This is a genomic window from Psychrobacter urativorans (assembly GCF_904846695.1).
Taxonomy (GTDB): domain Bacteria; phylum Pseudomonadota; class Gammaproteobacteria; order Pseudomonadales; family Moraxellaceae; genus Psychrobacter; species Psychrobacter urativorans.
Genome location: NZ_CAJHBR010000010.1, coordinates 1 through 57,671, shown reverse-complemented (window position 1 = coordinate 57,671; position 57,671 = coordinate 1). Strand labels below are relative to the sequence as shown.

The window sequence follows — 57,671 nt, the reverse complement described above, 5'->3', positions numbered from 1 at the left end:
GATAGTAGTAGGCAGTAGCCCAGTAGCTATCACTTCAGGTATAAACTGACTGCGTAGACCTTGCTTGTGCATTAACACCCCCATCTGGGCATCTTCAGTGATCGAGGCCCCTGACCAACCCCCTAACTGAATCAGCGCTGGGTATTGAATAACCGCGTAAGTCCCTGTCGATAAGGCACGTTGTCTATTAAATCTACGGTAGAGATGGTAATTAAAGTAGTGATTAAGCTCGCTATCTACTTCTAGGCGCTCAGCATCACGATAAAACTGCGGGAATTGCAATAAAGCACAATCAGGATAGTTGTGAATGGCGGCCGCTATGGCGCTGCGACTATGCGGTAATGCTTGGTAGTCGCTATCGACTACTACTATATGCGTTGATTGAGCATCCATTAGTTGTAAAGCTAAATTTAAAGCGCCCGCTTTAAAGCCTGCCACTGTATCAACGTGATAAAAGCGTACTTTTAGCTGCTGATGCAAACTATTGCAAAAATCTGCTAATGGCTGATATAGCTCAACGGCTGTATTATTATTATCAATAATAAGTATTTCATCATCGGGCGCTTTAATTGCTAATAGGGACTCGATAGAAGCAATCACCATCTCTGGGGGCTCAGCACAAGTCATCAGCTGAAAGCTTAGTTGTATTGGGGGCATTATTTTTTCAACAGGTTTTGACTCAGCTAATTTTAGCTCAGCTATAAGGTTAGCTTGGTTAGATTGATGGTATTTATGAGCAGCATTGACTGATAAAGGGCACACGTCACTATCTACTGGTAGCCAAGCATGTTGCGGTTTATCTACTTTATTAACAATCATGTTTTATCCCTAAACAGCTACACCAATTTATAGTTGTGAGTTTATTTTTCCGTTAGTTAATCGCCAATTATTATGAAGATAATTGTTATAAAAATACTTTATTAATAGGTGTTATGGAGTTGATGAGTAATAGCGAAAAGCTACTAAAAAAAGCGGTAGGGATTAGGGCATCTTCGACTTATACAGAGCTTTTGCCTATCGATATCGACTTAGGGTTAATGCAGTCATAATAAGCCAACAGATGATGAATGATTAGGGTAAGTCTGTGCTAAATACTAGCTTAGTGTAACTCCTAGTAAGTAGTGTAAAATCATTGTTAAATTAGACACTTATCGTCTTGGTATTCTTATATATCGTCTTTTATATTTTCTATCAAGCTAAGGTATATCTCAATATTAGTCGCCTAATAATGATTTATTAGGCGACTGAGCCTGGCTAATATCAGCCTAACAGCCCTTTAAAAAATAAAAAAAAGCTGCGCTCATCAATGGTGATAAGCGCAGCTTGCGATAAAATTATAAACTATTACTAATCTTAATAAGGATCAATAACTATTGCTTTAATAGCGGAAGTATTGATTTAAGTTTTGTTGTGAGCTAATCATCACTCAACAACAAAACTTATGAATTAGAGTTAACCCTATTAATTTAAAATCCCAAAAGCAACGAGAGCATCAGCCACACGTTTGAAGCCAACCATATTAGCGCCTGACATGTAATCGATATAGCCTTGGTCCGTCTGTCCATACATCTCTGAAGCTTGAGCAGAACTGTCATGAATATCCTTCATGATGCCTTGCAAACGCTCATCAACTTGCTCAAAGGTCTGATACTGACGTACTGAATTTTGTGACATCTCAAGAGCTGATACCGCCACACCGCCAGCATTTGCCGCTTTACCTGGCGCATAATGAACACGATGTAGACGAATATAATCGATAGCTTCAGCAGTCAACGGCATGTTAGCGCCTTCAACGATGTACTTGACACCATTATCGACAAGTAGCTTGGCGTCTTCTTCATTGATTTCATTTTGCGTTGCTGAAGGGATAGCGATATCTGCTTTGATACTCCAAGGCTTTTGATCGGCCATCCATTCACCACCAAACACCTCAACATAGTCTGCTAATGGTTTGTGTTGATCTTTCTGTACTTTTAACCAATCTATTTTTTCTTGATTTAAGCCTTTTGCATCATAAATTGTACCTTTTGAATCAGATACTGTCAGTACAATAGCGCCTATCAAAGTAGCTTTTTCAGCTGCATGTAAAGAGACATTACCTGCTCCTGACACTAAGACTTTTTTACCTTCAATACTTTCATTCTGAGCAGCTAGCATGTTTTGTAAGAAGTAAACAGCACCGTAACCAGTGGCTTCAGTACGCATTAAACTACCACCAAAACCAACACCCTTACCAGTAATTACCCCAGTAGATTCGCGTGTCAGATTTTTATACATAGCGAACATATAGCTGACTTCACGGCCACCTACGCCGATATCACCAGCTGGAACATCCATATCTTTATTAACGTAATGATGTAGCTCACGCATAAAGGCATAGCAAAAACGACGAATTTCAGAATCAGTTTTACCTTTAGGGTCAAAATCAGATCCCCCTTTACCGCCACCAATAGGTAGACCAGTCAAGGCGTTTTTGAATATTTGCTCAAAGCCTAAGAACTTTAGCACCGACTGGTTAACGGTCGGATGGAACCTAAGACCACCTTTGTAAGGCCCTAAAGCGTTACTAAACTGTACACGCCAACCGCGATTGATTTGAACTTCGCCGTTATCGTCTTCCCAATTCACACGAAAACCAAATACGCGATCGGGTTCAACTAGGCGCTCAAATACTTTTAATTTATCGTATTCAGGATGAGCATCGTATAACGGCTTGATAGTGATTGCCACTTCTTTGACCGCTTGTATAAACTCAGGCTGATGCGCATAACGGGCTTCAACTTTTTCAATGGCCTTACTGATACTCATATATCTTCCTTATTATAAAACGTGGAGGTTACTAAGTGGCGTGGGATCGTATTTGAATATCTCTGCGCAATTTGCCATCACAATATACGACAATATTGTGAATATTGAAGCAAAGTTATTTTGTTAATGATGCAATATGCATATAAAAACAGTGGGATTGAATACTAATAAGCTTAGCGACCGATAGGTCGTTCTCATCTAGGTATCAATGGATATCAACGGAAGGCTACTTGAAATAGTAACCGCAGACAATATTACACGAATACTACTTGCTATGCACAGCTTTACGTAAAAACAGCTCTGCAATTAATGCAAGCTATTTAATTTACCTTTCTGCTGAAAAAAGTCAATAGTTTATAGCTATATTAATAGTAACAATATTCCTAACTAATCAGTTGTATTACTGGGCAATTGTTAAATTAGTAATTATAGTAATAGTCTTGTGTTTAGCTAAATATCATCTATAGACGGTATAATGAGAGGATACTCGGTAGAATATAACCATTAATCATAGCTTTAGCTGATGATACCATATCAATGATACTAGCAAGGGTATTAGTTGTTAACAGGCTAATTTTAGATATTATAAGTAGATATTATCAACCGTAGTTTATAACTAAATAGCCACACCTGACATGCTGAAGAATAAGCGCTTTTTGCTGCCCGTATTATAGATATTATCTATGCCAAACTATTTTATAGGCGCACCATATGGATAGCCGAATAACACCATTTAGCCTTCGATTATCCGCTCTTATAAACTACTCTATCAGCGGCTGCTAGCCTGCAAAAAAGGTCAAGTTACTGTGATTGATCTAAGCTGCGGTCGCAAAGACACTCTTGCTTTACTGATAGCTAAGCTGGCACTGCAAACTAAAACACAATAGCTATTTGGATTTACCCGGTAGAGACTCTGTGTTGATATTGTTCAGAGTTGATGGATTAATAGCGCTTGCTAACCACTGCTGCTGAGTAATCTTATATAGGACATGCTCAGACAACCGATGCTCTTTTTTAAGCGCTGGATGGAAGAAGTTATCCTCAGTATTGGTCATACCAAGACGCTGCATCAGCTTTTGAGAGGGTTTATTAATAACCGCAGTAAAGGCTACTACTTGCTGAAGATTGAGTTCTGCGAAAGCAAACTTTAAGGCTGCCTGTGCCGCCTCAGTAGCATAGCCTTGCCGCCAATAGTCTTTATGTAGCCGCCAAGCAATCTCTACACTAGGTGCGAAGGGTAGATCGGCATGAGTAGCATTTAAGCCTACAAAACCAATGAAATTATCCGCCTTTTCTGAGTTAGCTTTTAGACTTAGCGCCCAAAAACCCCAACCGTTATCCTCAATAAGCTGTTGGCATTTATTGGCTATAATGTCGCTCACTGTAGGCGATAAGAGCTTAGGAAAATAGCGCATGACCTCTGGGTCGGCATTTATATCAGCGAATATTGGTAAGTCACTCGGCCGCCATTGACGCAGTAGCAAGCGTTGAGTTTGGATTATTTTTATAGTCATAAAGCTCTGTCTTATTTGATCATAAGTACGATTTATAGTTGTACTTTATAAGTTAAATCATGCGCTTCATCGCCAGTCATACCACGAAAGCCCCAACAATGGGCTGGTTGCTCTTTTATAGTAATTTCTATGTCTATTGGGGCAATATTTAACTGCTCCTCTATACGCTAAAATAACAGCTGGATAAGGGCTTTTTTAGTCTTAACGCTACGTCCTTGCATTATGTTAATTTCGATGACAGTGTAAGCGGCAGACCTGTCAGCAGGATAATAAAAATCCTCAGCATCTAAAGCTATAAAACGCTGCGCTCGCTTGTCTTCAGGCATACCGAGCACTGATTGCATACAGCCGTGTATAACATTCGATAGCTGTAATTTAATAGGGTTAAGGTTTGCTTTGATACCATAGATGACGATCATAATAGCTCTTATAGATTGTAGAGTTGAAAGATAGCAAAGTTCAAAGATAGCAAGAGAATCAACACAGAGTAAACATTTTTTATTTTCAATATAAAGCGCTAGCAGAATTCCTAAATAATAACGTACTATAAATAATGACGACAAAATTATTTGCCGCCAAGCTATTAAGCAAAAAGTCATTAAGCAAAAAATTACATACTAAAAAATTACTTTAAATCATACTCAGAGTTGTTTTATAGCGAAGTTATAACCTACCAAAGATAGCTAGTGAGCAGTCAAACATCGTGGTTAAAAATAGCGGTTAAAAACAGCAATTAAATCTAATGGAATAGTATTTAGACTAAAAAAAGGACTAACACTTATGCGTTTAAAGACATTATGGGCAGCAGTGCTTACCGCAGGCCTTAGCCTGTCAACAGTAAACTCAAGTTTTGCAGATACTACTGGCAAAATCATCGTTCTAATCAACCCCAACTCCAATGCTAAAGCGACAAAGTCTATGGCAGATCTAGCCCGTGCTGAAAGCAAAGGTGTGGCGCTGGTAGAAGAGCGCAGCAATGAGGGCGCGCCGCCACTGTTGACCACACCAAAAGATATGCAAAATGCAGTATCTGGAGTAGTCAAGATCGGTGTTGAGGCAGCAAAAGATAAGCGAGTATCAGCTATCATCGTATCTGCCTTCAGCGATCCTGGGCTGGAAGAATTGCGCTCTGCAGTTAATATTCCCGTCTTTGGTATAGGAGAAGAAGTTTTTCATGAGGCGGCGCAGAATGGTCGAGCTTTTGGGATTGTCACTGTCACCCCCGATGAGGATCTAATACGCTCCTTTCAAGAAAAAGCGGCCTTGTTAGGCTATGAAAAGCAATATCGCGGTGTACGTGTGACTCCGGGCGATCCACTTGAGCTAGTAAAGTCTCCTGAAAAACTTGATGCAGCGCTAGCGCAAGCTGTGAAAGCCTCTATCAAAGAAGATGGAGCGCAAGCCGTCATAATGGGTGGCGGACCACTTTCAGATTCTGCCATCAGGCTACAACCGCAATTCAAGGTCCCTCTTGTAGTGGCGGTGAGTGCAGCTGCCCGTGCGGCAGTTAAAGAAATACAAAAACCCAAATAGTAGCTGCATCTGCTATAACTGATCTTATACTAGCTATTGTTCAAGTATTGTCCATTAAACACCCGTTTGATGGACTCTTTTATAAGTATCACTGATAAAGATTGGTTTGATAAATGGATTAATAACTAGATGAACAGCAAGGTAACTATCAACACTTTTTCTACAGCCTTTATAACCAAAAAAAGACCCATTATTAGTGAGTCTTCTAAAGTATTTTTATAGCCGATAAGTATTTGAAAATTTAAACTTTGCCGATTGCCACTGGATGAAGGCGTGAATACATCACTAGCGATAGGCCATTAGAAATCAGCTCGATAGCTAATAATACGCCAAGAATATAAGTCGATGACTGCGGATAGCCGGAAAAAATCATGATCGCTAATATGATTGAGATAATCCCAGAGAATAATACTGGTATAAAAGCTCGCTTACCTTTAATGGCAAAAGCCACTACTGTTCTAACAATACCGGTTACCATAAATAGGATAGCAACTACCATAGTTAGGGTCAAGATACCTTGCAGCGGCTCAGTTAACAGCTCAAACCCCAATAATACCCCAACTACCCCGCCGATAGCGGCGAATACTTTAGCGCTAGTACTACCTACAGTAAATAGCGCTACAAACTGTAAGATACCAACCAATAAAAATAGAAAACCTGCCAGCTGTTCAGCGGCAAAAGTGGCGCTCAGTGGATTGAATAATGCAAATATACCACCAACAATGCTAATGATGCCCACCACTAGCCATAATGTACGATTCATAATATTACCTTAATTTAATCTATAGCTTTACTAAGGCGTAGATTATATCTTCTCGTTACTCTATTCATGTATGGCGGTAGTAATGTATTCAGATAGTCGTGTTAACAACGGCCTGTTAGGATTGCGTTGCTCTAAACCTTCTGCTAACTGTTTTTTGTATAATTCAATTTTTCTTCTTTACTTAGATTTAAATATTGTCAAATATCTAGGTTAGGGACGCTTATTTAGCTTATTGACGCTACTAGCTATCAAGCTAACCATGACCATCGCCATTATGATTAATATCAGCGACATCATATGAGCGGTCTGGTAATTTAGGGCTTCTACTTGCTCATAAATCGCAATAGAAATCACCTTAGTCTCACCTGAGATACTACCGCCTATCATTAACACCACCCCGAATTCGCCGATAGTATGGGCAAAGCTAATCAGGCTACCGAGTATAATACCAGTGCGGGCTTGTGGTAGCGCCACGGTCATAAAGCGACGTAAACGGCTGGGCTCTAATAAGTGCGCCACTTCCATCACGCTTTGCGGAATGCGTAAGAACTGGGCATAGACTGGCTGAATATAAAAAGGTAAGGAATAAATAAGGGAGCCAATCACTAGGCCCTCAAAAGTGAAGACTAAAGCACTAATCTCATGCTCAGCAAGCCATCTGCCGACCGCAAAGTTAGGGCTTAGTAGCAATAATAAATAAAAACCTATTACCGTTGGTGGCAGCACTAACGGCATAGCAATTAGCCCCATCAATATAACTTTTACGCGACTAATGACGGAGCTATGACTAGGCTTGGCTAACCAATAAGCTAAAGGAGTGGCAAATACCAATAATAATAATGTAGTGACACCCGCCAGCTTAATACTGACCCAAAATGGGGTCAACATCGCTGATATAAGTGGTTGCTCTAGCATAGAGTCACTACTGGTTACATCCTATCATCAGCTACTGCACTGCCAAATAACCGGCTTCTACGAAGTATTTTTGTCCAGCAGGTGATAGTAAGTAGCTGGTAAAATCTGTCGCTACAGCCGCATCACTGATCACTATGCCATCTTGCAAGATAGCAGGATAAGCACTAGTAGGTAGCGTGTAGAACTGTTCCGGTGTGGCTTTAATAGCGGTCACTTGTGACTGGGCAACGAAGCCATAATCAACATTGCCTGTATTGGCATACTGAAACGCTTGCCCAATATTCTCCGCTTCAATTAGACGCTTTTGACGGTTGAGTGGCTCATAGAGATTATGCGCCTGTAGATAGGCTTTGGCAGAGGCGCCATAAGGGGCGAGCTCAGGATTGGCAATGGTAATTTTACTATCATTTTGCTCTGCTAATAGTTGGGTTAGAGTGGTCTCGCTCAGCTTACCCACAGGTTTATTAGCACTATAAAAGCTCAGCTGGCCTTGGGTATAAGTAAAAGCCTCGTGCTTGGTAGAATCTGGATGTCTTTGTTGCACCCACTTAGTAGGGAATTCTTGATTAGCTGATAAGAAAATATCATAAGGTGCGCCAGCTATTATCTGTGCATAGAGCTTGCCTGAAGAAGCAAAAGTTACCTCGATCTCTTGATCAGGTAAGTTTTTCTCTAATTTGTAGCCTGCGATAATATCAGGGAGTACATCAGATAGATTAGCAGCAGCAGCAATACGTATTTTTTGTGGCTGCAGCTGAGGTTTGGGCTCGTTAGGAGTAACTTGCTCCTTATCAGCAACGCTCTGCTTATTACAAGCGGTCAAGGTCAACACAACACAAGCTGATGCGGCAATCATCATTATATTTTTTGTCGCACTAGTGATGCGCGGCATAATGTCTAACTGCCCGTGAGCTGGTAATAACTTAACACTATTCATAACCTACCGCCTCTACTCTAAGATGGGTAAAACTCTAATGATTTAGAGTGTTTTTATTTTCTAATTTTCTACTAAAACGACTAAGCAAAGATAGTTATAAAACTACTTATACTTAGCCGTGGTTACCTACTTATTATAGGCTTTTACAACTTTAGTCAAACCTTATTTATTAATCAATGATGGTCTTTGTAGCTTAGAGGGCAGTTCCTGCATTAAAGCTTATAGCTAGCTATTGTCGTTCAGCCATTATTACTTAGCCATTTAGACGGTTGGTTGTCGTAATATTCCTGCTTCCAAACTGGTATTTCAGCTTTAACCGTATCCAATATCCAGCGGCACGCATCAAAGGCTGGATAGCGATGTGCAGAAGCGACCCCAACCCAAACCGCGACATCGCCAATATCCAAGGCACCGATGCGGTGAATAGCAATGGCATGAGTAATCGCAAATTTACGCTTGGCTTCCTCGATAATCTGCCGACCTTGATTGATGGCTAAATCCTCATAACCATAATAGGTCAGACGCTCAACGCTACTAGCATTATTGTGGTTACGCACCCGACCTTCAAAACTGACAAAGGCACCGCAGCTATCATCATCAAGAAGAGCTTTAAGCCGTCTATCATCAATAACTATATCCAATAATGCAAAACCATCACGCTCTGCAAGCGCATAGGCCTGTTCAGCGCTGCGCTTAATAGTCATCGATTTACTGTGAACGTTAGCGCTCATTTATACTCTCTATTATTAATAGCCTGTTATCAACGATATCTGTTTCAACAATATCTATTAGTGCGGTGGTTATGCAACCCGCTCTATTTAACCGCCTGCTACTGGGGTAATAAAAACCACATTATCACCATTTTCGATACTATCTGTCCACTGAGCAAAATAATCATTGATGGCGACTTTTAGCTCTAACGGTGAATGGCTAAAACCATGCTTTTCACTCAACTGCTCGTACAACTGCGTAAGTGATGTTGACTGCGACACGGTCACGCTTTCTTCATTGCAATTGGCTTTATCTGCCAAACTTGCGAAGTAGAGAACGTTAATATTGATAGTATTGTCTGTAACTGGGTCTGTGTCTTTTGCTGCAATAGGCATAAAGTTATCCATAGTGTATTAGGGTGTAGATGAACTTATGTATTCAACTTAGCCCTGCTGATAATCAGACTTACCACCAGTTTTAGTAATCAGATGAATATTATTGATTACGATATCATGTGATAAGGCTTTAGTCATATCATAAAGCGTCAAACAAGCCACACTGACTGCGGTTAATGCTTCCATTTCCACTCCAGTTTTATGAGTGACCTTTACAGTAGCACTGACTGTAATAGCTTGTAGCGCATCATCGTAAACAAAGCTCAAGCCAATTTTATCTAGTGGTAGTGGATGACAAAGCGGGATTAGATCATGAGTACGCTTAGCCGCCATAATACCAGCGATATGCGCAGTTTGAGTGATACTACCCTTTTTAGTCATCCCATCAGCCGCTTTGATCTGCTGATAAATTTCAGCTGGAAAAAGTACTTGCCCTTCAGCATTAGCCTCTCTGGTCGTCGCAATCTTGCCGCTGACATCAACCATGTGTATATCACCGTCACTATCTAAATGCGATAGCTTAGCAGCCGTTAAATGAGCTGGAGCACCTTCTTTATTAGTGGTTTTACTAGCGATTTGCTCGTGCTGTTGCTGATTATTTTTCACAAATAGTCTCATTATTTTTTATTAGCTTTAGTAACGGCTTGCCTAATAGCGGTGTTGTTTTATTATGGGTATAAAGCACTACAAGCACGCTTAAAGTCTGTAGGAGTATTAAAGTTAGTCAATACTTGCTGCTCATCTAACACCGCAACCGCTTGACTGATTGGCTCAATAAAACTCATAACTTTGCGCTGTCCACTGTCGATATAGGCTCGTAACTGCGACTCAATAGTTAGCCTATAAAGTCCTAGTAGCGGATATAAATGCGACTCGTCTGTAAGACAAATCACTGACTTTTCTGTCGTTGCTAGATTGGTAGTTGAATCAATACAAGGACGCAGTTGCTGCCAAAGCCCAGCCGCCGTTATTAGGCTATCACAGCTCACGACTAACAGCCATGATGACTGCTGGTTATTCAAACTATTAGCATCAGCTAACGAGTCTAGTGCTTGTGTAGTTGATGCCTGCTGATTTAGTAGCTGTTTTTTTAGCGCTTGTAAAGCTGACTCGATCGCCACTAATGGCCCTTGAGGGTCAGTAATACTATTAGCAATACTGCTGGTAATAACCGTATCTACTTTACTACTGGTCTGAATAGAGGCTGGCAGATAGTCGGCGATATGAGCAATAACGGACTTTGGATTGCTAGCCAATAACTGTGGGCTCACAGCAAAACCACGCCCATTATCGGCAATCATGATAGGCACCTGCAGTTCACTAGCTTGTCGCACATGATAGTCCAGCAAACTTTCACCTGTTGGCAAGGTTAGCTCCGCTTTAGGCGTCCCCATACGATGCGAGGCGCCACCAGCTAAGATAACCACCCCAGCTAAGTTTGCCAACACATTAGTCATGACTGTGACCTTCATGACTGGGATTAGCACGCATAAAGTGCGGCACAAAGTTACAAGGGCGCGTACGGCTATCGAACTGCTCTTTTAGTAAGTCATTCCATCCAGTCCGGCAAGCGCCTGTCGAACCAGGTAAACAAAAAATACCAGTGCTATTAGCCATGCCAGCAACCGCTCGCGACTGAATGGTAGACATGCCAATATCGTCTTTTGAAATTAGGCGGAACATCTCACCAAAACCATCGATAGACTTATCGAATAACACGCTGACCGCTTCTGGCATACTGTCTCTGATAAAAAACCCAGTACCGCCAGTGGTAATAACTGCATGCACATTAGGATCAGCAATCCAGCCACTAATAACCGCACGAATCTGATAAATATCATCGGTAATTAGCTGACGGTCAGCTAACTTATGTCCCGCTGCGGTCAAGCTATCTGCTAAGTACTGCCCTGAAGTATCTTGTTCTAAGGTGCGACTGTCAGAGACACAAAGCACAGCAATATTAAGGGGGATAAATTCTGCAGCAGGTTTAGACATCGTTATTCCTTGAGAGTTATTATGTAGTAGCAGTTGTTCAGTAGTTGCTCTTTATCAAATAGTCTTCAGCAAAAGCTGTTCAGTAGCTGTTTTATGCTAACCACCGATAATCGATAGATTGTGCATCATGCCGCTGTTGGAGTCCTGTAGATGATGATGCTCAGGTTTGATTGGCATGAAGTTGTGCAAAGTCTGTACTAAGCCTGCAACGTCGTTTTGCTGTAGATAATTACGAATGTCGTAGTTACCTTCATCGAACAAGCATAGATGGACTTTGCCCTGACTGCTCACCCGTAGACGGTTACAGTTATCGCAGAAGTGCGCCGCATAAGGAGCAATCATGCCGATGCGCCCTAAATAATCCGGATGACTGTACTCAACCGCAGGGCCATCAGCACTGCCACGCTCTTGCGGCTGCCAACCATGTTCGATAAGATAATCGGTAATCAGCTCAGATTGGGCATGTTGCGCAAAGAACAAATCGCTATTATCGCTAGTCTGCATAAACTCAATAAATCGATAAGTCACTGGGCGCAGCTTGACGTAATCCATCGCTGTTACTAGATTTTCAAATGCGGTTTCTACCATCAAAACACTGTTTATTTTTAACTTAATGTCCGTGCTGTCTAATAGCTTATCCATATCCGTTAGCATCTGCGGCAAAGTATTGAAACCAGTCATCTTATGAAAAGTATCCGCATCAAAACTGTCCATACTGATATTTAGCTGATCCAATCCAGCACTATGCCAATTGGCTAAATGCTTGCCAAGCTTATAGCCATTACTAGTCATCGCTACGGTCTTGATACCAGTAGTGCTTTTTACGGTATCAATAATAGTCGCCACATCTCGACGGATAGAAGGCTCACCACCAGTAATACGTACTTTTTCAGTGCCTACTTGGGCAAAGGCCTTAATTAAGGTAGCAATCTCAGGCACACTCAACTCATCATCAGGACGCTTGCCTTGATAACCATTAGGCAGACAATACTCGCAGCGAAAATTACAGAAGTCAGTGATAGAAAGACGTAAATAAGTCAGTTGTCGTGAAAAGCTATCGGTCAGTGGCTGATAATGGGCTATAGACGAGTCAGTAGGCATAGCTGCTCCCAATAAGGGGCTGCGTGTCTCAGTATAAACTGAGCTTGGTAAATATATTTGAGTGCTCTCTGCTATGGGATCGTCATAAGTCATAAATTATTACCGCCGATATTGCTTGGCTGTCATTACAAGATTGTCTTCAGCCATTACTTTACTGCTGTTTCACTATTTATTTTACACTACAAATTTTATGCTGTGTGCTTTGAAATACATAGTTCCAACCATAAGTTGCAAACTATAATCTTTGATCACAACTTGCTACCTATAGTTTTCAATCGTAAGTTTTACACTACTCGTTTAACAGCTCTAGAAGCTAAAAATCTGAGTCGCTAGGCTGTTAGAGACTATTGATTATAACAAACTCAAAATGGCTTTAAGCTACCTTTACTAACCGTAGAGCCACGAAAAAGGTTGGACATTCACTACATTACCAGCAGCCACATTACCGCTATCTATATCCAAAACGACAAAGCAGTTGGCTAGGCTTAGCTGCTTTATTCTGTGCGACTGCTGGCTGGTGAAACACTGCACTTGATAATTACCGGTAGCGTCTTGTGACAGCAGACCACGCTGAAAGTCTTTACGTCCGGCTGACTTCCTCACCTCATTGACTAAAGTGGCTTTTAGAGTCAACGGCATGGGCTGCTGCTGCAAATCAGCTCCTGACATCTGCCATAGCGCCGGTATCACAAACTGCAAAGCCCCTACTACCGTAGACAAAGGGTTGCCGGGTAGGCCAAAATACAAGACTGGCTTATCGACAGCGCTGTGGTTATCCGCAAACAACTCTCCAAATACGAACGGCTTGCCAGGTTTCATCGCCACTTTATAATGGTTTATTTGCCCCAGTTGCTCAATAACTGTCGTCAAAAAATCATACTCACCAACCGACACTCCAGCCGTAGAGATCAGTACATCGCACTCCTGCATAGCCTTAGTCACTGCCGCCGTAGTCTGCTGTAAATTGTCAGCGATAATACCGTAATCACGAATAGTAATAGGCAAGCTGGACAATAAAGTCTTCAGCGTTGGAGTATTAGAGTTGTATATCTGCGCTAAGCTATCTAACGGCTGACCTACAGCAACTAGCTCATCACCTGTCGCCAACACTCCTACTATTAATGGCGCAAATACTGCTACTTTATCAATGCCTAAATTGGCTAATAAACTGATATCAGTAGGGTTTAGACGCTTGCCTCGTTGCAGCACGACTTCACCCGACTCAATCTCCTCGCCTTGCTTACGAATGTTATCATCCACCTCAGCCGTTTGGCTCAAGACAATGGCATACGGCTGCGATTTATCGATGCTATCTCTAATAGCAGCAAAGTTAGTGTTCTCTTGCATAACGACCGTATCACAACTATCCGGTACTACTGCGCCAGTGAAGATACGTACGCCTTGGCCGGCTTGCAAACTACTCTCTGAGTCATCGCTACCGCTATTAGCATAAGGGCTACCCGCCTGCGACTCTCCTACTATCTCGATAGTTTGGTCTTTGCCAAGATTGCTACCTTTAGCCAATGCATAACCGTCCATAGCTGATACATTCTGTCTGGGCACATTAAAAGGTGAAGTAATATTCTCAGCTAATATTTGATTACTGCTGTCTAATAACTGGCTTGTAGTTACTGCCCTGCTACTTAATGGCGCGTCGACTTCATTATAAAATTCGATGCGTTTTTTGATCGCTGCCAGCAGCTCTTCCATAGTAATCATAACGGTAAACTCTTTTATAATAGTCTTAGTATTGAATAGCTAATTTCTATTGGCTAGCTGATTTATAGTGGATAGGCCCTATTACAACAACTGTCCGTTAGCTCTTGACTGCAACTAGCAAGTGAGCAACTAGGGGTTTGACGGACTGATAGTTTGACTAGCTATCCAGCCATTGCTGTTGCTTAGCATAAGCCAGTTGTTCAGGCGTATCAATATCATAACTTAGTTGCTGGTTAATCACAGTACTCATTTGCTCCGTGTGTAGGGCTCTAATCAAGTTGCGCAAACCTTTATCACCCGTGAGCGCTCCTTGCCACTCTTTAAGTCGCCAATAATCGATACTTATAGGTAAACCTACGATATTGGCTTTATATTTATCTAGCGCAAAGTCTTTATCAGCTTCTTGCAGATGGGGATAGCTACTGGCCACTACTTCATGCTTGCCAGCTAATAGCTTATGCAAATGCTTAGTGTCTAATAATAGTTGATCAGTAGCCATTATTAGCACTCGATCAATCATACTATTATCCTGGCTGCTAACCCGCTGAGCCACAGCGTCAATAGCTAAATACAAACTATGCGCCATGCCAGTTTCGGGGGTCGGATTATTGACTATATGCACTACTGGCTGAGCGGCTAATTCATCAATAGCTTGTGCAATCTCAGTATTATTTTTAGGAATCACTACTATAATAGCTTGGGGCTGGGTAGTTAAGGCCAGCTTAACCATCTGCGCAATTAATGGCTCACCATCTTGAGTTAATAGTTGCTTAGACTGACCTAGTCGCTGACTCAAGCCACTGGCTAAGATAATAACGGCGTGGTTATTAACATCGTTAATAGTATCGTTACTAGTATTGTTACCAACATTGTCACTAGTCATGCGCATAACGCTGTTCAACTGATGATCGCTGGGTATCTGAGGACAGCTCTGAGTGTATCACTGACAACTCAACTTGGTTATCTATCACTGGCTGTGCTTGCTGATAAATTACAGCGCTTATTTGCGCCATGATACTCAGTGCTAAGGCTTCTGGACCATCACCGCCCAGCTTATAGCCAATAGGATAATGCAACTTTGTAACAGCGTCAGTTAAGGTAGCGATGTTAGTCAAGTCATCCGCCCTATTAAGGCTAGCGCTAATCTCTTTGATGAGACGTTCAGTACGATAGCGCGGGCCTAATTGTCCAACATAACTGAAGTTGGGCTGGGTCAATAATATAGCTAGGCGAGCACTGTCTTGGGTTAAGCTATGTGACATCACTGCAACTGCCGCACCGGCACTAAGCTGAGTTAAAGTCTCATAGTCGTGTACTGGTAAACATAACACCTTGTCTGCTTGTGGAAAACGAGCTTTAGTAGCATATTGCGCGCGGCTATCTATTACTGTTACCTGCCAGTCCTGTAGCTTAGCCATTGTCACTAACGGCATCACATCATTACCAGCACCGCAAATTAACAATCGGATCTGTGGACGAATCTGCTGTATCAACCATGCCGACTGCGCTACATAGCATTGACTAGCATTAGCTGGTGCTGCGTCATCTACATTACCTTTTATGTCACTTGTTATATTACTTTTTATATCACTGTCTATCACCATGTAGTCAGCATTTTTTTTATCAAAAGTATGCGCTGACAGCTTGGTTATTACGTTATGAATAAAACCTATAGCAGCAGCACTAACCTCAGAAAAAACTTGCCGACCATCGATAGTCGCTATCTGTCCTGTAGCACGATAGGCGTCTATATCAAGGCGTATGCCGATTGGCAATTGGGGACTATGCGACCTTAAATTATCGCGGCTAATCAAAGTGGCAATAGTCAAAGGTTGCTGGCTATTACGCACTTGCTGAATTGAATCTAACAGCGACATTGCAGTACTCAGACGCTCAAACAACACATGGACTCGGCCATTACACCCTAAACCAAAATTTAACTCGCCATCCAACAACGCATCGACATCACTGTCAATATAACTATAGGCATCGCTGTCACTATCACTAATAGCCCTATTACCAATATTACTATCAACTGTTAGCTCTGCTGTATTGGTCTCTATGTCAATGCCAGTATCGATATCAGTATCAATATCGGTATCAGTATCAGTATCAGTATCATCACTATAACTAACGTCATCGCCAGTTTGATAGGTCTGAACACTAGCACCATTACGAGTTAGCCAAAAAGCACGCTTGATAATATGCGGCTCAAGACAACCCCCACTGATCATCCCAACCGAACGTCCATCAGCACAAATAAGCATCATCGCCCCAGCATGCCGATAAGCTGACCCTTCAGTGCGGACTACCGTAGCTAGTACCGCCTCAACATTTTGCTGTTGTACTCTGTTAGCTAAGTTAAGAATATCAGCGACTTGATTCATAATTTCCCTTTTATCTTAAGCATCTCAAATATCTTAAGCACCACAAATTATCTTAAAATATAGTTCAATACACTGTTAAAGCTGGCATGCTGAAAAGCCATAGCCATAGCCATAGCCATAGCCATAGCCATAGCCTAATGACGATAATAGCAAGCTTAAAAAACCCGTTGATTAGCGGGTTTTTTAATAAAAATGACTACTAGCTGTTGTTACTGGTAACGACTACTCTGGCAGCTCACCCAGCAGCTTGTCCATAGTGATTGGAAAATCATAAACTCTTATCCCTACTGCGTTATAAACAGCGTTAGCAATAGCAGCGGCTGCACCAGCAATAGCCGTCTCACCGATACCTTTTATATGCATAGGATTAGTATAAGCATCATCCTCTTCTACTAAGATAACCTCGAGCTGCGGGACATCGGCATTGACCGGAATATGATACTCAGCCAAGTCATGATTACATAGACGACCATCACGCTTATCATGGATGACCTGCTCCATTAACGCTGAACCTATCCCGAACACCATACCGCCATAACACTGTGAAGTAGCAGTTTTATGATTGAGGATACGTCCTGCTGCAAAAGCACCAGTCATACGTTTGACTCTGATCTCGCCGGTAACTCTATGCACAGCTACTTCCGCAAAATTAGCGCCAAATGATGCTTGACGATAACTTTTTTCATTCTTGCCAGGAGCGATTGCCCCTTTAGCACTAATCAACTGCTCGTTGTACTCAGCAATGATATCAACTAACGGATAACCCTGAAAATTACTAAAGTCATAGTCTGTTTTACCATCAGCTGGCTCAGTAGAGCGTTTTGGCTTAGGCAAATGAATGTCTGTTTTTTCTGCTATCTTAGCAACGAGCTCTGTGGCTTTATGGACAACATTGCTAGTGATATTTTTACCCGCCTCAATAGTAGCTTCTGTAACTGTCGCCTCATGCTCGCCCGCTTGTTTGACATAGCCGTTATCCAATTGAATGGTATCGGCATAGAGACCGACTTTTTCTGCTAACATCTCACGCAACTGCTGACAGGCCAGATAAATACTACTACCCGAACTGGCCGCTCCCATACTACCGCCGGAGCCCACTGCTGGCGGCAAGCTGGTATCTCCGAGTCTCATTTCAATATGGTCAATCGGTAAGCCTAATAAGTCAGCCGCAATCTGAGAAAACACCGTGTAAGAGCCTGTGCCAATATCGGTCATATCCGTCTCGATAATAGCTTTGACCCCCAGCGCTTTAGAGCGATCTACTTGTAGAGTGGCACGTGCCTGAGAGGGTCCTAAACTATTGCCACGAGCAGCAGCAGCCATACCCATACCTAGCCACCAATCCCCTTCTAAACGACTGGCAGGAAGCGCTAGGCGCTGATCCCAACCAAACTGTTCCGCCCCTTGTTCGATACAAGCGATAAGGCTGCGAGTTGAAAAAGGAATCTGTTGAGTAGGATCCTGCTCAGGTTCATTACGGCGGCGTAGCTCTATAGGATCAATATTTAGCTTGATCGCTAATTCATCCATCGCACACTCTAAAGCTATCTGTCCGACCGCCTCGCCAGGGGCACGCATCGAGCCCGATAGCACTTGATTCATATCTACCATTTGATAATCTACTCGGCGATTTTCACCGCGATATAGATACTTAGTAGATAGTGCTGCAGGCTCAAAAAAGGTTTCTCCCGGTAAGTTGCTGGAGACCGTATCGTGAATAAGCGTATTAATAATACCGTCTTCATTACAGCCAATCGCTATACGTTGACGAGTATTTGAGCGTCTTATCGTCGCTTCCATCACTTGCGGGCGGGTCATAGTAATCAGTACTGGTCGACCTAACTCTTTGGCCGAAATAGCAGCAGCGATGGATTCAGGTGAGATACCAAGCTTACTACCAAAACCACCCCCAACGTAATGAGCGATCAGTTGTACATTATCAGCGTCCAAATCTAGCGCATCAGCGATTTGCTTTTTACAAGAAGCTAGCATTTGGTTAGAGGAGTACATAATCAGCTTGTCCCCTTCCCAGTGCGCTAAAGTCGCATGCGGCTCCATAGCAGAACTGTTTTGACTCGGCGTCTGATAAGTACGGTCGAGAGTCACTGCTGAGTCACTCAACCCTTGTTCAGGATCGCCTTGCTCAGCGTTTTTGTCTGAACCTTGTTTTTCATCTACTTCATGAGTATTAGGTAACTCTTTACTAAAATCTAACGCCGCTTGCTCAGTCTCATCTTTATAAGTAACCTTGAGCGCTTTGGCCCCTTCAGTTGCCGCCTCAAAAGTCTCAGCGATCACCGCAGCAATAGGTTGACCATGATAAAAAATCTCTGTGGCGCCTTGAGTCGGTGATTTAGTAGCTCCACCCTGCTGAGCGTTACGCAAAAAATGCTTGGGGTCAGTGACAACTTTAATCACTCCAGGTATAGATTCAACTGCGCTACTGTCTATTTTATCGACTTTACCTTTAGCGATAGTGGCACCAACCAATACCCCATAAGCTTGGTTCTCTAAATAAAATTCTGCACTATAAGTGGCTTGACCACTCACCTTCAGTGAACCCTCTACCCGATTAATAGGTTTGCCAACCAGCTTGCTAGCCGTTTGATCGAACAGTGTTTCAGTAGGCTCATTCATCATTAGCTTTTTGGTCGGTTCCGATGCAAATAGTGCCATGATTATGCTCCCTGATTCGCTAATGCGCGTTGAATAACTTGTTTTAGTAGACGACGAGTCAAAGGTATCTTAAAGTCATTTTGACCACTACCTTTAGCCTCTTTTAATAATAAATCTGCGGCTTGGTTAATCACCTCAGTATTGCCATCGCTGCCAATTAATAGTGCCTCAACCGCGGTATTACGCCATGGCTGAGTACCAATACCACCAAAGGCTAAACGTACTGTAGCTAATTTATTATTATCGTCAACCTCTACTACCGCCGCGCAAGAAACTACGGCAAAGGCATAAGAGGCACGGTCACGGACTTTATCGTAGGTGTGCATACCTTTAATAGGAGCAGGCAAAGTCACATGAGTAATTAGCTCGCCAGTCTCTAATACGGTTTCGATATTTGGCGTATTTTTTGGTAAACAGTAAAAATCTGCTAGCGCAATTTGTCGCGTACTGCCATCAGTCTTTAGGGTTTCAACGCTGGCATCTAATAACCGCATAGCTACTGCCATATCCGAGGGATGCTGAGCGATACAAGACTCACTAGTACCCAAAATCGCTAATAAACGGTTCTCACCATTAATAGCTGGACAGCCAGACCCTGGCTCACGTTTGTTACAAGCACTATCTGGTTGATAAAAATAATAGCAACGCGAGCGCTGTAAGAGATTGCCACCAGTAGTGGCTTTATTACGTAACTGTCCAGTAGCTCCCGCTAAAATGGCTCTAGATAATACTGGGTAATTGGCAATCACTGTTGGGTGCGCCGCCAAGTCACTGTTGGTCACTAGCGTACCGATACGTAGGCCGCCGTCAGCTGTTTCTTCAACTTGTGCTAACTCTAAGCGATTAATATCAACCAGCTTAAGTGGCGTCTCAATCTCAAACTTCATCAAATCGAGTAGATTGGTGCCGCCAGCAATAAAAGAAGCGTCTTTAGGAGTAGCAAACATAACCGCTTGCTGCGGCTCAAGAGCGCGAATATATTCAAAACGTTTCATGAGCGCTCTCCTTTAGACTTACTACTTGTCGATGCTGCTGCTTGCTTACCGAGCTGAGTTTGGCTAGGCGGCGGCGACCAAATACCAGTTACGGTAGCTGCCTTACTTGAGCTGGCAAGGTTATTTGTAGTTAAGGCAGGTGTTGCTAGTTGCTCTGAGAGCACTTGATGAATGGCATTGATAATATTAGGATAAGCTGAGCAGCGGCACAGATTGCCACTCATACGTTCAGATATCTCTTGTAGTAACAAGCCATCAGGATTACTCAAATCAGTAGTCACATAACTGGGCCACTGCGCTTTGATCTCTGCTATCAATGCTGTTGCTGAACAAATCTGTCCAGGCGTGCAATACCCACACTGAAAGGCATCATGATCTTTAAAGGCTTGTTGCAAGTCCGATAGCGAATCTGGCATGCCGATCCCTTCAATAGTAGTGATCTCGTCGCCGTCATGCATCACCGCTAAAGTTAAGCAAGCATTCACTCGTCGACCATTAATAAGCATAGTACAAGCACCGCATTGACCGTGGTCACAGCCTTTTTTGGGTCCCGTAATGTGTAGATGCTGACGGCAGACATCAAGTAAAGTGGTACGCGGGTCAAGATTATCGAATTGATAATCGCTTTTGTTAATCGTTAAAGTAAGCATGCTGGCTTCTCGCTGGCAAGTGGTAAGGGCTATCTACAAGGCTGAGTTTATTTTTTATTCACTTATTACTCATGACAATGATTAATTACAGTTATAGCTACTAGCTGTAACTATTAACACAACGGTTAAAGGTCATTAACAGTTAAAGGTAATTAATGATTACTAGAGGGGTCAGCAATAAAAGAAATTTATTATGACTTATTCGACAAGTAGACTTTGTTTCAGCTTTGTACTGCTTACAGGGTATTTTTTTACTGAGAATATAAATGATAATTACTTAGAGAATCTGGTTATATTTTTCTAAAGTCTAATGAGTACTGCCTGAGTTTGTCTATTTGATCTACCATATTCGGCAATCGGTGTTTACCTGCAAGTGTGACGACTAAATTTTTAGCCTCTATAATGTCCAAGTCAACACTAGCTACATGTGGTTAATTCTATGAAGAACAGAGCTATATTTTACTGCAATCTTCTCAGCAAACTGTTTTTTACAAAATGAATTATAAATTGAGCTATGCAGCATAATATCTTAGTAACCGGTATAAAAAGTCACTCTATTATCACGTAAAAATCCAGCCAGCCCTAACCCATAACGCTCTGCAACCCGTACCGCTGTACTAGTAGGGGCAGACATACCTATCAGCCAAGGCAAACGCATACGGATGGATTTTTGTACTAGCTCAATAGACAATCGCGAAGTCATAACCACACAATCGATCTCATGCTTATGTCGCAGTTGCCAACCAATCAGTTTATCCAGTGCATTGTGGCGTCCTACATCCTCAAACAAATATAACTGATCTTTTTGCAGGGTGGCTGCTGCATGAACGGCCCCCGTCAATTGGTGCGTATGTTGACTGGCATCGACTTGTGCTCGTATCGCTAACAAACGATCAAGACTAGGTCGCTTTACTGTAGTGTGCTGTGAATTAATCTGCGAATACGGACTTAAATCCGGTAAAGCTTGGGTAAGTCCTGTGATACCACACATACCACAGCCAGTACGTCCCGCCAGCATACGCTTTTGCGCTTGGATGCGCTGATGACGGCGCTGGTTCAGTACTAGCTCAACTATATAAATATCATAATCTAATAAGTGTTGTAGATTATCTGCAAGCACCCCTGACTCATCTATAGCATTAAGCTGGTCCTGCTGCTCAACCCTACTGTCTGTGGCAAAAGCTTGAAAGCTGGCAGCATCAGTCAATTGAGTCACTTCCCAATCCAACAACTCATGGCTATGCTCGATCAATCCTTCGCTAAATAAAAACCCAATAGCCAAATATTCCAGCTGGCTAGGACTAGCCATTAGTACGGCATAGTGAATACCGTTGATAACAATAGCCACTGCTGCCTCTACCGCTAAACTAGTGGTTTGATGTTCAGTAGAAATAGACTGAGTGGCTTGCTTTTGATTACTATCTAAGATTGAAGAACTACGGTGCTGCTCTGCTAAATGCTCACGAGCGAGTGGCGTAGCAGCAGCGTTGAGAGTTTCAGAAATAGCTTGAGCGATGAGGTGAGAATTATTTTTAATCATTGAGCGCTATCTTTAATGGTAATGAGATGAATAGAGTTAACAGTCATAAGCGCTATGAAAATAGATATTGTAGGCTGACGACTTTATCGAAGCTAGACCTACAATATTCATTTTCATGTTAAAAGATATCTAAGCAGAAGCTGCCAAGGTACTGTCGCTGACCCGTTCTAAAACAACGGTTGATGACTTATAGGCAGGTATATGCGAATCTGGCGCATGAGTATCTAAATCAAATAAGTCATTACACTCAGGATAATAAGTAGCCACCGCATTGGCAGCAATGTCCATCTCAGTGATTATCAATGGTCCTAAAGTACGTGACTGATTGTTACTATCTTGGCGCATGACCATCACGCTATCCCCCTTTTGCCAGCCTAAGCGTGCTATCTCATCAGGATGCATAAACAACACATCACGGCGATCGGTCTGACGGTAGCGATCTTGATAGCCAAAGATCATAGTATTAAACTGATCATGACTACGCACACTAGTTAATTGCCATACTTTTTGTTTAGCAGCCGTGCTAATAGTGCCAGTAACATTGCTATTATTATCGGTACTCGATTGTAGCTGTGTATTCGCCTGTGCCATCTGTGCGGCTACATAAGTAACCGGATACTTTGGGACTTCAAATTGCGCTTTGCCGCTGTCAGTATTCCAAACCCGATGACGTGCTGGATGATACAAATAAAACCCACGCTCAGTCTCTCTGATGCGCTCATTAAAGTTCTCGAAACCGTCAATAGCTTCAGCAATATAATCACGAATGATATCAAAATCCTCGCCCATAGCTTGCCAAGGAATAGCCGACTCAGCACCAAGTACTTGGGTCGCCATATCTGCAATTATTTGTACTTCAGATTTTATGCTGTCACTGATCGGTTTAAGATTGCCTTGCGATCGTGATATCTGACACATGGAGTCCTCAGTCGTCGCAAACTGCTTACCTTGACCCGTTAAGATAATCTCAGTACGGCTGATACAAGGTAAAATCAGGTTGTTAGTACCCGGATATAGCATAGTGCCATTGAGCTTAGTGGCAACAAAAACATTAAGCTGGGTCTGACGCAAGGCTTGTTGAATCGCACTCATATCAGGAGCAGCTACCGCATAGTTACCCCCCATACTCACAAAAGCTTTAATCTTCCCGCTTATTAAAGCTTTAGCGCCAGAGACCACATCATGGCCATCTTCTTGCGGCATAGGGCGCTTAAAAACACGCTCTAAACTATCAAGCAAGCTCTGATTAGGACGCTCATGAACGCCCATAGTGCGATCGCCCTGTACATTGGAATGCCCACGTACAGGGGACGCGCCAGCCCCATCAATACCGATCATGCCCATCAATAGCAATAAATTGGTAATCATCGCTACATTGTCATCGCCCTGCACATGCTGAGTAATACCCATACCCCAAGTACAAATAGTTTGGGGGCTCTCGGCAACTAGACGTGCAACACTGATGATCTCATCTTTACTAATACCAGAGCCACGCTCCACATCTGTCCAAGACTGCTGGCGTAGCCACTGATCTAATGCCTCAAAACCAGAAGTATGCTGTTTAATAAAATCGGTATCGATCTTATTATTTTTAGTGAGCCATTTTGCCATACCAGTCAATAATGCCGCATCGCCACCAATTTGGATTTGAATGACATTATCTACCATAGCGTCGCTTTGACCAGCAGCCATGTGAGTTGGCTTTTGCGGATTTCTAAATGCTGCTAGTCCCTGCTCGCGCATAGGATTAATAGAAATGATTTTGCAACCTTGCTTATGGGCATGCGCCAACATCTCTAACATACGGGGATGGTTGGTCGCTGGGTTTTGTCCAAACATCATGATCAACTTAGCTTGTTGAAAATCCTCTAACTTAACCGTAGCTTTACCGATGCCCAACTGCCGACTAAGCATTACTGAAGTCGGCTCGTGACACATATTAGAGCAATCAGGTAAATTATTAGTACCAAAACAGCGCACAAACAATTGATATAAAAAAGCCGGCTCATTGGTTACTCGACCTGAAGTATAGAATAACGCCTCATCTGGTGAATCAAGCTGTTTCAATTGCTCAGCGATACGTGCGTAAGCATCTGCCCAAGCTATTGGTACATAACGATCTTGCGCCGCATCATAAGCCATAGGCTCTGATAAGCGCCCACTATGCTCAAGCTCGTAACCGTTCCAGCCTTGTAGCTCCGTCACCGTATGCTGCGCAAAAAACTTAGCGTCGGCCTTAGTGGACATAGTCTCACTAGCAAGTACTTTGATGCCGTTCTCACAAACATCGATGGTTTTATGCGATTTATGATCTGGCCAAGCACAGCCTGGACAGTCAAAACCACCGTTAGGCTGATTGCTACTAAAAACACTCAAGCCACCACGGGTCAAGGCTTTATAGTCCATAAGTTTATGAGTAGAGGCAATCAGCGCAGGCCAACCAGCGGCAGGATGAGAGTAGATAGGAATTTTGCGCATGATAAACCTCGAAGATAAGTGGCTGTGATGAATGGCTGTGAATAGATAGCTGGGGCTAAATAATACTAAATGCGCTGTGTAGATAGTGACGAGAAACTCAATAGTAGCGATGTTCTTACAAATATAATTATTAATAAGTGTTACGCACTATAGACAAGGAGGGTAAGTTGAACGGCCGGTTAAATAATAATTTTTTGGTATATTTTCGGTAACTATTGTGAGCATTGAAGGTAAAAAAGGAATAGCAGCACGAAGATAAAGAGAACGAAACTTCAATATCTCTAATATTACAACAATTGCAGTTAAAGTAAAGCGCAAAAAAAGCAGCCAAATAATAAATATTTGGCTGCTATAAAAGCTATTAATTTGAAGAATTACAACGAGATATGCTGAGCCTGACCTTTCTCGACAGCAAGTCTTGCAGCAGCGGAAGCGACTGCTAAATCTTGCAAGCCAACCCCAGTACCATCGAACAGAGTGATCTCATCATCTGAGCTACGACCTGGATGATCGCCATTGATTACGTCACCTAGGGTGGTAATATCAGACTCTTTGATCGCGCCAGATTTGATTGCATGTTGCGCTTCACCAAGAGTGATCGATTGGGCGATCTCATCAGTAAATACAGTAGCAGAGGCTATTAGAGCGGGATCAACTTCTTGCTTACCCACTGTATCAGTACCCATACAAGCGATGTGCGTACCCGGCTTGATCCACTCTTTCATAAGCAATGGCTCAAACGCTGAAGTAATAGTAATAATGACATCAGCTTCTGCACATAACTGCTCACGATCCACTGACTCAAATGGGATACCCGCTTCATCGGCTACGGCTTGTAAGTTAGTTAGATGCTCTGGATCTTTATTCCAAGCGACTACTTTTTCAAAGCTGCGTTGCTCAAGAGCAGCACGTAGCTGAAAAGTAGACTGGTGACCGGCACCGACCATACCGATAACTTTACTATCTTTGCGTGCTAGATGAGCGATTGATACCGAAGATGCTGCTGCAGTACGTACAGCTGTTAAGTAGTTACCGCCTACTATAGCGCGTAATTTACCATTGTCAGGATTGAATAAAAAAATCGTTGACTGATGGTTAGTCAAGCCTTTAGCAGCATTGCCGGGCCAATAGCCACCTGATTTTAGACCTAGCGACTTGCCAGCACGGTCAAAACCTGATTTAAAACCATAGAGTGCATCAGCATAACCGATAGCTTCACGAATAACTGGGAAGTTATAAGCATCGCCTTTCGACATTGACGCAAATACATTTTCAACCGCAGTGAACGCCGAATCACGATCGATTACTGACTTACAAGCGTCTTCTGATACGATGATTAAACCTTCGTTATTAGCACTGTTTGCTTCACTCATTGTAAATTCCTTTTTATTGTCAAATTCTTAAATAATTTTGAACTTAGCTCCGTTTAAATAATAAGGGCTGTTGTAGGCTAAAGCTACAACAGCCCCTTTAAACTAAACTACTAAGATTAAACTAATTTAACTTGTCGTTATTAGTATGCGCGACCACGTGCAGATACAGGCCATACTTTTTCGACTTTACCATTACGAACACCGATATAAAAATCATGGATGTTACAAGTAGGATCACAATGACCTGGTACTAGTTTTAGTTTTTCATTGATTTTTAATACGCCGTTTGGATCGCTAACGACGCCATGCTCATCCGAACACTTAACGTATTCAACATCATCACGACCATAGATGAATGGTAGGCCACTATCTACTGACTGAGCTTTTAGGCCCGCATCAACGATAGCTTTATCAGGTTTAGCATGGCTCATCACTGAAGTCAGGATGAATAACGCATTTTCCCACTCGCCAGCATCGATACGGTTGCCGTCTTCGTCTAAGATACGACCATAGTCGGCATCCATAAAGGCGTAAGAACCACACTGTAATTCGTTGAAAACACCTGAATTACTTTCGAAATAATAACTACCAGTACCGCCACCTGAAACGAATTCTGGCTTAAGACCAATCTCTGTTAGCGCATCGATAGCGTGTTGTACTTGATCAATAGCAACTTGGGTTTTAGCTTTACGATCACTGTAGCTATCCATGTGCTGCATCGCACCTTGATAAGCTTGAATACCAGTGAACTTGATGTTTTTAGCAGCATCAATAGCTTTAGCAATTTCTACTACTGCTTCAGTAGTAGTTACGCCACAACGGCCAGCACCACAGTCAATTTCGATATAACAGTTCAGTTGAGTGCCAGCTTCAGTTGCCGCAGCTGATAACTCAGCAGCACTATCAACATCATCGACACAAACGGTGATGTTTGCACCTAGTTTAGGTAAGTTGGCCAAACGCTTAAGTTTAGCAGGCTCACGTACTTGGTTTGATACTAAGATATCTTTGATACCGCCGCGTGCAAATACTTCTGCTTCAGAAACTTTCTGACAGCAAACGCCAATAGCGCCGCCCATTTCTTCTTGTAGATTTTGTACATCTACAGACTTATGCATTTTTCCGTGGCTACGGTGACGCATACCATGGTCTTTAGCATAGTCGCCCATTTTTTTGATGTTACGCTCAAGGGCGTCAAGATCTAATATCAAGCAAGGGGTTTGGATATCTGCTTCATTCATGCCAACTTCAGCAGGGACGTTAAAACCAACTTCTAATTCTTCAGTAATCATACTAATGCTCCATTTGTTTTGATCGATTGTATGTGATTATAAAAGGGTCATTAACTTGCGCAATAACCACGCTTAATGAATGCCCAGTTTTGTTATGCCAAGTATTTAAATATCATACTCAGCATTAATGCTTAATGCTTAATGATTTAAAATTAGTTCCAAGGCAGTTTATTAAGATCAACGTTACCACCGGTGATAATCACGCCAACTTTCTTGCCTGCAAACACATCTTTATTCTTTAGAATGACGGCAAGCGGTACGGCACAGCTTGGCTCAATGATAATTTTCATATGAGTCCACGTCAGCTTCATCGCTTCAATGATTTCTTCTTCTGTCGCAGTCAAGATATCAGTAACGTAGTTGCTGACAAAATGCCACGTCAAATCTTTAAGCGGCACTTTTAAGCCATCAGCAATAGTTTCAGGCGCATCATCAGCGATGATATGACCGGCTTTAAATGAGCGCGCCGCATCATCAGCATTCAATGGCTCTGCTGCATATATTTTTACATCAGGAGCTAAGTTAGATAAGGTCAAGCAAGTACCTGATATCATGCCGCCGCCGCCGATTGGAGCCACTACCATGTCAGGTTTTACGCCGATCTCTTCCATTTGCTCCAAGAACTCACGTGAACAAGTTGCTTGTCCAGCGATTACTCGTGGATCGTTATACGGATGAACGAAGTCGCCACCAGTTTCTGCTTGAACTTTAGCAAATACTTCTTCACGTGAAGTGGTAGAAGGTTGGCACTCAGTAATAATACCACCATAGCCACGTACTGCAGCTTTCTTAGCTTCTGGTGCGCTATATGGCATAACGACATTACAAGGAACACCGCGCTGACCCGCTGCATAAGATAAAGACAATGCATGATTACCTGAGCTGTGCGTACAAACACCGTTTTTGGCTTCTTCATCAGTCAAGCCAAATACGGCGTTTGAAGCACCACGAACTTTAAAAGCACCCGCTTTTTGAAAGTTTTCACACTTAAAAAACATCTCACAACCAGCTAACTCGTTCAAAAATCGAGAAGTCAAAACAGGTGTGCGATGAATGTACGGCTTAATACGCTCATGAGCTTCTAACATATCATCGAGGGTTGGAATCGTTAATCCATCATCATTTGTAATCATAAAAGATACTCCCTATTAGTTATTTATTTGGTTGCTTATTTAGCTGCTTTTTATTTAGGTGTTGCGGTAATACTCTTGGGCAGCAGCGACGCCTTGACCTAAGGTGATTGGATAATCCAAATCAACCATTGCCATCTCAATAGCTGCCAGCCCTGCTAGAACCATTACTTCAGTTAGTGAGCCCAAATGCCCTATTCTAAAGGCACGATCGGCCATCTCGCCTAAGCCGACACCGAAAGATATGCCATATTTATTAAAGGCATGATCAGTCAGCTCATTACTATTGAAACCTTCAGGAACATATATCGCACTTACGGTTTCAGAATATAAATCAGGAGATACGGCACATAACTTAAAGCCCCATGCGCTAACGGCTTGGCGTACGCCTTCAGCTAAGCGATGATGACGCGCATAGACATTCTCAAGACCTTCTTCAAACAGCATATCAAGACTAGCTCTCATGCCATAAATCAGATTTAGTGGTGGCGTATAAGGGAAGCCGCCATTAGCATTAGCTTTTAACATGTCACGAAAGTCAAAATAAGTACGTGGCAATTTGGCTTGTTCCATTGCTGCTAGAGCCTTTTGGCTAATAGCTAGTATGGCCATACCTGTTGCCAGCATAAAACCCTTTTGTGAACCGGCTACCGCAATATCAACACCCCATTCATCCATTTTAAAAGGCACAGAAGCGATTGAGCTGACGCCGTCAACAAATAATAAAGCTGGATGATCTGCGCTATTCATAGCACCACGTACAGCACCAATATCGCTTAATACACCAGTTGCTGTTTCATTATGGGTGACCATTAATGCTTTAATTTCGTGATTGGTATCTGCCGCTAAAATAGCTTGAAACTGATCAGCAGGAGCACCAGTGCCCCAAGGACATTCAATAACTTGTACATCTAATCCATGACGTTGACACATATCGATCCAGCGATGAGAGAACATACCGTAGCGAGCGATGAGTACTTTATCACCAGGAGATAAAGTATTGCTGATAGCCGCTTCCCAGCCGCCTGTGCCACTTGAGGTAAACAGAAGGATTTCGCCCTCTTCGGTGCCAAATACTTTTTTGGCATCAGCAAGCACTGGTAAAAAGGTATCGGAAAAGTCAGGAGCACGGTGATCTTGAGTAGGCACGTTCATCGCGTGACGTAATCTTTCTGGAATATTAGTAGGGCCAGGGATAAAAATAGGATTTTGTAGCGACATGATTTACATCCTTGTAAGTGTGTAAAAAGGTGACACAAAAATTGTATGAGTAGGTTATCGAACAGATTTAAGGCAAGAGTCTTCCCGACTCATACAGTTGTATTTTTTGTGTTTAGCAGATTTTCGTGTTGTACAGATTTAAAAATTAACCATGTCAAGAGAAAGGAGTTGCAGGTGATTTATCACTCTACTGCTTACTGCTTTCTTTTTATGGTGTGTCTTGCGGTAATCGTTTTTGGGGATGATAAACTAAGAGGTTTTGGTTGAGGAATTGTAGATACTCGGCAACCATTCAAAAAATTATAGCATATACTAGAGGTGTTGTTTAACATACAGGGAAAATAATTTTATTACAAGCATATTTTAATTAGGCCTTATGCTGGTATTAATATTTTACCGCTATTAGCTAACAATTTAAACTGATAATTTAATAATCTAAAATAATGCTTGCAAACTTTCTAAAAGTTGCTAAAATGCTCAACCTAAATAGGCGTATAGCTCAGTTGGTTAGAGCGCTACCTTGACATGGTAGAGGTCAGCAGTTCGAGTCTGCTTATGCCTACCAAATTTAGAAAGCCCCAGTTTAACGACTGGGGCTTTTTTTTGCCTGCAAAATATGGGCTGTAGGGGAAACGTAGGGTTAATATTAATCAAAAATTTGATGCTTCTAATCGGAGAAAAATTGCACCAAAAATTCTGTGTGCCTAAATTGTGCCCAAACTGTGCCTTCTATCAATTTCACCTGTCTCTCAAAATAGTGTTTTTGACCTCTACTCCAACTTCAATAAAACTACCTTAAAATTAGTTTACCTCTCTTTCTCTACCGACTCGTTGGGTACGTAAGTGAATAAATCACCCACTCCAATCTCCAATGCCTCACAAATTTTATCCATAGTCTCGAAGTCTATTCTTGAGGTCTGTTCGTTATAAACCTTATGCATAGTTGACTTGCTAATTCCCGTCATTCTTATTAAATCTGCTACCTTCATACGTCGTTCAGCTAATAGCACTGGCAAATTACATAAAATCATCAATAATTCCTTAATAGACTAAAAAAGTACTTGTATTGACTAACATTAACAAGTAAAGTACTTCTATTGAATAACAAAATAATTCTATGGGATTATTTGTTATATCGATGAAACAATCTAGTTGTTTAATTGGCTTACAAGGAATTTATTATGTCACATACCTACCTAACGACCCAAGAGCTTTCTGAACTTATCAAATACAACCCGCGTACTATCCGCAACGAGCTCAAAGATAGCGTACTTATCGAAGGAATTCATTACATACGTCCTTTTGGCGGACGTAAGATTTTATACATCTGGGAAGAGATCGAAAAAGATATGCGTAATGGTATCGCCGGTAGCATTAACGCCATGGCACTACAATAGGGAGAAGTATGATGGCTAGTATCAGAACACGTAAAGGTAGCAACATGCTATTCGTTGACTTTCATTACATGGGCAAACGTTGCAGGGAGACGACAAACCTCATAGACACGCCAGCGAATCGCAAGAAGCTGGAGAAGGTAATTGAGAAAATGGAGGCAGAAATTACTTTGGGCATATTTAGCTATGCTAAGTATTTTCCCAAAAGTGAAAAATGCGACGAGATGATGGCTTTGAATGATCGTAAGGAATGTATTCAAAGTGACACCCCTTCATTTAAACAATTTGCCACATTATGGTTTTCTGAAAAGGAGATCGAGTGGCGTGATACCTATAAACGCAAAATACAGGAGATCATTGATATGTATTTATTGCCTAGCTTTGGGACTAAGCCCATTCATATCATAAAAAAGACAGATGTATTAGCCTTCCGTTCATCGCTCGCCAAAGTAACGTACGGAAAAGCTAACAAACATCTGTCAGCGGCACGCATCAATTCGATAATGGTACCTTTAGGTATGATACTAAAGGAAGCGGCTAAACGCTACAAGTTTGATAATCCATATGATGATATTAAGTCTCTCAAGGAGCCTAAGACCGATATCCAGCCCTTTACTCTGGAGGAGGTTTGGAAGTTTATTAATGGTGTCAGAGCGGACTATCATAATTATTATCTGGTGCGCTTTTTTACTGGTATGCGTACTAGTGAGATTGATGGACTGATATGGGAGAACATTGATTTTGATCGCCGTGAGATTGTAATTAAGCAGGCTTTGGTTAAAGGCAAGATTGTGCCGCCTAAGACTCAAGAGTCTTATCGAGCGATTCAAATGTCGCCTTGGGTTTTTGATGCTCTACTAGAGCAACAAGCCATCACTTATAAGCGCTCTGACTATGTATTCTGTGCGCATACGGGTGAGCCGTTGGATTATAACAACGTGAATAAGCGTGTTTGGCACCCTACTCTTAAGATCTTAGGTCTGAAAAAGCGTAATGCTTATCAAAGCCGTCATACGGCAGCGACGTTATGGCTAGCTGCTGGTGAGAGTCCTGAATGGATTGCCAGTCAAATGGGACATTCTACGACTAAGATGCTATTCAATACTTATAGCCGTTATGTGCCCAATATGACCCGTCAAGATGGCAGCGCTTTTGAAGCTTTGGTTAGTCGCAGTCAGGTTGCTCAAATATTTACTGACAAGGAGACGTCGCAATGAAAATCATTGATTACGATAGCCTATTTGCTAAGTTTAAGCCCAGTGGTCATGTCAGTGAAGATGCCAATCGTATTACCAATACTTTGATTTGTGAGCTCTGTATTCGATCAGGGGTTGGTTTGGCTCGGCTCTTAAGTATTGATAGTTGCTTCGATAATCATATGGCATTGCGCATTTGGGTGCAGAAGCGATTAGATGCCAATCCTGACTATGTACTTGATGAGATGTGTGGTCAGCTAGAGAGTGAGCTTTACGGACTACTACCACAAACTGGATATGGTTACTGAGGAGAGTGCTATGAGTGTAAAACTTCAACCTAATATGACTCAGAACGCACGGGATCTGAGAATTTGTACAGACTATTGGTCATACGATAATGACAGTGATTATATCGAGCATGTAAAAGCAGTTTGCCAAAAACATAGTATCAGCTCACACGTTTTATTTGAGACGATAGGTCAATGTTTTGCTTATTTAGATGATGTGCTATGCGAATACTGTGGCTATATTTGTCCTTTAGAGGTACCAGCAGACATTCCTTATATGCGCTCAAAACAGAGCTGGTGTTGTGAGGTATGTGAGCACGCCGCATGGCGTGAGCATAACAACCGATAATTTTTTTAAATATTTAAAGCCAAACAGCCTAGGTTGTTTGGCTTTTTATTTTTTGACGACATCCGTTGTCGTAAAGACTTTTATATATATTGTTTTACCAACATAGTTCGGTTAAAGTAAATTGGTATTAAACTCTACAATAACTCCAATGGACGGAACTACTATGGCAAAACCTAGCAACGCCTATACTGACAATAGTTTCGCGTCCTCTGATCTAAAGACTATTTTGCACTCCAAACGTGCCAATATCTACTACCTTTCTCATTGTAGGGTAATGCAAAAAGTGACTTAGAAATACAATTATAACCCCCATCAAACCCATTGCTACTTCATCACCGCATAGGTGACTTAGAAATGTTAATAGTGGTAGTAAATATAGATCACTTACTTCATCACCGCATAGGTGACTTAGAAAATTAGCTGAAAATATACCAGTGTTAGCTAAAACTTCATCACCGCATAGGTGACTTAGAAATATCGTCAAAAATCACAACAGGCTCTACGCTACTTCATCACCGCATAGGTGACTTAGAAAATTTTAATGACTGCTCACGATTCATGCCCATTCTTCATCACCGCATAGGTGACTTAGAAATTACGACATCAACGACTCGCATTGAGCGTTCTCTTCATCACCGCATAGGTGACTTAGAAAGCTAAAGATAATTAAGTATTTCAAGAGGTTTGCTTCATCACCGCATAGGTGACTTAGAAAACTACTGATGCAAACAAAAACGTCACTCTAAACTTCATCACCGCATAGGTGACTTAGAAAAACAACACCTGCACTATTAGCTGACACATTATCTTCATCACCGCATAGGTGACTTAGAAAAATTGAAAGATGCTGTAACCGCCTTTACAGGCCTTCATTACCGCATAGGTGACTTAGAAATAATGCTTCACGTAAGATATTATCAGCATTGGCTTCATCACCGCATAGGTGACTTAGAAAGCTACAAGGTAGGGCATATAGAAGCTTTAGCTCTTCATCACCGCATAGGTGACTTAGAAAAACAGCATCACAGAGCTGGGACAAAACGAAACCTTCATCACCGCATAGGTGATTTAGAAAGTATCTTGAGTTTTGCCATGTTAGTGCTCTACTTCATCACCGCATAGGTGATTTAGAAAAATGCAGTGAATGCTGATGACGCGGTGAACTTCTTCATCACCGCATAGGTGATTTAGAAATGTCCATACTATGATCACTCTTAATTTCTTTCCTTCATCACCGCATAGGTGATTTAGAAACTGTTGAGACAGAAAAGAATATTAATATTAATCTTCATCACCGCATAGGTGATTTAGAAATTATACAGGGGCATGGCAAAGAAACGAAGAAACTTCATCACCGCATAGGTGATTTAGAAATTGATCCCTTGCTGAGTAGGCTCTGCTTCTATCTTCATCACCGCATAGGTGATTTAGAAATTTGACTGTGTACACATCCCATAGCTCATACACTTCATCACCGCATAGGTGATTTAGAAAATTCGTCGGTAAGGTTGTAGCAGATGATAAGCCTTCATCACCGCATAGGTGATTTAGAAAACAAACGATGTGGCAGGCTCACCGAATAACAGCTTCATCACCGCATAGGTGATTTAGAAAGTCATAAGAATGTTTACTGCCGTACTTGCTATCTTCATCACCGCATAGGTGATTTAGAAAGTAGCTGCTAGAGATCTTGTATTAACACAATCCTTCAACACCGCATAGGTGATTTAGAAATTTATTGGTTAATTCGCACCAAATCTTTATCTCTTCATCACCGCATAGGTGATTTAGAAAAGTAGCGGGCGACTCAATATTTACGCTTATGCCTTCATCACCGCTCAGGTGACTTAGAAAATCGATTATATCTGCGGCCTATCGTGCGAACCCTTCATCACCGCTCAGGTGACTTAGAAACGATACAGATACTTGAAGCAGTTACCACCACACTTCATCACCGCTCAGGTGATTTAGAAAATACCAGCACTGATACTAGTACCTGCTGTCACCTTCATCACCGCATAGGTGATTTAGAAATCATTAGACCCAATTGCGCTTGATTCAGCACCCTTCATCACCGCTCAGGTGACTTAGAAAAAGACACTGAGACATTCATGCTAGAGTGGATTCTTCATCACCGCTCAGGTGACTTATGAGCCGCGTTAAAAAATTGCATGCCAATTTTAGTGGCGCAAGGAAAATTCTTTAAATAGAATTTTCAGAAGTTATGCTCATGTTCAAATGCTAATATTGGATACACCGTATAGGTGACTTAGAAAATCGAATGAGAGTATCAATCTGGTAGGCAGTACATAGATTGCACTTAGCCAATTGCATCCCTCATCCTAAACGACTTCTCTGCTTACGATGCCCGTCCGAATCCCTACCAACTCTAGTTAACTCCTGAAGCACTTCAAAGATGATTATCATAAACTTTTGTCTACATAGCCTTAAAAATATGATCTGGCGTCACGTACTGTCGTGTATTTCATGACTTTGGTTCAATTCTTAGTAAAGTGGGTTTTAATTGTTAGCCACTCATCGTAAGGTATGAGTAGAGGTCAATGAACGAGGCGTATCGACCAATTAACCAACTCGTTATCTTAGTGGGAAGTACAATATGAAATCACTGTCGATCGCCAAACTACAGACAACACCAGTTCTTATTTATCCAGACATTATTGACTTGTTTGATATTTATACCTATCACATTAGACCATTTATCAATGATGAAGCTTTAAGGTATGAACAGAGCGTTGCCTGCTCTAGAACCTCATCCTTTGTTAGAAATGATAAAAAATGGTTTTTAGTCAATAACTTTGAGCTATTTCATATAGCAAAAAGCCCTTATATTGATTTTGATGTATTAAGAAAAGAAGTAGCTGTGAAATATATATCGAAGAATCAGTTTGATTTTGACATTAGTTTTTACGAGCTCATTGATCTCATCGCAAAATACAACAAAAAAATAGATATCAAGCTCATTCACGCGCAGCTAAACGAGATCTTGGATCAAGAGATAAACCAAAAATTATTTGGCAAAAATATCTTTGCCGTCACCAAATTTTGTGAGCTTATTCATATTAGTGAGCAGACCTATCATGCTCGTCGCTTCGGAATATTATTATGACTCAAAATGATGACACCTCGCCCAATGAGGAACAATGGCTGTCTGCAAAGACCATTGGTCACTTAAAGAGTGATAAAGCGTTTGTTTACCCCGAATCTGTTGTAGAGGCAATCTCTACCATCGTTATCGCAGTACATGACAGTTATGAGCGCAATGATAATGCAATTAAGTATTTATCAGAAACTATTGTGCAAACACTACAAGATAGACCAGTTGCCGATCAGTATATGCAGATCAATCGGACGAACTTAGCACAAAAACCACTGATGATGCAGCTGCTTATCCTGATGCAGGATATCGTCATCAAACAGCAGTTAGGTCAATCAGTGCAACAGCTAGTTTGGTTATCCATAGCGATGCACTCCGCAGCTTTACTTATCATTCAAGATAAAAAAACTCATACCAATAATGTACTCATGCAATTTAAAATGGCGCAGTTCTCAGCGTCTCCTAGGCGCAAATGGCTGTGGCAGGCACTTCCTGATATCGCCCAAACTGAGATAAGTATAGAGCGTGTATTATCAGTACTCGATAGTATATTAGAACAGAAAAAAAGTGAGTTTGAATTGCTAAATAATAAGCAAGCTACTCATACCGAAGAAAAGAAAGGGATAAAAGATAAACCTGATGAAAAAGCCAAACTGACGGAGAAAGCAAAAAAGAATAAGTCTGATGCAAAAGCAAAACTGAGCCAGATAGATAAAATAACGACTGCCTATCAACACGCACATGACTTACACACACCAAAACCTAAGCGTAAGAAGCCACCTAAGAACATTAAGATTAAAGCTATCAACTTAGCAGACAATACATCGAGATTGCCCTTAGACTCCACTGCAACGAGTCACAACTGGAATACTACGCCCAGCAATGATGCATGGGGTAACACGCGTGATGATATAGAACACAGCGCTATCGCCATAGATCTCGCATTTTTAGAAGCTAATACCGAAATCTATGAAGGGTTGACCACCAGCTTTGAAGAGCTTATTGACCACTATGAGACACCCTTTATTAGCTATGGTGAATATCCAAACCCATTAATCAAAAACTCTATACCGCTACAAATTATCGACTTATCGCTACAGCAAAACTATATGTCTCAGCGCGATCTTGCGCTCAACTCCAACACGCGATTACTCTCCCTTGCCGGCTACCAAGCGCTATTTGCGGCGCTCAACCAAGATGCAAGCACCTTACCAGAATCAGAGACTCATAAAACCTGTGCGGGTATTTTACTATTATCTATGATTACCGGACTGCCAGTTAAGTCCTTACTAATACCCGGCTATATCGGTCATCCTGGTATTTTTAATGTTGAGGGTAAAAGGTATTACCTTAAACACAGCTTAGGTATTACCAAAAGGTCCACAAGCCAAACGCTGGCCGAAAGGAATTATGAAAATCATTCTGATACCATCAAAGTTCCATTGCCGTTGTGGCTGATAGGTAATTTGCTTGCTTGCGATTTGCCGGTAAAAGAGGATTTTACGGCTTATCTTGCTAACTTGCGTAGCAGCCTTGGATTGCCGTACCTGTCCGTCAATCGTATAGAGACCGCACTACATGTCGTGCTCTCTCGTTATACACCTGATTGTCATCGGCATATTGCCGATATCATCTGTCGTACGCCAGCGCCACATGCTCCAGCGATGTATTACAGTAGCCATACTAGCGAAGCACTTATTGCTCACTACAAATCAGCACTGAGCGTATTGAGTAGCTTAAGTAGTTTTGTCTTAACTTATATCACCCCTTGGCATAAATATACCGTAGGCTCAGGGTTTGCGCTCAAAACTGAGAGCGTCCACAATATCATGAATGAGATGAAAGTCTGGGCAGATCAAAGTACAAATGATGAGGATCACTTTAATCGAACCAGTATTTTTGTATGGTTTATCTTTTGCCTTTTAACCGGCGTGCGACCAAACAACGGGCTTGGTAAAACGTACAATATAGATCTCGAAATTGGTTGGCTAGTTATCAATGACAAGCCAGTTAAAAAAGTCAAAAGTGATCGTCTGATACCGCTATGCTCTACTCTTGTAAGATATTTAATAGATTATAGAGCGTATTTGATTGACTATCAGGCGAAGCATCAATCAAATCATGTCACCAGCGCCACCATTGACGATATTCGCTTAGGTAACGATGAGGCGTTATTGAAGCTTTTGTCTGAGAGGGTTAATACCTTAAAGGATATTAAGCGCGGTGATGCGTATCATATGACCAAACACATCATTGATGCTAACCCCTATTGGACACGTCATTTTGTACGTACTCAGCTTGAAAATCTTGGCGTTTCTTTATCGCTGATTAACACGGTTATTGGCCATGAAAAAGCCCGTCAAGAAGTATTGGGGCGCTTCTCATCGAGTAGTAAAGCAGATATTAAGCGTGTAGCATCCGCGTTTGAGCAGATAGCTAAACAGCTAGGACTAACCGACATAAAAATTGACAATTACCATAATTCAAATCATGTTGGTATAAGCCCCGCAGAGGTAGACCATGCTAATAGATAAGTTACGCTTACCAAAAATTATTGATGACTTAGCAAAGTTTGATCGTAGAAAGAAGCGCTACGTGCCTTATCTTTCAAAACTTGAAGACAGTCGTAAGTCTGGGAAATGTGAAATAGAGTTATGGGCTGACTTACAGACCGAGTGGGAATCCTTACAAAGGACCTATCCTGGCAATATTAATTTCATTAAGTGTTTTGATAAACATTACAAGCAAGTACTTTGGCCCGACAATCGTATTTTTGTAGCCATACCAAGCAATCGCGATGATATTGACCTGTTATGGCTGTTTTGGAGCCAAGCATTAGGCCAATGTAAGCATGACTTTTATGAAAAGCTAAGACCTTTGTCTGGTGAGGGGTTTAATGAGTTTCAAGCTATCATTCAAAATAAAATTTCTCAAGCTTATAAAACAACCAAAACACTAAAACAAGCATGGCAAACTGTCAGTCAGTTTATTGATTATCAAAACCAACATTACATACTTGCAAAATACTATTATCCTAAGATAATCGCGCCTCAGACCACAAAGTTCAATCCATTGATTATTAATAACGACTGGATCAAAAATGGCAAGTCACTGGTCAAAACTATTCGCGCAGTACAGCATCACTGGAACCAAACAGCTGATTATAGCCAAGAACAGATCTTAGGCTGGCTTATATTCTCAGGGATTGTGTATGGTGGCATTAACGAAAAACAAATGCTCCAAGGGTGGCTTACATCATTACTAGCTAAAAAGTATCAACCATTTATCCATCAAAGAATAGTGATCTCACCACGCTTTGCTCAAAAACGTTATGGTAACGAGCGTGAAGAAGGCAGTGACAAGCTTTATAACACTAAGCAAATCGTTGTAGATGTGGTCAGCCAATGTTGGCTGATGCGTTACCATAAAAACAGCGATCAAGCAGAGATCAAGCGGACACTTTCCGAGCTGTCATCAGATAAGATTAAGCAATACTTGACCGTAGTTTTGTCTGATGTGACCAAGCCTTTAAATATAACACCTCTCCCCTTTTCAAGGTTTTTATATTACGCCAGTTATCACTGGGAGATACTCGATGGCGCTGACATTGACCATGCCTCAGTTGGGGTGCTGCGAGGTATGCATAACACTGCTGGACTGAGCACGCAGGATTTTAATCGGTTTTTGAACCAGAAATATCAGTATAAAGAGAAGCCGTATGATCTAGAACATATCTTGACGCTGTCTATCAGCAAAAACTCTATTAATCAAAAAGAGACGCCTAGCAGTTCTAACAAAAAGATAGAGGTTAGAAAGTCTGATTTGATTATGAATCTCACTAAAGACTTCAAAATGGATGAAAAACAAAAAAAGAAAAAACTCAATCAAACGTCGTATACCCTTATCGAAAGAGTACAAAAACGCTATGAGCAATATGATGACTTAAGTGAAAAGATTTTATTAGACTGGGTACTAAGTTTACTCAATCGAAATGAGTCAAAATCGCTTAGTAATGAGTCTATTTTGAAATACATCAGAACCATAGGCTATGAATGGTTATATTTCACAACAGCGCAGCCGCTTGATATTTGGTCAGAGGAAGAGTTTGAGGAACTTTATGAAGACATTTTAGAATACAAAGCGGTCGTGCGTAACAATACTGACATTGGATACTCTGCTAATTTATTACAGAATATGCACAACTTTGCTAAGAGCAAATACAACCTACCCTCTGTGAACTTTCAACACTCCAAAAACGGTCGGCGTGTACGTGCAGAGCTGATATCACCGCAAGCATATCAAGCAATCATCACTCAGATACTGAGGTCTGTAGATATATTGGAGCGAGAAATGTTCGCGCTTTTATTTATCTTAGTTTATCGTACTGGCATGCGTAAAAAAGAGCTGTTGGGACTTAAGTATAATGACATCGAAGGTCTAAAGGCAGCCACACCGTCAGTTGTGATCAGACCCAATAGCTACCGTTCAACCAAGACTCAAAGTAGTATTCGCCGTATTGCCGTATTTGCCCTCCTCAAGCCTGACGAGCTGAGTTTCTTTATTAACTTTGTACAGAGTAATATCGGCGACAATTCAAACAAGTTTATCTTTACTTTATCATCAGATCAGCGTCCCATTAGTGATCATGTTCCGTTACAGTTACTCAAACGAGTCTTAAAAGACATATCGGCAGATGATGATGCGGCAGAGCATACCTTTCATGGGTTTAGGCATACGGCAGTAAGCAACCTATCTTTAGCGCTATTAGGTCATCCGGATCTTATAGAGGCACTAACCGATTATGACAAAAACGACATAATGCGTATAAAGCATGGCCTACTCGGGGAGCATATAGATGCACAAGATCGCTGGTACGCTCTATCAGGTATTATGGGGCACTTGTCGCCTGAGCGTAGCTTTGAGTATTACAACCATTTTGCCACGCTAATGGCGACCTATGCTTTAAGTGCTGCTGACATCAGAATACCTGAGCAAACACTATGTAACATTACCGAACTTTCTCCTAGAAGGATTAAAGATAATGCTGACATTACTGCTAATGACATGGTCAGCATACCTAGCATGCGTACACTTTTATTTAAAAATATTATAGAGGGCAAACGCAAGTCACCGCGATTTACGATCGAAAAATGTGACGTTCAACCTGTATTGAATGCTAAGCCAGCAGCTACTCATGAGTTATTTGGTCGTTATGGTCTAAACCGGGTTCAGCTGCTACTACAAACCTATGATAAAGAGGTTCCATTAAGTAAGGCAGCCCAATTAGCAAATATTTCTATTCACGATGCAAACATTTTAATAAAACGTGCCCGCGAGGTTGCCGACATCACTACCAAACGTAGCAAACCTCGCTTTGTTAAGCTATCAGATTCAAATACCCCTGTACTGAGTCCACTGAGAATCCAATATCAAAGTGACTTAAGATTACTATCTTCTTTATTAAATAATGCGTATGGCTTACAAGAAAAATCAGGGAATGACTGGGCTTGGTTCATTAAGATATGTCGTCAAAAACTATCTAATAGCAAATCATACATATCATTCAGGAAAGGAGATGAGAAAGAGTTACAGCGTTTCATTGATATTGCTGAGAAACTGCTGCCTTTGAAACATTGGCTGACGAGTAGCAACGAAGCCTTGTTGATGAAAAATGTATCACCTAACGATTATCAAGACATTAAGCGGCAGTCTAACAACTCAATAGAAGCTATTCATATCGGTATTGCTAGCCGAGATCCTAGAGATCAAACGAACAAATGGCAATACTCGCCGCTACTACGGTTTTTTGTACATATGATCCTGATTACTGATCAATCTCTATCTATTATAGATACTTTATTAATTTGAGGATTATGCTTAGTAGTTATATTTTAAAACACCAATACTATTGGCTTTTTATTGTCTAGACCTATTTACCATAATGCCCGTTATGAGAACAGTCGGGATTTTTTACTGTTTTGTACCGCCCATTTCAGATAGTGAAAGGTAGTGATCTAAGGTCGTAAACTGTTCCTAGGTATTAAAAGTAAAGTACTGGATAATATTTATTTGGAGTAACGCATGCTATTCAATCCAGTGAGACGAAGAGAAACTGCAATGATCGATTTCTTAATCGATACGAAGTATGATGCAGAAAGACCGATGGGTAATGTTGCTTTGAGCAATATCAATATGCTTATTGGTTATTGGATAGTCGGCTTAAAACCAGAAACTCAGGTTATCCTACCCAGTCGTATTGAGTGGATGCAAATGGCTATTGACACTAATGAGGTTTTTGATGGTCCTTATGAAAGTGCAACTTTCCACAAATATAACCTATATAAACACCTAGCACTTGCAAAATGGCTATATACAGGCGTAGACAGCCAAGAAGACTGGCAACATGCTAGAACTATTTTTGCTGATAACTATGTGTCTGGAGATTGGTATGAAAAAAGAAAGTTTAGAACCGATGCTTTAGATGACTATTTAGCCTTATGTATTCAAGCAGAAAATTATCAAGCTGGGATTGATGAATTTGAGAAGTATCATGGGCAGAAAAAATTTTCTTTAAAAACAAAAGTGATAAAACCTAGAGACTATGGTTATTTAGTTTGTCAGAACAAGTTAAACCCCGTTCATGATGATGCAACTATGATTGAGTTAGGTAGAAAGTTATTGGTAGCTAATTTAGAAGATCACCCATGGCTAGGCTATGGTCAGTACTCTACAGCGGCTATGTGGTTAAAAATAGTATATTGGCATAATGATAAAAATTTAACGCCAGAACAGACGCTTCTTAAGTGTTATGACAATATGCCCAACGTACAAAAACCAAATCAACAGTAGGCCTCAAAAAACGGTTATTTCTTAGATTCTTCAGGGTCTAATATATGTGGCTTTTTTAAGCTCTACCTATACCGAACCAATCAGGTACTTTCACTAGTTCGGTTCCCTAGTGAGGACTTGAACATAAGGCTGTAGGCTAGTGGTAGCGATTGTTCGAGTTGTTGGAGTAACAGCAGTGTACTTCACAGTGTACTGATTAAGCGATGGAGTACTCATTCTAACTACCTGATATCAGTTACAAGCACTATAAATCAATTTCCAATATCGTTTGAGGTTTCAGGATAGAGCTTATCTTATCTTGATAAAAGATAGAAAGTTAAGTGGAGAAGGTTATGAATCGCATAATTAACTGGCGGTATGAAAAATGGGATAATAATGAGAAAAACAATGATAAAAAATATTCAGAAGATGATATTTCCGACTATATTAGCTGGGAGATCTATCCGGAAGATATAGAGCTCTTTATTACAGTACTAGCACCTAGAACAATTATATATAAAGGCTGTGTAATACGTTGTAAAAATGAAAATAAAAAACAGTCTATATGTCAACGTTTTGATTCATGGCTATTACAAGGCAAAGATTTACACATTGCTCAAGCACAAATAAATATGTGTAGTATTGCAGATATATTTTTGAATACTTCTGAAAATACTTCAGACTCTACCATAGAAAACTTAGCCAATTTAATCAAGGACAACTGGGAGCTTCACTTACAAAAAACATATCCAGATAGGGATTTTGTGGTTTATATAGCTGGAGAAGGAGTTGATCTAGTTGTTATTTTTTTTGAACAAACATTACCGAGTGAAATTGAGCTTTATGACTCCTAACATTCCTAAAAGTCGCATTATTTTATATTAATTCAGGATCGGTGCGCTATACAGGCATCGAACAGTAGGTTTCAGATATAATCTTAATACCTATGAGGTCATTGATTGAAAACTATTAAGTTAGCTTTTGCAATCTCTCCATCGTAGCTTATGTTGAGGGTGCTTTAAGCTATATTCTAGATATGTTTGGATATTTATTTTCTGGAACTTAAGTAGAGGTATAAGTGAATATCTGTAGCATTAGTACTCAAATTAGGAAAATGTCTGAAGCAAAAGTAGATACAGATATGGGGGCATGGAGAGATGTTTTCAGTAAATTTGATAAAGCAGTAGAAGAATGCTTCGATGTCGATATGTTAGTTAATTGCTTATTAGAAGATGACTCATGGTATATACCTTTTGATTCTAGAATGAAGCTTATGGAAAAAGCAAAATCTTTAGGCGGATGCTCATTGGAGTTTTTGGCAGATTACTATTCATTTAAAACAGCATTTCTAGATCCAGGCAAAGAATATGATGATGCTGTCGCAAAACTAGATGAGCTATTTCAATAGGTTCGATTGGGTTATACCCCAAGGGAACCAGTTATTTCACCCTTCAAACCTATTAACAGACTACTTAAAACAGACTGCTATAATGGAACCACTTATAACAGACTATTTTAGGTGTTTATGTTTATTAGAGCGTATCTACGAGCGTCTACCAAAGAACAAGACGCTAAGCGTGCCAAAAGCGAACTCATAGCATTTGCCAACGATCATGGCCACAAAATTGCCGCCTTCTATGTCGAAAACGAATCAGGAGCTATCTTGGTGCGACCCAAGCTTATGCAGTTGATTGAAGACGCTCATAAGGGCGATGTTATCTTAGTTGAGCAAATTGATCGCTTAGCGCGTTTGAACCAAGCTGATTGGGATACTCTCAAAAGAATGCTATCAGAAAAAAAGCTATCTATCGTATCAAAAGAGCTGCCGACCTCCTATATGGCCCTTCAATCTGAAAGCAGCACTGAATTTATGAGCAGTATATTGCAGGCTATCAACTCAATGATGCTGGATATGCTCGCCGCCATTGCTCGAAAAGACTATGAGGATCGCCGTAACCGTCAAATGCAAGGTATTGCTCGTGCTAAGTTAGAAGGTAAGTATTCAGGACGTAAGAAAGATACCGAAAAGCGCAAGATCATCGCTAGTCTACTCAAATCAGGTCATAGCTATTCTGATATTCAAAAAATGGCCAATTGCTCACGGCATCTGATCGCTGATGTGGCCAAGGAAATATCGAAACTGATCACTGCTCATTGAGTGGTTCCACTACAGCAGTCTACTATGAGTAGTCTATTAATTGATTAATGAGCCTTTTTAGATGGTTCCGCTGGGATATACTCAAAAAATAAATCCTTTAAACGATAAATCATCTATTAACAGTCTGGCTGTTCAAAAACTTGATTTTAAATCCATAGGCCTAGTTGTATGGCGTTTTGCCATATATTTGCCCAGTAAGGGTAAGCAAAACATTGGTAATTGAAAAGCACCCAGTAACGGTAGAAACACCGCACCCATAAAGGGTACAGTTATGGTGTAAGAAAGTAATACATTGCGTCCGCCACATACCAGCGCCGCGACAATAGCATTCTCATAGCCAAAACGCCGATATATTATATAAGCGGTAAAATAAAACACCAATGCCAATACCGAACTTAGCACTAGTAATAACAACGCTTGCCAGGGATTATGGTCAAACGTAGTACGAAATCCTGCCATCAGTCCCAGTGGAAACAACATCAGCAGTAAAATATTAAACTGCCCAATTTTGGGATAATAACGTGACAAAATAGCAGGTGGAACAAACCGACGCACTCCCACAGCTAGCACCATTGGCATGAAAATATAAACTAACAAGCGTTTGACATAAAGACCAACGTCTAAATTCGAACTTTCATCGCCTAATAGCCATAATACGCCTAATAATGTACAGGGCATAACGAGCGTAGCAGCGATAGTTTTTGCCGTCGCCAGTTGTGCATCAAATCCCACCGCATTGACCAACGCACCACTACCGAATAATGGGGCAGTGGCACCAAGACCTGCAATCGCCAATAGCCAATCGCCACGTACACCGAGTGCATAAGCAATTACTATTAAAGCTAGACTCATGCCCCCGCTTTGTAACAAGGCAAAAACCCATACATAGCTTGTCGCTATACGCTTTAAAAGTGCATATTGGTCAATGCCTAGTAAAGTAAAAAACATCAAGAAGAACAATATTTGGGGTAAATATACCAATACTGCATTGGATAAGTTTGGAAAAACAAAGCCCATAATTGCACAAACTGGCATAATTAATGTGCTATGGCGCGCAATAAAACTAAGAAGCATGGCCTTTCCTAATAAAAAATGTTTTTTTGATACATATGCTGAACCACGCTGGGATTGTTTGATATCCAACAATCTTAGAGAGTATTAAAATTCCGAGGTGTCTCATATACCTACCACATTGATGCCTGTATAGCGCATCGATCACAGATAGAATATGTATGGTAAGTACACCACGAAGTACACTGTGACTGTTTTAGCGAGTTAAAACGTTGATACCATTAGCCGACAGCTTAATATTCAAGTCCTCACTAGGGTACCGAATCAGTGAAAGCACCTGATTGGTTCGCCATAGGTATGCTCAAATGAGACTTTCTATTAGTTTTTATAAGCTCAATAAAATCACCAAATGGCATTTAAGCACTTAATCCCCATTGCTTATACATTGAGCTATGAATCACTAACTCTCAAAATGAGAAACAGGCTTAACACTGCTTGTAGGCTTACTTTCTATGGTATTTACATTGCCAGTCATGTCAGCTTTAACATCGCCTAGATTGGGAGATGAAGGGGTAAGCCACAGCACCATAATCATGCCTAGTAGAACAAAAGTAACACCTACTAAACGCCCAGCATTTATTTCTTTCACCGGTAAATTCATAAGACCGTATTGGTCCAATATTAATGAAATAAGCATTTGACCCGCTATCACGCAAACAATAAAGCGAGTTGCGCCTAAACGAGGGACAAGAATTAATGCGGATGTAATATAGATGACGCCAGCTATGCCACCAAACCATGCCCACATTGGTAATTGTCCGATTTCTCCTAATATTGGCGCAGGGACACGCATAGCGAGAATCACAGGTATCGTTATAAGCACACTCACCAATAACGACACTACTGTCGCCCAAAGAGGATGGCCAAGGGCACGGCCTAATTCAGCGTTACTCGCAGCTTGGAGAGGGACTAAAGCACCAGCAATTATGGCGATAATGGCAAAAGAGATACCAGTAAGTGATAGATTCATACGTTTGCTCCAGATTTATTTAATTTCCTGGAATAATTATTTCATATTAAAAATTTGAATTGAAATTATTGTTTTTTTACTTCACTATTCGTCATATGAATAACTTAAGACGTATCGACCTTAATTTGCTCGTGACGTTGCACGCATTATTAATGGAAAAGCACGTATCACGAGCCGCTCTGCGGTTACATAAAAGTCAGCCGGCAGTTAGCCACGCGCTGGCCCATTTACGTACCATATTTGATGACCCTCTATTGGTTCGACGTTCGGGAAAATTGGAATTGACTTCGCGAGCGAGCGAGTTGATTCTGCCATTGACGGATGTTCTAGAGCAGCTTGGTGCATTGATTGAGACACCTGAATTCAACCCTCTCAGTACGAAGCGAGTATTTCGTCTGGCTATGTCCGACTATGGCGCGCGGGTATTGCTACCTGATTTGGTGAAATCATTAAGAGTGCTTGCGCCTGGTATTGAGCTTGAGGTGAGTCAAGGAAGCCGCGAAGCGATGATGGCGGATGTGTTCGATGGTGAAACTGACATGGCTTTCGGCGTCTTCCCAGACAAAGTGCCAGAAGCGCTTCGTATGCACACCCTGTTTGTTGAGTCTTTTGCTTGTTTGGCAGACAAAAACACTTTGCCAGAGAGTGGTACTGTCGATAAGAATAGTTGGTTGGCTCGACCGCATATTCTCGTTGCGATGCAGTCAGGTGCCAATAATGAGATTGAACGTGCACTTAGTGGCGCAGGATTAAGTCGTCATGTTGTAATGACTTTGCCACATTGGGGAATTGCTAATCAATTAGTGGCTGGTACTGACCTGATTTTGACAGCGGCGCGGCGTAGCTTTGATCTGACTGATGGCGACTCACAGGTTAAAATATTCGAACCGCCTTTTCCAATTGAATCATTCGATTTTAAATTGCTATGGCATCAACGCCGTGAGGGCGATGCGGGGCATAATTGGCTGAGGCAATTAATTATTAGTGTGCTCAATTCAGAGCTTAACGAAAAAAGTTAGCAGAACCACCTAGAATAATTAATCAATTTAACAACGTATACCTATTGTCAATAATAGCCTGTTGATTATCAATGTGTTCATAGTGCTTTTTGATCTATTCTATTAAACATCTAGACAATAACATTAATATTTCGATGACTGTATATTCCACTTGACCAATGTAATGAGCTGATAATTGCTGAACTGATTCAATAAGTTCGGTACCTTGGTGAGGACTTGTATATTAGGCTGTATTCTACTGATATTGATATCTTCCATAAGTTATGGAATTACGATTTACTTGTAATGTATATTAAGTAAGCTTTTTGAGGATAAGTTCAATTGTTTTCGATTATTATTGCTATATATATTATTTATCTCTATATAAAGACATTTTTTATCTAAACAATAGGAAGTTTATTCTCAATTTTCTTTAATAATAAATTAATGATAAGTAGCTCTTCCTCACTCATATCAATCATCAAGTCATTCTGCAATTGCACATGTGATGCGACGGCTCTATCAATCAACTCAAGACCCTTAGGAGTCAGTTTGACTAATAAACTCCGTTTGTCCTCTGGGTTATCAATACGCTCAATGAGCGCCTTCTTTTCTAAATGTTGTAAGCGATTGGTCATCGTTCCAGAACTAACCATCATGCTATCAAACAAAACGGTTGGGCTCATTAAATATGGGGTTCCTGTGCGTCTTAATGTCGCCAACACATCAAATTCCCAACGTGATATTTGATAGTTTATCTTATAGTTAGCAGATAGCCTTCGCATTAATATCACTTCTAACCGCTTTATACGCCCCATAGTCTCCATTGCCAACAAACTATCAGTAGCAAATCCTTGGTTTTGCCACTGACTAATAATCTTCTGTACCGCATCTTCTTGTATACATCCTTCAGTTTGCATTGATTTACTCCTCGTTACGATCAAAATCTTTATGATTTTGGGGATATTAAAACGTCTATTTCTACTAACAAGTCCTCATAGACAATAATAATAGCAATATTTTTATCTTGACATCAAGATATTAAATGGTATTCTGACATTAAGGTCATTTTCGGCCGTTAGGATATTATATGACTAAGTTTACAGAGCGAAATAGCTCTCCTTGTAGAAGCGTATGGTTAGTTCCTTTAATTTGTCTTCTAGTTGGAGGCGCGTTGCTTGGTATCTCTACCAATGTGGCAAAATATGCGGGTGAAATCGGTTTATCTCCGCTTGCCTTTTTGTTTTGGTCAATTGCTGGTGCTGCCACGATCTTGTTGGTCATTGCGTTACTACGCCATGAACTTCCACCTCTCAATAAACGCAGCTTTGAATATTACTTTATCTCTGCTTTGGTCAGCGTTGCAGGCTCTAACTTACTTTTCTTCTCCGCTATTCCCCATGTCGGTGCCGGTTTTGTAGCCCTAATTATATCCTTACCACCGCTTCTCACCTATCTTGGGGCGCTAGCGTTAGGAATGGAGCGATTTCAGACGGTTCGAGCTCTTGGGGTTGCAGCTGCCCTTGCCGGTGCAGGTGTGCTAGCTGCCCGTAAATTTTCTGCACCAGACGCCAGTGTGTTTTGGATTTTGATAGCACTCTGTGGCCCTGTTTTGCTCGCTATTGGCAATCTCTATCGTACATTGCGTTGGCCGAAAGGAGCGTCTCCCAATGCGCTTGCTCCAGGCATGCTTATTGCGGCTGTAGTCTTACTGGGCGCAACAAGCCTTTTACCGAACTTCTCACTTACTGTTCCACTGGGAGGTTTCCTGCCACTTGGTTTAATTATCTTACAGGCCTTCATATTCGCTGGTCAGTTTCAATTATTATTTCTACTTCAAAAAACAGGTGGCCCGGTTTTACTAAGCTTACTAGGATCTGTTGGAGCAATTGTAGGTGTGCCTGTCGCTGTTTTTTTACAAGGTGAGTCTCCACCGGACGGACTCATTCTAGGTGCATCTTTGATTGCACTCGGTGTGGCACTTGTTACATGGGGTGGCATGAAAATGATGGCACGATCGGAACGAAGACTTAAAGTGCCTGATAATACCTGAATTTAAGAAGTTTGATTTTTCTTTTAAAATCGTAATGATGCATCGACTCATAACTAAAAAAGACATATAACCAAGAGAGTGAGGTAGGAAATGAGTAAGTTTAGTCATAACCAATGGATACTAATCACCATAATAATACTCGTAGGTCTTAATCTTAGGCCTATTATGGCCTCCATATCTCCAATCATACCCGTTTTAGCAGACGCTATAGGAATCAATAATCAAACTGCTGGATTATTGACTACTTTACCAGTTGCAATGATGGGCTGCTTTGCACTTTTAGGTCCTAGAATTCAATCTAGAGTAAGCGAGTATGTAGGTATATTAATTGGCCTGTTGGCGATAGCACTTTCTTGTGGCTACCGATTTTTTGCTGACTCTACATTACTTCTATTGCTGACTTCTCTCATTGGAGGCATTGGTATAGCAATCATCCAAACTCTAATGCCCGCCTATTTAAAAAGAATTGCGCCAGACAGTGCTAGCGTTTTTATGGGGTTGTTTACAACAGGCATTATGGCTGGGGCTGCGATATCAGCTGCTACAAGCTCTCCTCTAGAAGGAGCCTTTGGATGGAATACCGCTTTATCGATTATGGCTATCCCTGCCATATTGGCAATTATACTGTTCTCCTTTGCTATGCCACATATCAAAAGCAGTAGAAACGGTTATTTGCCTCTACCTATAAAATCCAAAAATGCATGGTTGTTAATGCTTTTCTTTGGTATAGGTACAGGCGCGTATACATTAGTTTTAGCTTGGTTACCGTTAAATTACACTCAGCTTGGGTGGAGTAGAGATGCTTCTGGCGCTTTACTAAGTATTTTAACGGTGGCAGAAGTAATTTCTGGCATCTTAATTTCTATGTTTATCAAAAAATTCACCGATCGCCGAAAGCCATTATTTGTCACTCTATCGCTCATATTAGTTGGTTTAATATTGCTTATCTATATCCCCTCGAAGCTTGCTTTTTTAACTGTGATAATTTTAGGGCTAGGGATTGGTGCTTTATTTCCTTTATCTTTAATCACAGCGCTTGATTACGCCTCTAACGCCAAACAAGCAGTGACTTTATTAGCTTTTGTGCAAGGTGGTGGATACTTAATTGCTTCAGCATTCCCGTTCATGGCAGGTGTTTTAATTGATGCTTCAAGTGATTTAACAGGAGCGTGGATTGGAATGATTATTGGGGTTTTACTGTTATTCACTATTTGTAATAAATTCTCTCCACGAGATTTTATAGTTCATTATTAGTATACCGCTAACAAACTATTAAATTTTTTGAGTAGCCAGGGAGATAAAGATTTAATGGCAGACTTACTGAAGGGGCTTGATGGTAAGGTTGAGACTAAAACGGATTCTGAGTTATTTTAAAAGTTTAGGAGCTTATACGTGTCAAAATATTTTATTCTACTAACTCCAATCTTAGCGTCAGTTACTTTAAATCTAACAGCTTGTATGAATACGTCATCAATGATTAATGACGTGCTAACGACACCCACGTTAAATGATGGGCAGGGCAAAGAGCCTTATTCTTATAATAAGCATTTTTTAAAAGGTTCTATTAAATATAAAAACTACGAAGAGCTGGATGGAAAAGGTAGGACGTTGCCAAGTGATGCAATTGGGGTAGTTGGTAGATTCTATATCAGTGAAGAAGATAATTGCCTCATATTTTTTAGTGAGGATAGCACCAAATTAGTCACACCTATTTTGAATTATAAATACACACAATGGAATCCTCAAACGAAGGTGCTTACTATGGGTAATGTTCATGTAGAGACGGGTCAATTGGTTTTAGTAGGAGGTGGTATTCAAGATACGCCTCAAGACTACCAAGGCTCTTGTCTAGATAAGGGTTATATTGTGGATATGGATTCATTTGGTGTTAAATTAATCCCTGAAGCTGATCTTCATTTATATAAACAGACGTTTTAACACTCTACCCAAAAATACATATTATAGTCGTGTTTAGTGCGTTATACAGGGACCAATGGAGTTACAAGCTTATATCTATCTGCTCTTGACTACCTTTCTGAAAATAGGTGCAACCCTAGGTGTACGCTAATAAATCAGGAATAAAGAAAATAAAGTTCAACTTAAAAGGTTTAACTGATGAATAAAATATTAAGCTCAATGGTTATAGCTCTTCTTCTTACTGGCTGTGCGTCAACGAGCAACATGAAAGACAATAACAGTGAAACTGAGCCTGATATAGATCAGTCCACTATACCTAGCGGAATCTTTACTTACTATGATGACCCTGCACGATATCACCTACCCGTCGAATACTTTTTAATAGGTAAGTTTGTTACGCAAAACGACTGTTTATTATTTGAGACAGATAATGAGCTTTATACGCCTGTACTTCCAGCGAAATATACGGAATATACAAAAGGTGACGCTCAAATAACGGTGAATAAAGAAGTGTACAATATAGGAGAAACCGGAGATGTTTCGGCGCGGCCTTTGGAAAAAAAATATATTGGTAATTTTATCACTCAAGGGCCTTCTCACTGCTTACTTGATAAGTTTATGAGGGTAGAAGTTCGAGGTGTAAGGGATAAATAATTTGTTTTTATTGAAACAAGAGCGGTACCCTAGTGAGGACTTGAATCTTTAGCTATGAGCTAATGGTATCGACGATTTGACTTACTGAAATAGCCAGACTATTCTTGGCAACGTTGTAGGCATCTGAAAAGAAATCTATCTTAGAGGTAGCTAGATTAAAATTTTCCAAATTTATGTCTATCAGATTGATATAATAGATCAATTATATTAATAACTTCTTGATAATTATTTACGACACTAAATATAAGTGGATATTTGTCTAATACCTCTTTGGAAGGTGAAAACAAATACCCCTGAGAGACCGCTTTTAGCATAGTGAAATCGTTAAATGCATCACCTATCGCAATACTATTATCTAAAGCAAAAGGATATCTTTCTATAATCTCATGCTTACCTTCTTGACGACTATAAATCACTTTCTTAATATAGCCGTCATCATCAACTTGTAAACGATGGCAATATACCGTCTCTGTCGGAACTTCTAGCTTTTGCAAAAAGCCTTCTAATAATTCATGAAAGGAGTCAGATACAATCTGAATATCAAAACCCTTCAACCTTAACGTTTGTAAAAAAATTATTGCGCCTTCTAAGGGGTTAAGCTGACTAATAACATCTTGGATTCGTGATAGAATAATCTGATTTTTATTCAGAATATCGATGCGATATAGCATTAATTTTTTGTAATCTTCTACCTCTCTTGTAGTGATGCTCAGCTCAGATATGTTTAGCTGACTGGCCAAGAACTTCCATATCTCCGGAACTAAAACCCCTTCCATATCGATAAAAGCAACTTTGTTCATGTTTAATGCCTCTAGTTTAAGTTTGCAAAGAGCAAGAACACGCCTAACAGACCTAATATAAAACCAATGACACGATTGATTGCGACTTGCTGCTGTAGCATTTTTTCTCTTAGCGTCCGTTGAGAGAACAATAAAGCCACTAAAGCAAACCATATGAAGTGAGCCACAGACATAAACAAGCCGTAACCGATTAATATAGACTTTGGGGTACTGGCGCTAACAATCTGCGTATACGTGCTAATGACAAACAAGGTGGTTTTGGGATTCAAAGCATTGGTAAAAAAACCGTATCGCAATGCTTGTCCAGAACTAATGCGGGCAGAAGCGCCTACGTCATGTACAGGCTTCTGTGTGAATGTTTTATAACCAATATAAATCAGATAAAGGGCTCCAAGATATTTTATGATCGTTAAAAAATTTGGCGCAAGTTTCATCACAATTGCAACGGCTACTAACGTATAAGTAACGTGTACTAAGACACCTAATGCTATGCCAATAGCCGTTAACACACCGACCGAACGCCCATATAGATAGCTATTTTTAGTGACAATAGCGAAATCAGCCCCAGGGCTGATTACAGCAAGAATGGTAATCATGATAACGGTAAAAAATTCTGTCATTTGGTCAACTCGGTAAAGGATAAACCAACATATAAAGTGTCTGTATTCAAACAAATAATATTTTATATATCGGTTCTTATATCATTAATTTAAGTGTATTCTCCTACATTTATAGATAAACTAAAATTGAGTTTATTACATCATCATCTATGAGTTTTTGGCATGATAGAAAAAATATCGTTGAATTCATTAAGGTTCTTTTATTACGTTGCAGAGCACAATAGTGTAACACTTGCTTCTCAGAAACTGTTTGTGACACAAAGTGCTGTGAGTAAACAGATTAAGAATTTAGAAGATGCTTTAGGTATCCCATTATTTAATCGAGTCAATAAGAAACTGATACTCACAGCCAATGGCAATCTACTTTTTTCTTGTTGTCAGCAAGTTTTCGCAAAATTAGATGACTGTCTTGTGGATCTAACGAGGCAAGATCATAGAAAAAAACAACTGGTACTCTCTTGTGAACCTACTATTTCAATGAAATGGTTGATACCGCGTTTGGCTGAATTTAATTCATTAAATTATGGGTTTGAAATTGTATTACTGACGGATGGTGGAACAGTAGACTTTCAAGAGAAATCTATCGATATTGCTTTACGTAGAAATGATTTTGAATGGGACAAGAATATATTTCATGAGAAAATTATTGAAGAATACATAGTCGCTGTCCGCAATCCTAAGACTCAGCAAACGAATACCCTATTACTGAGTTCTTCTCGACCCAATTTTTGGCATCATATAAATAAGTCTAAGTTGGTCAGTAGTGAGATTTTATCGTACGAACCCATGGTGTTAGAGCACTTTTACTTATGTATTGAGGGGTGTCTAGCTGGTTTGGGAACCACTATTGTTTCCATATTTATGGTTGAAAAGGAACTTTCGCATCACTTTTTAGAATTAATCCATCCTCCCGTGGCAGACAGCTCGTCTTATCACTTATTGTCTTATTACCCTTTTTACGAAGATGAGAGAAAGATAGTGTTTAAAAATTGGCTAAAAAAAGAGATGCTGAATAGCAAAATGCAGTTTGTGGAAACTCTGAAATGACTATACCCCAAGGGAACCAGTTGTTTAGCCTCTAAACCTATTAAGAGACCACTTAAAACAGACTATTTTAGGTGTTTATGTTTATCAGAGCGTATCTACGAGCGTCTACCAAAGAACAAGATGCTAAACGTGCCAAAAGCGAGCTCATAGCATTTGCCAACGATCATGGCCACAAGATTGCCGCCTTCTATATCGAAAACGAATCAGGAGCTACCTTGGTGCGAGCCAAGCTTATGCAGCTGATTGAAGATGCTCATAAGGGCGATGTGATCTTAGTTGAGCAGATTGATCGCTTAGCGCGTTTGAACCAAGCTGATTGGGATACGCTCAAAAGAATGCTATCAGAAAAAAAGCTATCTATCGTATCAAAAGAGCTGCCGACCTCATATATGGCGCTTCAATCTGAAAGCAGCACTGAGTTTATGAGCAGTGTATTGCAGGCCATTAACTCAATGATGCTGGATATGCTCGCAGCCATTGCTAGAAAAGACTATGAGGATCGCCGTAACCGTCAGATGCAAGGTATTGCTCGTGCTAAGGCAGAAGGTAAGTATTCAGGACGTAAGAAAGATACTGAAAAGCGCAAGATCATAGCTAGTCTACTCAAATCAGGTCATAGCTATTCTGAGATACAAGGTATGACCAAGTGCTCGCGAAATCTGATCGCTGATGTGGCCAAGGAAAGACTGGAACTTATCATTGCTCATTAAGTGGTTCCACTACAGCAGTCTACTATGAGTAGTCTATTAATTGATTAATGAGCCTTATTATAGTCAATCCAGAATAAAAGAGATACAACCCATATCATGAAAGAGTTTAGGTAAGTTATTCTCCATCCACCCTTGTCGTAGAAACTTAGCCTGTGCCCACTTTTTCTCGATAGGGTTTAAATCAGGACTGTAGGGTGGTAGCCAAAGGATACGATGACCATGTCTATTCAGTAATCTCTGAATACGTTTATTTTTATGAAACTGAGTCACTCGAGCACAGCTCTTGCCTTGCGCTCGGGCAAAGCAGTGCTTTGCTTTATCCTTGCTCATATCCATGACAATCACGCATTTAGTCTTGAGACTTGGAATAAGCGTGAATTTGCACCAGTCATAAAATATATGGCTGTTGATATTCTGTTCAAAGTAATCAAGCGCAAATAGCATCTTTTCATACAGAGCACCGATGACGTTAGTTCGCTTTTTGGCTTGCCAGTTGTAGCGATCAATACAAGGGCTACCGATTGGTGCATAGCCATAAGGTCTGATAGTTTCAGCCTCAAAGCCGCTCTCATCCATATAAACAATGGGATAGCCTTCCTGCATTAAACTATCAAGCTTACTCAGATACTTAGCTCTTTTTATCGGACAGGCTTTTGGATGTTCCAATATCTTTTTTTTGACTGATACCCAAACGCTTTAAGGCAATCTCAATGCCCGATTTGCTACAACCCAAACGCAGTGCTCGCTCATACATATAATCGTCTGGATACTGTTCAACGTCTTTTAATAGTGCTTCATTCGGTATTTTACTGGGTGGTTTATCCCGCGTTTGTTTGATAGTTGGGTTTTTCAGCCAGCGTTGTAATGCAGTTTTACTGATATTATAGAAAGTACAGGCTTCACGAATAGTCATGTCTTTATTTTTGACACTTTTGATCACTTGCGCTCGAAAGTCTGCTGAATAGGTCATGGATTCTTCTGCTACTTCGCTTATGTTAAAAGTATTGTATCTTATTTATAAAAGACTGACTATAGTACAAATTATAATAAACCGCATTTTTTTCTATTTTTTATACTTTTTTACGATACCAAAAAGGAACATCGATTATTTCACTACCAAGGTAAGAAAAATTATTTATTTCAAACACTTCAGAAGTATCAATATAGTTGTCGACATAATCATTTATGTCAACGAAGTAATAAACTATCATAGGTGGAAAAAATAATATGCAAAGAGCTAATGCTATAGTCAAGTCTCTATAAAATCGATACAGCCCATATCATGAAACAGTTTAGGCAGATTATTCTCCATCCATCCTTGGCGCAGAAACTTTGCTTGTGCCCATTTCTTTTCAATGGGATTGAGATCAG

At 40.8% G+C, this 57,671-nt stretch carries 52 protein-coding genes, 1 tRNA gene, 1 pseudogene and 1 CRISPR repeat array (1 of these 55 running past the window's edge); of the genes and pseudogenes, 21 read left to right on the top strand and 33 right to left on the bottom strand.

The genetic code is table 11. From position 1 onward, the window contains the following. From JMY09_RS08280 to JMY09_RS08265, 4 genes are all read right to left on the bottom strand, one after another. Positions 1-819, bottom strand: partial view of a glycosyltransferase family 2 protein gene (locus tag JMY09_RS08280; protein WP_201623124.1) — the start only. It extends 981 nt beyond the left edge of the window; 819 of the gene's 1,800 nt are visible here — the first part of the coding sequence; it begins with the start codon at positions 817-819; its stop codon lies off the left edge, out of view. A 642-nt stretch (positions 820-1,461) separates the two neighbouring features. Further along, positions 1,462-2,808: an NADP-specific glutamate dehydrogenase gene (gdhA, locus tag JMY09_RS08275; RefSeq protein WP_201623123.1), complete on the bottom strand. Its 1,347-nt coding sequence runs from the start codon at positions 2,806-2,808 to the stop codon at positions 1,462-1,464. Positions 2,809-3,695: 887 nt separating this feature from the next. After that, positions 3,696-4,322: a GNAT family N-acetyltransferase gene (locus JMY09_RS08270; protein ID WP_201623122.1), complete on the bottom strand. Its 627-nt coding sequence runs from the start codon at positions 4,320-4,322 to the stop codon at positions 3,696-3,698. Between the two features lie 167 nt (positions 4,323-4,489). Further along, the gene (locus JMY09_RS08265) at positions 4,490-4,741 is read right to left on the bottom strand and encodes a tautomerase family protein (RefSeq protein WP_265088009.1); all 252 of its coding nucleotides are present in this window, start codon (positions 4,739-4,741) and stop codon (positions 4,490-4,492) included. A gap of 361 nt (positions 4,742-5,102) precedes the next feature. Here JMY09_RS08265 and JMY09_RS08260 point away from each other — a divergent pair, with 361 nt between their 5' ends. Further along, a complete protein-coding gene (locus tag JMY09_RS08260) occupies positions 5,103-5,855 on the top strand; it encodes an aspartate/glutamate racemase family protein (protein ID WP_201623121.1) in 753 nt (250 codons plus the stop codon). Positions 5,856-6,096: 241 nt separating this feature from the next. Here the strand turns inward: JMY09_RS08260 and JMY09_RS08255 are convergent, their stop codons facing one another. From JMY09_RS08255 to bhcA, 21 genes are all read right to left on the bottom strand, one after another. Beyond that, on the bottom strand, positions 6,097-6,618 hold the full coding sequence (locus JMY09_RS08255) for an HdeD family acid-resistance protein (RefSeq protein ID WP_201623120.1): 522 nt from the start codon (positions 6,616-6,618) through the stop codon (positions 6,097-6,099). A 210-nt stretch (positions 6,619-6,828) separates the two neighbouring features. Further along, complete coding sequence (modB, locus tag JMY09_RS08250) at positions 6,829-7,533, bottom strand: molybdate ABC transporter permease subunit (protein WP_201623119.1); 705 nt, start codon at positions 7,531-7,533, stop codon at positions 6,829-6,831. A 31-nt stretch (positions 7,534-7,564) separates the two neighbouring features. Further along, on the bottom strand, positions 7,565-8,470 hold the full coding sequence (gene modA, locus JMY09_RS08245) for a molybdate ABC transporter substrate-binding protein (RefSeq protein WP_227677238.1): 906 nt from the start codon (positions 8,468-8,470) through the stop codon (positions 7,565-7,567). Between the two features lie 239 nt (positions 8,471-8,709). Next, positions 8,710-9,201 (bottom strand): molybdenum cofactor biosynthesis protein MoaE, encoded by a 492-nt coding sequence (locus tag JMY09_RS08240; protein ID WP_201623118.1) that lies wholly within the window; start codon positions 9,199-9,201, stop codon positions 8,710-8,712. A gap of 87 nt (positions 9,202-9,288) precedes the next feature. Next, positions 9,289-9,576 carry a MoaD/ThiS family protein gene (locus tag JMY09_RS08235; protein WP_201623117.1) on the bottom strand — a complete coding sequence of 96 codons (288 nt, stop codon included), beginning with the start codon at positions 9,574-9,576 and terminating at the stop codon, positions 9,289-9,291. Between the two features lie 48 nt (positions 9,577-9,624). Then, positions 9,625-10,152 carry a cyclic pyranopterin monophosphate synthase MoaC gene (gene moaC, locus JMY09_RS08230; RefSeq protein ID WP_265088010.1) on the bottom strand — a complete coding sequence of 176 codons (528 nt, stop codon included), beginning with the start codon at positions 10,150-10,152 and terminating at the stop codon, positions 9,625-9,627. 92 nt (positions 10,153-10,244) lie between these two features. Continuing rightward, on the bottom strand, positions 10,245-11,033 hold the full coding sequence (gene mobA, locus JMY09_RS08225) for a molybdenum cofactor guanylyltransferase (protein WP_201623115.1): 789 nt from the start codon (positions 11,031-11,033) through the stop codon (positions 10,245-10,247). After that, positions 11,026-11,571, bottom strand: coding sequence for a molybdenum cofactor biosynthesis protein B (gene moaB, locus JMY09_RS08220; protein ID WP_201623114.1), 546 nt, complete (start codon positions 11,569-11,571; stop codon positions 11,026-11,028). The genes mobA and moaB overlap by 8 nt, the downstream gene beginning before the upstream one ends. A gap of 96 nt (positions 11,572-11,667) precedes the next feature. Further along, positions 11,668-12,765 carry a GTP 3',8-cyclase MoaA gene (gene moaA, locus JMY09_RS08215; RefSeq protein WP_201623113.1) on the bottom strand — a complete coding sequence of 366 codons (1,098 nt, stop codon included), beginning with the start codon at positions 12,763-12,765 and terminating at the stop codon, positions 11,668-11,670. A gap of 294 nt (positions 12,766-13,059) precedes the next feature. After that, positions 13,060-14,391 carry a molybdopterin molybdotransferase MoeA gene (locus tag JMY09_RS08210; RefSeq protein WP_201623112.1) on the bottom strand — a complete coding sequence of 444 codons (1,332 nt, stop codon included), beginning with the start codon at positions 14,389-14,391 and terminating at the stop codon, positions 13,060-13,062. 157 nt (positions 14,392-14,548) lie between these two features. Then, positions 14,549-15,274, bottom strand: a complete 726-nt coding sequence (locus JMY09_RS08205; protein WP_227677236.1) for a nucleotidyltransferase family protein — start codon at positions 15,272-15,274, stop codon at positions 14,549-14,551. After that, complete coding sequence (locus JMY09_RS08200) at positions 15,267-16,778, bottom strand: XdhC family protein (protein WP_201623110.1); 1,512 nt, start codon at positions 16,776-16,778, stop codon at positions 15,267-15,269. The genes JMY09_RS08205 and JMY09_RS08200 overlap by 8 nt, the downstream gene beginning before the upstream one ends. A 222-nt stretch (positions 16,779-17,000) precedes the next feature. Then, positions 17,001-19,454 (bottom strand): xanthine dehydrogenase family protein molybdopterin-binding subunit, encoded by a 2,454-nt coding sequence (locus JMY09_RS08195; RefSeq protein ID WP_201623109.1) that lies wholly within the window; start codon positions 19,452-19,454, stop codon positions 17,001-17,003. A gap of 2 nt (positions 19,455-19,456) precedes the next feature. Next, the gene (locus tag JMY09_RS08190; RefSeq protein ID WP_201623108.1) at positions 19,457-20,449 is read right to left on the bottom strand and encodes an FAD binding domain-containing protein; all 993 of its coding nucleotides are present in this window, start codon (positions 20,447-20,449) and stop codon (positions 19,457-19,459) included. Next, a complete protein-coding gene (locus JMY09_RS08185; RefSeq protein ID WP_201623107.1) occupies positions 20,446-21,099 on the bottom strand; it encodes a 2Fe-2S iron-sulfur cluster-binding protein in 654 nt (217 codons plus the stop codon). Before JMY09_RS08185 ends, JMY09_RS08190 begins: the two co-directional genes overlap by 4 nt. A gap of 529 nt (positions 21,100-21,628) precedes the next feature. Then, on the bottom strand, positions 21,629-22,636 hold the full coding sequence (locus tag JMY09_RS08180) for a formate dehydrogenase accessory sulfurtransferase FdhD (RefSeq protein WP_379606630.1): 1,008 nt from the start codon (positions 22,634-22,636) through the stop codon (positions 21,629-21,631). Positions 22,637-22,768: 132 nt separating this feature from the next. After that, entirely contained in the window at positions 22,769-25,117 is a 2,349-nt protein-coding gene (locus JMY09_RS08175) for an FdhF/YdeP family oxidoreductase (RefSeq protein ID WP_201623105.1), read from the bottom strand. Positions 25,118-25,491: 374 nt separating this feature from the next. Further along, positions 25,492-26,490, bottom strand: a complete 999-nt coding sequence (gene bhcD / locus JMY09_RS08170) for an iminosuccinate reductase BhcD (RefSeq protein WP_201623104.1) — start codon at positions 26,488-26,490, stop codon at positions 25,492-25,494. 140 nt (positions 26,491-26,630) lie between these two features. Beyond that, complete coding sequence (bhcC, locus tag JMY09_RS08165; protein WP_201623103.1) at positions 26,631-27,782, bottom strand: 3-hydroxy-D-aspartate aldolase BhcC; 1,152 nt, start codon at positions 27,780-27,782, stop codon at positions 26,631-26,633. A 152-nt stretch (positions 27,783-27,934) separates the two neighbouring features. Continuing rightward, positions 27,935-28,915: a beta-hydroxyaspartate dehydratase BhcB gene (gene bhcB, locus JMY09_RS08160; RefSeq protein ID WP_201623102.1), complete on the bottom strand. Its 981-nt coding sequence runs from the start codon at positions 28,913-28,915 to the stop codon at positions 27,935-27,937. 54 nt (positions 28,916-28,969) lie between these two features. Then, the gene (bhcA, locus tag JMY09_RS08155) at positions 28,970-30,133 is read right to left on the bottom strand and encodes an L-aspartate--glyoxylate aminotransferase BhcA (RefSeq protein ID WP_201623101.1); all 1,164 of its coding nucleotides are present in this window, start codon (positions 30,131-30,133) and stop codon (positions 28,970-28,972) included. Positions 30,134-30,621: 488 nt separating this feature from the next. Here bhcA and JMY09_RS08150 point away from each other — a divergent pair. Then, positions 30,622-30,698: transfer RNA gene (locus JMY09_RS08150), tRNA-Val, on the top strand. Positions 30,699-30,939: 241 nt separating this feature from the next. On the opposite strand, the gene JMY09_RS08145 is transcribed toward JMY09_RS08150, so the two are convergent. Continuing rightward, complete coding sequence (locus JMY09_RS08145; protein ID WP_201623100.1) at positions 30,940-31,164, bottom strand: helix-turn-helix domain-containing protein; 225 nt, start codon at positions 31,162-31,164, stop codon at positions 30,940-30,942. 150 nt (positions 31,165-31,314) lie between these two features. On the opposite strand from JMY09_RS08145, the gene JMY09_RS08140 reads away from it, so the two are divergent. The 12 genes and pseudogenes from JMY09_RS08140 (at position 31,315) to JMY09_RS08085 (ending at position 45,460) form a co-directional block, all read left to right on the top strand. Then, a complete protein-coding gene (locus JMY09_RS08140) occupies positions 31,315-31,530 on the top strand; it encodes a hypothetical protein (RefSeq protein ID WP_201623099.1) in 216 nt (71 codons plus the stop codon). Between the two features lie 11 nt (positions 31,531-31,541). Then, positions 31,542-32,744: an Arm DNA-binding domain-containing protein gene (locus JMY09_RS08135; protein ID WP_201623167.1), complete on the top strand. Its 1,203-nt coding sequence runs from the start codon at positions 31,542-31,544 to the stop codon at positions 32,742-32,744. Next, positions 32,741-33,031, top strand: coding sequence for a hypothetical protein (locus tag JMY09_RS08130; RefSeq protein ID WP_201623098.1), 291 nt, complete (start codon positions 32,741-32,743; stop codon positions 33,029-33,031). Before JMY09_RS08135 ends, JMY09_RS08130 begins: the two co-directional genes overlap by 4 nt. 10 nt (positions 33,032-33,041) lie before the next feature. Next, positions 33,042-33,359, top strand: a complete 318-nt coding sequence (locus JMY09_RS08125) for a hypothetical protein (protein WP_201623097.1) — start codon at positions 33,042-33,044, stop codon at positions 33,357-33,359. 163 nt (positions 33,360-33,522) lie between these two features. Beyond that, a pseudogene (locus JMY09_RS08120) lies at positions 33,523-33,642 on the top strand (type I-F CRISPR-associated endonuclease Cas1f); the annotation flags it as partial. Between the two features lie 44 nt (positions 33,643-33,686). Next, positions 33,687-35,453: a CRISPR direct-repeat array (repeat unit 28 nt; unit sequence CTTCATCACCGCATAGGTGATTTAGAAA). Between the two features lie 523 nt (positions 35,454-35,976). Then, on the top strand, positions 35,977-36,486 hold the full coding sequence (locus tag JMY09_RS08115) for a hypothetical protein (RefSeq protein ID WP_201623096.1): 510 nt from the start codon (positions 35,977-35,979) through the stop codon (positions 36,484-36,486). Beyond that, positions 36,483-39,008, top strand: a complete 2,526-nt coding sequence (locus JMY09_RS08110) for a site-specific integrase (protein ID WP_201623095.1) — start codon at positions 36,483-36,485, stop codon at positions 39,006-39,008. Before JMY09_RS08115 ends, JMY09_RS08110 begins: the two co-directional genes overlap by 4 nt. Next, the gene (locus JMY09_RS08105) at positions 38,995-42,342 is read left to right on the top strand and encodes a tyrosine-type recombinase/integrase (RefSeq protein ID WP_201623094.1); all 3,348 of its coding nucleotides are present in this window, start codon (positions 38,995-38,997) and stop codon (positions 42,340-42,342) included. Before JMY09_RS08110 ends, JMY09_RS08105 begins: the two co-directional genes overlap by 14 nt. 213 nt (positions 42,343-42,555) lie before the next feature. Beyond that, complete coding sequence (locus tag JMY09_RS08100; RefSeq protein ID WP_201623093.1) at positions 42,556-43,323, top strand: hypothetical protein; 768 nt, start codon at positions 42,556-42,558, stop codon at positions 43,321-43,323. Between the two features lie 332 nt (positions 43,324-43,655). Then, positions 43,656-44,156, top strand: a complete 501-nt coding sequence (locus JMY09_RS08095) for a hypothetical protein (RefSeq protein WP_071002016.1) — start codon at positions 43,656-43,658, stop codon at positions 44,154-44,156. A 260-nt stretch (positions 44,157-44,416) separates the two neighbouring features. Next, positions 44,417-44,710 carry a hypothetical protein gene (locus JMY09_RS08090; protein WP_201623092.1) on the top strand — a complete coding sequence of 98 codons (294 nt, stop codon included), beginning with the start codon at positions 44,417-44,419 and terminating at the stop codon, positions 44,708-44,710. Between the two features lie 117 nt (positions 44,711-44,827). Beyond that, positions 44,828-45,460: a recombinase family protein gene (locus JMY09_RS08085; RefSeq protein ID WP_087040287.1), complete on the top strand. Its 633-nt coding sequence runs from the start codon at positions 44,828-44,830 to the stop codon at positions 45,458-45,460. Between the two features lie 132 nt (positions 45,461-45,592). On the opposite strand, the gene JMY09_RS08080 is transcribed toward JMY09_RS08085, so the two are convergent. Beyond that, positions 45,593-46,495 (bottom strand): lantibiotic ABC transporter permease, encoded by a 903-nt coding sequence (locus tag JMY09_RS08080; RefSeq protein WP_227677235.1) that lies wholly within the window; start codon positions 46,493-46,495, stop codon positions 45,593-45,595. A 436-nt stretch (positions 46,496-46,931) separates the two neighbouring features. Next, positions 46,932-47,501 carry a DMT family transporter gene (locus JMY09_RS08075; protein ID WP_201623091.1) on the bottom strand — a complete coding sequence of 190 codons (570 nt, stop codon included), beginning with the start codon at positions 47,499-47,501 and terminating at the stop codon, positions 46,932-46,934. Positions 47,502-47,596: 95 nt separating this feature from the next. Here JMY09_RS08075 and JMY09_RS08070 point away from each other — a divergent pair, with 95 nt between their 5' ends. Continuing rightward, positions 47,597-48,520 (top strand): LysR family transcriptional regulator, encoded by a 924-nt coding sequence (locus JMY09_RS08070; protein ID WP_201623090.1) that lies wholly within the window; start codon positions 47,597-47,599, stop codon positions 48,518-48,520. A gap of 380 nt (positions 48,521-48,900) precedes the next feature. Here JMY09_RS08070 and JMY09_RS08065 read toward each other — a convergent pair whose 3' ends face one another. Then, positions 48,901-49,419 (bottom strand): MarR family winged helix-turn-helix transcriptional regulator, encoded by a 519-nt coding sequence (locus JMY09_RS08065; protein ID WP_201623089.1) that lies wholly within the window; start codon positions 49,417-49,419, stop codon positions 48,901-48,903. Between the two features lie 170 nt (positions 49,420-49,589). Between JMY09_RS08065 and JMY09_RS08060 the strand changes: the two genes are divergently transcribed. The 4 genes from JMY09_RS08060 (at position 49,590) to JMY09_RS08045 (ending at position 53,123) form a co-directional block, all read left to right on the top strand. Further along, positions 49,590-50,552, top strand: a complete 963-nt coding sequence (locus tag JMY09_RS08060; protein ID WP_201623088.1) for a DMT family transporter — start codon at positions 49,590-49,592, stop codon at positions 50,550-50,552. A 165-nt stretch (positions 50,553-50,717) separates the two neighbouring features. Next, on the top strand, positions 50,718-51,806 hold the full coding sequence (locus JMY09_RS08055) for an MFS transporter (protein ID WP_227677234.1): 1,089 nt from the start codon (positions 50,718-50,720) through the stop codon (positions 51,804-51,806). A 204-nt stretch (positions 51,807-52,010) separates the two neighbouring features. Beyond that, positions 52,011-52,490, top strand: coding sequence for a hypothetical protein (locus JMY09_RS08050; protein ID WP_201623086.1), 480 nt, complete (start codon positions 52,011-52,013; stop codon positions 52,488-52,490). Between the two features lie 177 nt (positions 52,491-52,667). Further along, positions 52,668-53,123: a hypothetical protein gene (locus tag JMY09_RS08045; RefSeq protein WP_201623085.1), complete on the top strand. Its 456-nt coding sequence runs from the start codon at positions 52,668-52,670 to the stop codon at positions 53,121-53,123. Between the two features lie 155 nt (positions 53,124-53,278). On the opposite strand, the gene thrH is transcribed toward JMY09_RS08045, so the two are convergent. Then, positions 53,279-53,923: a bifunctional phosphoserine phosphatase/homoserine phosphotransferase ThrH gene (thrH, locus tag JMY09_RS08040; protein WP_201623084.1), complete on the bottom strand. Its 645-nt coding sequence runs from the start codon at positions 53,921-53,923 to the stop codon at positions 53,279-53,281. 11 nt (positions 53,924-53,934) lie between these two features. Further along, positions 53,935-54,543, bottom strand: a complete 609-nt coding sequence (locus JMY09_RS08035; RefSeq protein WP_201623083.1) for a LysE family translocator — start codon at positions 54,541-54,543, stop codon at positions 53,935-53,937. Between the two features lie 162 nt (positions 54,544-54,705). On the opposite strand from JMY09_RS08035, the gene JMY09_RS08030 reads away from it, so the two are divergent. Further along, positions 54,706-55,590 (top strand): LysR family transcriptional regulator, encoded by an 885-nt coding sequence (locus tag JMY09_RS08030; RefSeq protein ID WP_201623082.1) that lies wholly within the window; start codon positions 54,706-54,708, stop codon positions 55,588-55,590. 77 nt (positions 55,591-55,667) lie between these two features. Then, positions 55,668-56,300 carry a recombinase family protein gene (locus tag JMY09_RS08025; protein WP_201623081.1) on the top strand — a complete coding sequence of 211 codons (633 nt, stop codon included), beginning with the start codon at positions 55,668-55,670 and terminating at the stop codon, positions 56,298-56,300. A gap of 63 nt (positions 56,301-56,363) precedes the next feature. Here the strand turns inward: JMY09_RS08025 and JMY09_RS08020 are convergent, their stop codons facing one another. Further along, complete coding sequence (locus JMY09_RS08020) at positions 56,364-56,876, bottom strand: transposase (RefSeq protein WP_201623080.1); 513 nt, start codon at positions 56,874-56,876, stop codon at positions 56,364-56,366. Positions 56,877-56,928: 52 nt separating this feature from the next. Next, positions 56,929-57,270: an IS630 transposase-related protein gene (locus JMY09_RS08015; RefSeq protein ID WP_201623079.1), complete on the bottom strand. Its 342-nt coding sequence runs from the start codon at positions 57,268-57,270 to the stop codon at positions 56,929-56,931. Between the last annotated feature and the right edge of the window lie 401 nt (positions 57,271-57,671).

Bases quoted from the DNA above. Each gene is read 5' to 3' on its own strand.
- JMY09_RS08045 (WP_201623085.1), top strand. From the start codon at position 52,668: ATGAATAAAATATTAAGCTCAATGGTTATAGCTCTTCTTCTTACTGGC.
- JMY09_RS08025 (WP_201623081.1), top strand. From the start codon at position 55,668: ATGTTTATCAGAGCGTATCTACGAGCGTCTACCAAAGAACAAGATGCT.
- JMY09_RS08125 (WP_201623097.1), top strand. From the start codon at position 33,042: ATGAGTGTAAAACTTCAACCTAATATGACTCAGAACGCACGGGATCTG.
- modA (WP_227677238.1), bottom strand. From the start codon at position 8,470: ATGAATAGTGTTAAGTTATTACCAGCTCACGGGCAGTTAGACATTATG.
- JMY09_RS08020 (WP_201623080.1), bottom strand. From the start codon at position 56,876: ATGGATGAGAGCGGCTTTGAGGCTGAAACTATCAGACCTTATGGCTAT.
- JMY09_RS08145 (WP_201623100.1), bottom strand. From the start codon at position 31,164: ATGATTTTATGTAATTTGCCAGTGCTATTAGCTGAACGACGTATGAAG.
- JMY09_RS08260 (WP_201623121.1), top strand. From the start codon at position 5,103: ATGCGTTTAAAGACATTATGGGCAGCAGTGCTTACCGCAGGCCTTAGC.
- thrH (WP_201623084.1), bottom strand. From the start codon at position 53,923: ATGAACAAAGTTGCTTTTATCGATATGGAAGGGGTTTTAGTTCCGGAG.
- bhcD (WP_201623104.1), bottom strand. From the start codon at position 26,490: ATGAGTGAAGCAAACAGTGCTAATAACGAAGGTTTAATCATCGTATCA.
- JMY09_RS08200 (WP_201623110.1), bottom strand. From the start codon at position 16,778: ATGAATCAAGTCGCTGATATTCTTAACTTAGCTAACAGAGTACAACAG.
- JMY09_RS08100 (WP_201623093.1), top strand. From the start codon at position 42,556: ATGCTATTCAATCCAGTGAGACGAAGAGAAACTGCAATGATCGATTTC.
- JMY09_RS08015 (WP_201623079.1), bottom strand. From the start codon at position 57,270: ATGACCTATTCAGCAGACTTTCGAGCGCAAGTGATCAAAAGTGTCAAA.
- JMY09_RS08235 (WP_201623117.1), bottom strand. From the start codon at position 9,576: ATGCCTATTGCAGCAAAAGACACAGACCCAGTTACAGACAATACTATC.
- bhcB (WP_201623102.1), bottom strand. From the start codon at position 28,915: ATGATTACAAATGATGATGGATTAACGATTCCAACCCTCGATGATATG.
- JMY09_RS08195 (WP_201623109.1), bottom strand. From the start codon at position 19,454: ATGGCACTATTTGCATCGGAACCGACCAAAAAGCTAATGATGAATGAG.
- JMY09_RS08085 (WP_087040287.1), top strand. From the start codon at position 44,828: ATGTTTATTAGAGCGTATCTACGAGCGTCTACCAAAGAACAAGACGCT.
- mobA (WP_201623115.1), bottom strand. From the start codon at position 11,033: ATGACTAATGTGTTGGCAAACTTAGCTGGGGTGGTTATCTTAGCTGGT.
- JMY09_RS08095 (WP_071002016.1), top strand. From the start codon at position 43,656: ATGAATCGCATAATTAACTGGCGGTATGAAAAATGGGATAATAATGAG.
- JMY09_RS08255 (WP_201623120.1), bottom strand. From the start codon at position 6,618: ATGAATCGTACATTATGGCTAGTGGTGGGCATCATTAGCATTGTTGGT.
- JMY09_RS08205 (WP_227677236.1), bottom strand. From the start codon at position 15,274: ATGACTAGTGACAATGTTGGTAACAATACTAGTAACGATACTATTAAC.
- JMY09_RS08035 (WP_201623083.1), bottom strand. From the start codon at position 54,543: ATGACAGAATTTTTTACCGTTATCATGATTACCATTCTTGCTGTAATC.
- moaB (WP_201623114.1), bottom strand. From the start codon at position 11,571: ATGTCTAAACCTGCTGCAGAATTTATCCCCCTTAATATTGCTGTGCTT.
- JMY09_RS08055 (WP_227677234.1), top strand. From the start codon at position 50,718: ATGGCCTCCATATCTCCAATCATACCCGTTTTAGCAGACGCTATAGGA.
- JMY09_RS08265 (WP_265088009.1), bottom strand. From the start codon at position 4,741: ATGATCGTCATCTATGGTATCAAAGCAAACCTTAACCCTATTAAATTA.
- JMY09_RS08075 (WP_201623091.1), bottom strand. From the start codon at position 47,501: ATGAATCTATCACTTACTGGTATCTCTTTTGCCATTATCGCCATAATT.
- JMY09_RS08130 (WP_201623098.1), top strand. From the start codon at position 32,741: ATGAAAATCATTGATTACGATAGCCTATTTGCTAAGTTTAAGCCCAGT.
- gdhA (WP_201623123.1), bottom strand. From the start codon at position 2,808: ATGAGTATCAGTAAGGCCATTGAAAAAGTTGAAGCCCGTTATGCGCAT.
- JMY09_RS08110 (WP_201623095.1), top strand. From the start codon at position 36,483: ATGACTCAAAATGATGACACCTCGCCCAATGAGGAACAATGGCTGTCT.
- JMY09_RS08140 (WP_201623099.1), top strand. From the start codon at position 31,315: ATGTCACATACCTACCTAACGACCCAAGAGCTTTCTGAACTTATCAAA.
- JMY09_RS08070 (WP_201623090.1), top strand. From the start codon at position 47,597: ATGAATAACTTAAGACGTATCGACCTTAATTTGCTCGTGACGTTGCAC.
- JMY09_RS08105 (WP_201623094.1), top strand. From the start codon at position 38,995: ATGCTAATAGATAAGTTACGCTTACCAAAAATTATTGATGACTTAGCA.
- bhcC (WP_201623103.1), bottom strand. From the start codon at position 27,782: ATGATTACTGAAGAATTAGAAGTTGGTTTTAACGTCCCTGCTGAAGTT.
- JMY09_RS08175 (WP_201623105.1), bottom strand. From the start codon at position 25,117: ATGCGCAAAATTCCTATCTACTCTCATCCTGCCGCTGGTTGGCCTGCG.
- JMY09_RS08240 (WP_201623118.1), bottom strand. From the start codon at position 9,201: ATGAGCGCTAACGTTCACAGTAAATCGATGACTATTAAGCGCAGCGCT.
- JMY09_RS08270 (WP_201623122.1), bottom strand. From the start codon at position 4,322: ATGACTATAAAAATAATCCAAACTCAACGCTTGCTACTGCGTCAATGG.
- JMY09_RS08135 (WP_201623167.1), top strand. From the start codon at position 31,542: ATGGCTAGTATCAGAACACGTAAAGGTAGCAACATGCTATTCGTTGAC.
- JMY09_RS08050 (WP_201623086.1), top strand. From the start codon at position 52,011: ATGAATACGTCATCAATGATTAATGACGTGCTAACGACACCCACGTTA.
- JMY09_RS08080 (WP_227677235.1), bottom strand. From the start codon at position 46,495: ATGCCAGTTTGTGCAATTATGGGCTTTGTTTTTCCAAACTTATCCAAT.
- JMY09_RS08030 (WP_201623082.1), top strand. From the start codon at position 54,706: ATGATAGAAAAAATATCGTTGAATTCATTAAGGTTCTTTTATTACGTT.
- JMY09_RS08060 (WP_201623088.1), top strand. From the start codon at position 49,590: ATGACTAAGTTTACAGAGCGAAATAGCTCTCCTTGTAGAAGCGTATGG.
- JMY09_RS08190 (WP_201623108.1), bottom strand. From the start codon at position 20,449: ATGAAACGTTTTGAATATATTCGCGCTCTTGAGCCGCAGCAAGCGGTT.
- bhcA (WP_201623101.1), bottom strand. From the start codon at position 30,133: ATGTCGCTACAAAATCCTATTTTTATCCCTGGCCCTACTAATATTCCA.
- modB (WP_201623119.1), bottom strand. From the start codon at position 7,533: ATGCTAGAGCAACCACTTATATCAGCGATGTTGACCCCATTTTGGGTC.
- JMY09_RS08115 (WP_201623096.1), top strand. From the start codon at position 35,977: ATGAAATCACTGTCGATCGCCAAACTACAGACAACACCAGTTCTTATT.
- JMY09_RS08210 (WP_201623112.1), bottom strand. From the start codon at position 14,391: ATGATTACTATGGAAGAGCTGCTGGCAGCGATCAAAAAACGCATCGAA.
- moaA (WP_201623113.1), bottom strand. From the start codon at position 12,765: ATGACTTATGACGATCCCATAGCAGAGAGCACTCAAATATATTTACCA.
- JMY09_RS08185 (WP_201623107.1), bottom strand. From the start codon at position 21,099: ATGCTTACTTTAACGATTAACAAAAGCGATTATCAATTCGATAATCTT.
- JMY09_RS08065 (WP_201623089.1), bottom strand. From the start codon at position 49,419: ATGCAAACTGAAGGATGTATACAAGAAGATGCGGTACAGAAGATTATT.
- JMY09_RS08090 (WP_201623092.1), top strand. From the start codon at position 44,417: ATGTCTGAAGCAAAAGTAGATACAGATATGGGGGCATGGAGAGATGTT.